General features: G+C 43.7%; 56 protein-coding genes (1 of these 56 running past the window's edge). 47 read left to right on the top strand and 9 right to left on the bottom strand.

All coding sequences use genetic code 11. The features are described from left to right. The 3 genes in view from ACYFDN_RS00280 to ACYFDN_RS00270 are tightly spaced (each overlapping or abutting the next) and all read right to left on the bottom strand, a layout consistent with a single transcriptional unit that may run on beyond the window. On the bottom strand, positions 1 to 431 hold the beginning of the coding sequence (locus ACYFDN_RS00280) for an MlaD family protein (RefSeq protein WP_483509594.1). The gene continues 2,173 nt to the left of window position 1, outside the view; 431 of the gene's 2,604 nt are visible here — the first part of the coding sequence; its start codon is at positions 429 to 431; the stop codon falls past the left edge of the window. Then, the gene (locus ACYFDN_RS00275; RefSeq protein WP_016403330.1) at positions 424 to 1,026 is read right to left on the bottom strand and encodes a paraquat-inducible protein A; all 603 of its coding nucleotides are present in this window, start codon (positions 1,024 to 1,026) and stop codon (positions 424 to 426) included. Before ACYFDN_RS00275 ends, ACYFDN_RS00280 begins: the two co-directional genes overlap by 8 nt. Next, complete coding sequence (locus tag ACYFDN_RS00270; protein WP_040307540.1) at positions 1,010 to 1,450, bottom strand: paraquat-inducible protein A; 441 nt, start codon at positions 1,448 to 1,450, stop codon at positions 1,010 to 1,012. Before ACYFDN_RS00270 ends, ACYFDN_RS00275 begins: the two co-directional genes overlap by 17 nt. A gap of 293 nt (positions 1,451 to 1,743) precedes the next feature. On the opposite strand from ACYFDN_RS00270, the gene ACYFDN_RS00265 reads away from it, so the two are divergent. From ACYFDN_RS00265 to prc, 4 genes are all read left to right on the top strand, one after another. Further along, a complete protein-coding gene (locus ACYFDN_RS00265; protein WP_220721289.1) occupies positions 1,744 to 2,004 on the top strand; it encodes a YebG family protein in 261 nt (86 codons plus the stop codon). 4 nt (positions 2,005 to 2,008) lie between these two features. Beyond that, positions 2,009 to 2,488, top strand: a complete 480-nt coding sequence (locus ACYFDN_RS00260; RefSeq protein WP_483509591.1) for a GAF domain-containing protein — start codon at positions 2,009 to 2,011, stop codon at positions 2,486 to 2,488. An 81-nt stretch (positions 2,489 to 2,569) separates the two neighbouring features. After that, on the top strand, positions 2,570 to 3,199 hold the full coding sequence (proQ, locus tag ACYFDN_RS00255; protein ID WP_016403326.1) for an RNA chaperone ProQ: 630 nt from the start codon (positions 2,570 to 2,572) through the stop codon (positions 3,197 to 3,199). A gap of 26 nt (positions 3,200 to 3,225) precedes the next feature. Next, positions 3,226 to 5,238 carry a carboxy terminal-processing peptidase gene (gene prc / locus ACYFDN_RS00250; RefSeq protein WP_483509589.1) on the top strand — a complete coding sequence of 671 codons (2,013 nt, stop codon included), beginning with the start codon at positions 3,226 to 3,228 and terminating at the stop codon, positions 5,236 to 5,238. 66 nt (positions 5,239 to 5,304) lie between these two features. On the opposite strand, the gene ACYFDN_RS00245 is transcribed toward prc, so the two are convergent. Beyond that, positions 5,305 to 7,230, bottom strand: a complete 1,926-nt coding sequence (locus ACYFDN_RS00245) for an exoribonuclease II (protein ID WP_483509588.1) — start codon at positions 7,228 to 7,230, stop codon at positions 5,305 to 5,307. A 131-nt stretch (positions 7,231 to 7,361) separates the two neighbouring features. Between ACYFDN_RS00245 and cobO the strand changes: the two genes are divergently transcribed. Both cobO and ACYFDN_RS00235 read left to right on the top strand, forming a co-directional pair. After that, positions 7,362 to 7,958 carry a cob(I)yrinic acid a,c-diamide adenosyltransferase gene (gene cobO, locus ACYFDN_RS00240; RefSeq protein WP_016403323.1) on the top strand — a complete coding sequence of 199 codons (597 nt, stop codon included), beginning with the start codon at positions 7,362 to 7,364 and terminating at the stop codon, positions 7,956 to 7,958. A 181-nt stretch (positions 7,959 to 8,139) separates the two neighbouring features. Continuing rightward, the gene (locus ACYFDN_RS00235; RefSeq protein ID WP_483509586.1) at positions 8,140 to 9,423 is read left to right on the top strand and encodes an L-cysteine desulfidase family protein; all 1,284 of its coding nucleotides are present in this window, start codon (positions 8,140 to 8,142) and stop codon (positions 9,421 to 9,423) included. 457 nt (positions 9,424 to 9,880) lie between these two features. Here ACYFDN_RS00235 and ACYFDN_RS00230 read toward each other — a convergent pair whose 3' ends face one another. Then, positions 9,881 to 10,804, bottom strand: coding sequence for a LysR family transcriptional regulator (locus ACYFDN_RS00230; protein ID WP_483509584.1), 924 nt, complete (start codon positions 10,802 to 10,804; stop codon positions 9,881 to 9,883). A gap of 102 nt (positions 10,805 to 10,906) precedes the next feature. Here ACYFDN_RS00230 and ACYFDN_RS00225 point away from each other — a divergent pair, with 102 nt between their 5' ends. The 4 genes from ACYFDN_RS00225 to ACYFDN_RS00210 all read left to right on the top strand — a co-directional run bounded on the left by ACYFDN_RS00225 (position 10,907) and on the right by ACYFDN_RS00210 (position 15,565). Continuing rightward, complete coding sequence (locus ACYFDN_RS00225) at positions 10,907 to 12,364, top strand: NAD-dependent succinate-semialdehyde dehydrogenase (RefSeq protein ID WP_483509583.1); 1,458 nt, start codon at positions 10,907 to 10,909, stop codon at positions 12,362 to 12,364. Between the two features lie 15 nt (positions 12,365 to 12,379). Continuing rightward, positions 12,380 to 13,660: a 4-aminobutyrate--2-oxoglutarate transaminase gene (gabT, locus tag ACYFDN_RS00220; RefSeq protein ID WP_483509581.1), complete on the top strand. Its 1,281-nt coding sequence runs from the start codon at positions 12,380 to 12,382 to the stop codon at positions 13,658 to 13,660. A 189-nt stretch (positions 13,661 to 13,849) separates the two neighbouring features. After that, a complete protein-coding gene (locus ACYFDN_RS00215; RefSeq protein WP_483509580.1) occupies positions 13,850 to 15,208 on the top strand; it encodes a voltage-gated chloride channel family protein in 1,359 nt (452 codons plus the stop codon). Next, positions 15,209 to 15,565, top strand: a complete 357-nt coding sequence (locus tag ACYFDN_RS00210; RefSeq protein WP_016403316.1) for a hypothetical protein — start codon at positions 15,209 to 15,211, stop codon at positions 15,563 to 15,565. Positions 15,566 to 15,576: 11 nt separating this feature from the next. On the opposite strand, the gene ACYFDN_RS00205 is transcribed toward ACYFDN_RS00210, so the two are convergent. After that, positions 15,577 to 16,311 carry a TetR/AcrR family transcriptional regulator gene (locus ACYFDN_RS00205; RefSeq protein ID WP_221073748.1) on the bottom strand — a complete coding sequence of 245 codons (735 nt, stop codon included), beginning with the start codon at positions 16,309 to 16,311 and terminating at the stop codon, positions 15,577 to 15,579. Positions 16,312 to 16,476: 165 nt separating this feature from the next. On the opposite strand from ACYFDN_RS00205, the gene ACYFDN_RS00200 reads away from it, so the two are divergent. The 3 genes from ACYFDN_RS00200 to ACYFDN_RS00190 are packed head-to-tail and all read left to right on the top strand — an operon-like array spanning position 16,477 to position 21,684. Further along, positions 16,477 to 17,556 (top strand): efflux RND transporter periplasmic adaptor subunit, encoded by a 1,080-nt coding sequence (locus ACYFDN_RS00200; RefSeq protein ID WP_016403314.1) that lies wholly within the window; start codon positions 16,477 to 16,479, stop codon positions 17,554 to 17,556. 1 nt (position 17,557) lies between these two features. Further along, complete coding sequence (locus ACYFDN_RS00195; protein ID WP_406611310.1) at positions 17,558 to 18,622, top strand: efflux RND transporter periplasmic adaptor subunit; 1,065 nt, start codon at positions 17,558 to 17,560, stop codon at positions 18,620 to 18,622. A 2-nt stretch (positions 18,623 to 18,624) separates the two neighbouring features. Continuing rightward, positions 18,625 to 21,684, top strand: coding sequence for an efflux RND transporter permease subunit (locus tag ACYFDN_RS00190; RefSeq protein ID WP_483509577.1), 3,060 nt, complete (start codon positions 18,625 to 18,627; stop codon positions 21,682 to 21,684). A 44-nt stretch (positions 21,685 to 21,728) separates the two neighbouring features. Here ACYFDN_RS00190 and ACYFDN_RS00185 read toward each other — a convergent pair whose 3' ends face one another. After that, entirely contained in the window at positions 21,729 to 22,505 is a 777-nt protein-coding gene (locus ACYFDN_RS00185; protein WP_483509575.1) for a DeoR family transcriptional regulator, read from the bottom strand. 241 nt (positions 22,506 to 22,746) lie between these two features. On the opposite strand from ACYFDN_RS00185, the gene ACYFDN_RS00180 reads away from it, so the two are divergent. From ACYFDN_RS00180 to cowN, 12 genes are all read left to right on the top strand, one after another. Beyond that, positions 22,747 to 23,247, top strand: a complete 501-nt coding sequence (locus ACYFDN_RS00180; RefSeq protein WP_016403309.1) for a PTS sugar transporter subunit IIA — start codon at positions 22,747 to 22,749, stop codon at positions 23,245 to 23,247. Positions 23,248 to 23,259: 12 nt separating this feature from the next. Continuing rightward, entirely contained in the window at positions 23,260 to 24,660 is a 1,401-nt protein-coding gene (locus tag ACYFDN_RS00175) for a PTS mannitol transporter subunit IIBC (RefSeq protein WP_483509573.1), read from the top strand. 132 nt (positions 24,661 to 24,792) lie between these two features. After that, a complete protein-coding gene (gene ptsP / locus ACYFDN_RS00170) occupies positions 24,793 to 27,417 on the top strand; it encodes a phosphoenolpyruvate--protein phosphotransferase (RefSeq protein ID WP_483509572.1) in 2,625 nt (874 codons plus the stop codon). Between the two features lie 32 nt (positions 27,418 to 27,449). Beyond that, entirely contained in the window at positions 27,450 to 29,180 is a 1,731-nt protein-coding gene (locus tag ACYFDN_RS00165) for an alcohol dehydrogenase catalytic domain-containing protein (protein ID WP_016403306.1), read from the top strand. A gap of 9 nt (positions 29,181 to 29,189) precedes the next feature. Then, a complete protein-coding gene (gene pfkB / locus ACYFDN_RS00160) occupies positions 29,190 to 30,107 on the top strand; it encodes a 1-phosphofructokinase (protein WP_483509570.1) in 918 nt (305 codons plus the stop codon). Positions 30,108 to 30,501: 394 nt separating this feature from the next. After that, positions 30,502 to 31,380 (top strand): nitrogenase iron protein, encoded by an 879-nt coding sequence (nifH, locus tag ACYFDN_RS00155; protein WP_016403298.1) that lies wholly within the window; start codon positions 30,502 to 30,504, stop codon positions 31,378 to 31,380. A gap of 42 nt (positions 31,381 to 31,422) precedes the next feature. Continuing rightward, a complete protein-coding gene (nifD, locus tag ACYFDN_RS00150; protein WP_483509568.1) occupies positions 31,423 to 32,868 on the top strand; it encodes a nitrogenase molybdenum-iron protein alpha chain in 1,446 nt (481 codons plus the stop codon). Between the two features lie 90 nt (positions 32,869 to 32,958). Continuing rightward, positions 32,959 to 34,530: a nitrogenase molybdenum-iron protein subunit beta gene (gene nifK, locus ACYFDN_RS00145; RefSeq protein ID WP_338626320.1), complete on the top strand. Its 1,572-nt coding sequence runs from the start codon at positions 32,959 to 32,961 to the stop codon at positions 34,528 to 34,530. A gap of 57 nt (positions 34,531 to 34,587) precedes the next feature. Continuing rightward, positions 34,588 to 34,800 (top strand): putative nitrogen fixation protein NifT, encoded by a 213-nt coding sequence (gene nifT, locus ACYFDN_RS00140; protein ID WP_406611321.1) that lies wholly within the window; start codon positions 34,588 to 34,590, stop codon positions 34,798 to 34,800. Positions 34,801 to 34,845: 45 nt separating this feature from the next. Beyond that, positions 34,846 to 35,520: a NifB/NifX family molybdenum-iron cluster-binding protein gene (locus tag ACYFDN_RS00135; RefSeq protein ID WP_483509566.1), complete on the top strand. Its 675-nt coding sequence runs from the start codon at positions 34,846 to 34,848 to the stop codon at positions 35,518 to 35,520. Further along, positions 35,508 to 35,948, top strand: coding sequence for a hypothetical protein (locus ACYFDN_RS00130; RefSeq protein ID WP_483509565.1), 441 nt, complete (start codon positions 35,508 to 35,510; stop codon positions 35,946 to 35,948). Before ACYFDN_RS00135 ends, ACYFDN_RS00130 begins: the two co-directional genes overlap by 13 nt. Positions 35,949 to 36,020: 72 nt before the next feature. Then, positions 36,021 to 36,305, top strand: coding sequence for a N(2)-fixation sustaining protein CowN (gene cowN / locus ACYFDN_RS00125; protein ID WP_483509563.1), 285 nt, complete (start codon positions 36,021 to 36,023; stop codon positions 36,303 to 36,305). A gap of 21 nt (positions 36,306 to 36,326) precedes the next feature. Here the strand turns inward: cowN and ACYFDN_RS00120 are convergent, their stop codons facing one another. Then, a complete protein-coding gene (locus tag ACYFDN_RS00120; RefSeq protein ID WP_483509561.1) occupies positions 36,327 to 37,526 on the bottom strand; it encodes a multidrug effflux MFS transporter in 1,200 nt (399 codons plus the stop codon). Between the two features lie 96 nt (positions 37,527 to 37,622). Here ACYFDN_RS00120 and ACYFDN_RS00115 point away from each other — a divergent pair, with 96 nt between their 5' ends. Beyond that, positions 37,623 to 38,108 carry a MarR family winged helix-turn-helix transcriptional regulator gene (locus ACYFDN_RS00115; protein ID WP_472591026.1) on the top strand — a complete coding sequence of 162 codons (486 nt, stop codon included), beginning with the start codon at positions 37,623 to 37,625 and terminating at the stop codon, positions 38,106 to 38,108. 99 nt (positions 38,109 to 38,207) lie between these two features. Here ACYFDN_RS00115 and ACYFDN_RS00110 read toward each other — a convergent pair whose 3' ends face one another. After that, the gene (locus ACYFDN_RS00110) at positions 38,208 to 38,744 is read right to left on the bottom strand and encodes a GNAT family N-acetyltransferase (RefSeq protein ID WP_483509559.1); all 537 of its coding nucleotides are present in this window, start codon (positions 38,742 to 38,744) and stop codon (positions 38,208 to 38,210) included. A 240-nt stretch (positions 38,745 to 38,984) separates the two neighbouring features. Here ACYFDN_RS00110 and ACYFDN_RS00105 point away from each other — a divergent pair, with 240 nt between their 5' ends. The 21 genes from ACYFDN_RS00105 to ACYFDN_RS00005 all read left to right on the top strand — a co-directional run bounded on the left by ACYFDN_RS00105 (position 38,985) and on the right by ACYFDN_RS00005 (position 57,485). Further along, complete coding sequence (locus tag ACYFDN_RS00105) at positions 38,985 to 40,073, top strand: sensor domain-containing diguanylate cyclase (protein WP_483509557.1); 1,089 nt, start codon at positions 38,985 to 38,987, stop codon at positions 40,071 to 40,073. A gap of 265 nt (positions 40,074 to 40,338) precedes the next feature. Beyond that, entirely contained in the window at positions 40,339 to 41,736 is a 1,398-nt protein-coding gene (gene nifE, locus ACYFDN_RS00100; protein ID WP_483509555.1) for a nitrogenase iron-molybdenum cofactor biosynthesis protein NifE, read from the top strand. A gap of 1 nt (position 41,737) precedes the next feature. Continuing rightward, the gene (gene nifN, locus ACYFDN_RS00095) at positions 41,738 to 43,123 is read left to right on the top strand and encodes a nitrogenase iron-molybdenum cofactor biosynthesis protein NifN (protein ID WP_483509553.1); all 1,386 of its coding nucleotides are present in this window, start codon (positions 41,738 to 41,740) and stop codon (positions 43,121 to 43,123) included. Positions 43,124 to 43,132: 9 nt separating this feature from the next. Beyond that, on the top strand, positions 43,133 to 43,603 hold the full coding sequence (locus ACYFDN_RS00090; protein ID WP_016401558.1) for a NifB/NifX family molybdenum-iron cluster-binding protein: 471 nt from the start codon (positions 43,133 to 43,135) through the stop codon (positions 43,601 to 43,603). A gap of 33 nt (positions 43,604 to 43,636) precedes the next feature. Then, on the top strand, positions 43,637 to 43,942 hold the full coding sequence (fdxB, locus tag ACYFDN_RS00085; protein WP_152784799.1) for a ferredoxin III, nif-specific: 306 nt from the start codon (positions 43,637 to 43,639) through the stop codon (positions 43,940 to 43,942). 13 nt (positions 43,943 to 43,955) lie between these two features. Next, a complete protein-coding gene (locus tag ACYFDN_RS00080; RefSeq protein WP_406611332.1) occupies positions 43,956 to 44,393 on the top strand; it encodes a SoxR reducing system RseC family protein in 438 nt (145 codons plus the stop codon). A gap of 349 nt (positions 44,394 to 44,742) precedes the next feature. Continuing rightward, entirely contained in the window at positions 44,743 to 46,758 is a 2,016-nt protein-coding gene (locus tag ACYFDN_RS00075; RefSeq protein WP_483509551.1) for an RICIN domain-containing protein, read from the top strand. Positions 46,759 to 47,210: 452 nt separating this feature from the next. Beyond that, positions 47,211 to 48,071 carry a Fe-S cluster assembly protein NifU gene (nifU, locus tag ACYFDN_RS00070; protein WP_483509549.1) on the top strand — a complete coding sequence of 287 codons (861 nt, stop codon included), beginning with the start codon at positions 47,211 to 47,213 and terminating at the stop codon, positions 48,069 to 48,071. An 11-nt stretch (positions 48,072 to 48,082) separates the two neighbouring features. Continuing rightward, positions 48,083 to 49,318 carry a cysteine desulfurase NifS gene (gene nifS / locus ACYFDN_RS00065; RefSeq protein WP_483509547.1) on the top strand — a complete coding sequence of 412 codons (1,236 nt, stop codon included), beginning with the start codon at positions 48,083 to 48,085 and terminating at the stop codon, positions 49,316 to 49,318. Positions 49,319 to 49,341: 23 nt separating this feature from the next. Then, complete coding sequence (nifV, locus tag ACYFDN_RS00060; RefSeq protein WP_483509545.1) at positions 49,342 to 50,490, top strand: homocitrate synthase; 1,149 nt, start codon at positions 49,342 to 49,344, stop codon at positions 50,488 to 50,490. A gap of 24 nt (positions 50,491 to 50,514) precedes the next feature. After that, positions 50,515 to 50,799 (top strand): nitrogenase-stabilizing/protective protein NifW, encoded by a 285-nt coding sequence (locus tag ACYFDN_RS00055; protein WP_483509543.1) that lies wholly within the window; start codon positions 50,515 to 50,517, stop codon positions 50,797 to 50,799. A 16-nt stretch (positions 50,800 to 50,815) separates the two neighbouring features. Continuing rightward, positions 50,816 to 51,280, top strand: coding sequence for a nitrogen fixation protein NifZ (locus tag ACYFDN_RS00050; protein WP_152784813.1), 465 nt, complete (start codon positions 50,816 to 50,818; stop codon positions 51,278 to 51,280). Further along, the gene (nifM, locus tag ACYFDN_RS00045) at positions 51,270 to 52,112 is read left to right on the top strand and encodes a nitrogen fixation protein NifM (protein ID WP_483509541.1); all 843 of its coding nucleotides are present in this window, start codon (positions 51,270 to 51,272) and stop codon (positions 52,110 to 52,112) included. The genes ACYFDN_RS00050 and nifM overlap by 11 nt, the downstream gene beginning before the upstream one ends. Before the next feature lie 304 nt (positions 52,113 to 52,416). Then, positions 52,417 to 54,462, top strand: a complete 2,046-nt coding sequence (locus ACYFDN_RS00040; RefSeq protein ID WP_483509539.1) for a PhoX family protein — start codon at positions 52,417 to 52,419, stop codon at positions 54,460 to 54,462. Positions 54,463 to 54,527: 65 nt separating this feature from the next. Then, entirely contained in the window at positions 54,528 to 54,737 is a 210-nt protein-coding gene (tatA, locus tag ACYFDN_RS00035; protein ID WP_483509537.1) for a twin-arginine translocase TatA/TatE family subunit, read from the top strand. 2 nt (positions 54,738 to 54,739) lie between these two features. After that, entirely contained in the window at positions 54,740 to 54,997 is a 258-nt protein-coding gene (gene tatB / locus ACYFDN_RS00030; RefSeq protein WP_220721329.1) for a Sec-independent protein translocase protein TatB, read from the top strand. A 114-nt stretch (positions 54,998 to 55,111) separates the two neighbouring features. Further along, positions 55,112 to 55,327 (top strand): hypothetical protein, encoded by a 216-nt coding sequence (locus tag ACYFDN_RS00025; protein WP_483509535.1) that lies wholly within the window; start codon positions 55,112 to 55,114, stop codon positions 55,325 to 55,327. Between the two features lie 55 nt (positions 55,328 to 55,382). Beyond that, positions 55,383 to 55,778: a GFA family protein gene (locus ACYFDN_RS00020; RefSeq protein WP_338626338.1), complete on the top strand. Its 396-nt coding sequence runs from the start codon at positions 55,383 to 55,385 to the stop codon at positions 55,776 to 55,778. Positions 55,779 to 56,058: 280 nt separating this feature from the next. Continuing rightward, positions 56,059 to 56,523 carry a hypothetical protein gene (locus ACYFDN_RS00015; RefSeq protein ID WP_483509533.1) on the top strand — a complete coding sequence of 155 codons (465 nt, stop codon included), beginning with the start codon at positions 56,059 to 56,061 and terminating at the stop codon, positions 56,521 to 56,523. Between the two features lie 104 nt (positions 56,524 to 56,627). After that, positions 56,628 to 56,963, top strand: a complete 336-nt coding sequence (locus ACYFDN_RS00010; RefSeq protein WP_483509531.1) for a hypothetical protein — start codon at positions 56,628 to 56,630, stop codon at positions 56,961 to 56,963. 84 nt (positions 56,964 to 57,047) lie between these two features. After that, a complete protein-coding gene (locus ACYFDN_RS00005) occupies positions 57,048 to 57,485 on the top strand; it encodes a hypothetical protein (RefSeq protein ID WP_483509529.1) in 438 nt (145 codons plus the stop codon). Positions 57,486 to 57,671 lie beyond the last annotated feature (186 nt).

Below are 57,671 nucleotides of genomic sequence, written 5' to 3'. Positions count from 1 at the left end.
TTGAGTGCAACAAAGTCATCACTAAATTTACCTTTGCCGGGGTTTAGTTCAATGTAGTTACCAGATACTAGCGCGTCTAAACCGCTAATCTCTGTAATCGACGCTTTGGGCGTTACTAACCAGAATTGGCTATCTTCTTTTAGTAACTGCTCTGCTTCTCGTTTAACTTCTGCAACTACAATTACGCCTTCTAAATTAGGTGCAAGTTCTACCGTTTTCACTACGCCAATATCTAGACCTTGGTAAAACAACTGAGTTTGCCCAGCGGTAATACCTTTTGCGCTATCAAACACAATGTTGATTTTCACACCTGCTTCAGACCAAGCTTTGAATAGTAGCCAAGCGCCTAACAGCACAGCCAAAATGGGCAACAGCCAAATAGGGGAGATTACCTTCTCTTTTTTAAGTTCCGGTTTACTAGCGTTATTCAAGTTGTTTATCCCAAATTAGTCTTGTATCAAAAGATTTTGCTGCGAACAGTGTTAACAATACTACTGCGCCAAATGCAGTGGCGCCGGGTCCTGCTTCCACGCCTACTAAATTATTTCGTTCAAATACTGCAATCATGATAGACAGAACAAAAAGGTCGAGCATTGACCACTTACCAATAATGTCAATTATTCTATAGATAACAATCCGCTGTCGATTGTTCAGATTCAAATTAAATTGCAGGCTCAATAAGATAACAACCAAGCCGACAAGTTTCATTACAGGCACCACAATGCTGGCGACAAATACCACAATGGCAATCCCTACCATATCGTCCTTAATTAAGCTGATCACGCCAGACATAATGGTTTCGTATTGGGGGGCACCGCGAGTACTTAAAACGGTTATTGGCATTAAGTTCGCAGGGAACAGTCCAACAGTAGCGGCAATGATAAAAGCCCAACACTTTTGCATGCTTTGAGGGGTTCGTGAATGAACTCGCATATGGCAGCGCTGACAGTGGCTTTGTTCCTCGGGCATTGACAGTTTGCAGTGCCTGCATTGTTTTAAGCCTAGCTGTTTAGCGGATGTGTACATAACGCTCCCAGTATTCCGCTGGCTCTATACGTTGAATTAGGCGGGTAGAAAGTAGCAAGGTTATGCAGATACACCAAAGCCCATAGCCTAAATCGATATCGGCGTATTCTACTAGTTTAACCAAGGCGACCAAAAAACTAACGATGTAGACTTCAATCATACTCCAGTGGATAAGATCGTCTTGAAAATGCAACGCTGTTGCCAAAAAAGGAGCTTTCCAGCCTTTGCTTAAAGACAAAGAGGTATAACAGATTAAGCTGAATAGCAGAATTGGCGCGATGAAACTAGCTAGCACCACGCTGAACCCCACCAAATAATAGCCATTTTCAAGTAACAACACGGTGCCGCGCAGAATATTGGCTGAACTGGGGATCCCAAGGAATGTAAAGCTCAACAGCGGATAAGTGTTAGCAAGCGTAACCATAATCAAGCACGTTAACGCTAAGGCAAATTGGCTAGAGAAACGGGCTCTACGCCCCCGCGCAAGTGTGTGTTTGCAACGTGGACATATTAATACGTTTCCAGCCCTACAATGTGCTTGGGTGTCGACCAACAAATCGCAACTCGGGCAGATGGATAGCTTTGATAACTCAGAAGATTTCATACAGTACATATTAGCTAAGTCAGGCTAACTATGCTGTAAAAATTTGTCACTAGTAGTTTAAAAGTGAATGGTGCATACTACCCTGTATATAAAAACAGTAAATGGAGGCAGCGGTGGCTGTAATTATTAAATATGTCGTCGAACGTAACGGTGTAGAGAAAATGACTTTTAGTTCAAAAAAAGAAGCCGACAATTACGACAAAATGTTAGACGTAGCTGATCAGCTTACATTAATGATAAAGCATGCAGAACCTAAGATGAACGAGCAACAAGCCGAGAATCTAGGCTTTTACCTTTCTTCCCAGCGAAATGCACTGCAGCAAGTGCTCAAAGGCCAGGAGTTTGATGCATCGATGATAGAAGAAGAGGAGTAATGCAGTGACAGATGTATCTTCTCGTTATTTGACACTAAGTAAGCAATTAGACGCTTTGTTAGATAAAGACTTACCTTATATTTCTAATCTGGCTAACTTTTCTGCCTTATTATGGCTCGAGTTAGAAGAGATTAACTGGGTAGGGTGTTATTTGGCCGATAAAGCTAAAAAACAGCTGTTCTTAGGGCCGTTTCAAGGTAAACCTGCCTGTACTTCAATACAAGTTGGTCAAGGCGTATGTGGCTCGGCTTTTGCGCAGCAGCAAACCTTCCGTGTTGAAAATGTGCATGAGTTTCCAGGGCATATCGCTTGTGATAGTGCTAGCGAATCAGAAATCGTAGTGCCTTTATATCTTAATGGTGAACTGTTTGGCGTAGTAGATATTGATAGCCCACGTCTTAATCGATTCGAGCTAAGTGACCAAATTGGCATCGAGTATTTAGTTAAGGTGTTGGAAAATAAACTAAGTGATGTGCATTTTTAATGGCTTTTCAATATACGCTCACTATAATAGCCGAAATCAGCCCTGTCGCTGTACCAGTAAAGATGTATAAGAAAGGTCATCATGGAACAAACTAACAAACTGAAAAATAGCAAAGAAGTCATTCAATATTTGGCGACACAATTCCCAAACTGTTTTTCTACAGAAGGTGAAGCCAAGCCGCTTAAAATTGGTATTTTTCAGGACTTAGCTGAACGTCTTAAAGAAGACGAGAAAGTAAGTAATACCGTACTACGTTCTGCTCTGCGTCAATATACGTCTAGCTGGCGTTACCTACATGGCGTAAAAGTCGGCTCAAAACGCGTTGATTTAGACGGTGTAGAGGGCGCAGAAATTGAACAAGAGCATGTAGAACATGCACAAAAGACCTTAAAAGAAAGCAAAGATAAAGCCTTTGCTAACAAAAAGGCTCAAGCTGAAAAAGCTGACAAAAACAAAGCTGCTGCACGTAAACCAAAAGCTGATTTCAAGCGTACTAGTAAACCTAAAACTAGCGACAGCAAACCAGCAGCAGAGAAGAAGCCGATTGAAAAAATCGACAGTAAAGATTTAGTTGCAGGGAAGGAAGTTCGTGTATTGGTTGGAAAAACGCCAATGCCGGGTCAGATCTCAGAAGTAACAAAAGATGGCATTGCTGTTACACTTAAAAGCGGTATGTTAGTTAAAGTTAAAGCAGAACATATCGTTGCATAATTGATTTAGTAGTGAGATAGGTGCCTATGAAATATTTGAGCCGTCTGTGGCTATTTTTTTTAACGCTTAGTTACTCAACTCTGTTGTTGGCTCAAACGCCTACATTAGGACAAGATGCGCTACCCACTTTAAGCCAGCAAAGCCAACATGCTACAGCGGCAAAAAGAATTAGCGCTTTATATACCCGCTCTCACTACCGCAGTGTTCCTTTCGACGATGAATTATCTAGCGAAATCTTCGATAAGTTTATTCAGCAACTTGACTACAATCGTAGCTTGTTTTTGGAAGAAGATTTCTTACGCTTTGAACGTTATCGCTACAGCCTAGATCAAGACATACCAGCTGGTAGATTGGAACCGCTTTATTCCATTTTCGACCTGTCGCTTAAGCGTCGCTACCAACAATTAGTTTACTCTTTACAAGTGCTCGACGAGCCAATGGATTTTACTAAAGACGAACAGTTTCAATTTAATCGCAGCGAAGCTGATTGGCCTAGAACCCAAGCTGAGATTAAAGAACTGTGGCGCTTAAAGGTAAAATACGATGCGCTAAACTTAAAGTTAGCAGGCCGCGAACACGACAAGATCGTAGAAGTATTAGCCAAGCGCTATAACAGTGCGATTAAGCGTTTAGTGCAAACCGGCAGTGAAGATGTGTTCCAAACTGCAATGAACGCTTATTCTCGCGCCATCGAACCACATACTAGTTACTTATCTCCACGTACTGCAGAACGCTTCAAAATGGAAATGAATCTTTCATTAGAAGGCATTGGTGCAGTGCTGCAAGGTGAAGATGAGTACACGGTGATTCGAAGTTTGGTTCCTGGTGGACCTGCAGCGCTGAGCAACCAATTAGGTCCAGAAGACAAAATTGTTGGTGTTGCTCAAGGTGAAGATGAAATCGTTGATATTATTGGATGGCGATTAGATGACGTAGTTGATCTGATTAAAGGTCCAAAAGGCACTACTGTTCGTCTTGAGATACTTGCATCTGGTGGCAAAGTAGATGGTAAAACCAAAATCGTAGATATCGTTCGCGACAAGGTTCGCCTAGAAGACCGCGCTGCTAAAAGCGAGGTAATTGAAATTGAAGGCAAGAAAGTAGGGGTGCTTAATGTTCCTAGTTTCTATGTGAATTTGAGTGAAGATGCCAGCAAAGAGTTACGTAAATTAGATGAAGAGAATATCAGTTCTTTGATTGTTGATTTACGTGGCAACGGCGGTGGAGCATTAACTGAGGCAACCGCATTAACCGGTTTATTCATTCCACAAGGTCCGGTTGTGCAAGTACGCGATCAGCTTGGTCGAATTACGGTAAACAACGATACCAGTAATTCAGTCACTTACAGTGGCCCAATGGTTATTTTAATTGACCGTTACAGCGCTTCAGCGTCCGAAATTTTTGCCGCTGCCTTGCAAGATTATGGCAGAGCCATTGTTATTGGTGAGCAAAGTTACGGCAAAGGCACTGTGCAGCAGCACCGCGGTTTAGGTCGAATTTACGACTTGTACGAAAATGAACTTGGCCATGTGCAGTACACCATTGCTAAGTTTTACCGTATAAACGGTGGCAGTACTCAACATCGCGGCGTAATTCCTGATATCTCTTATCCTTCTGCCTTGTTGCCGGAAGAAACGGGAGAGAGCGTTGAAGATAATGCTTTGCCTTGGGATAAAATTAAAGCGGCTAACTATAAGTTGCTTGGCGATGTTAGCCCTTATATTGAAGCTTTAGATAAAAAGCATCAGGCTCGCATTGCAAAAGATCCAGAGTTTCAATACATCATTAGTGATATAGCTGATTATCGTAAAGACAAAGATATGAAGTCGGTAAGTCTTAATGAAAAAGCGAGGATCTCTCAGCGCGATGAAAAAGAGCAGAAACAACTTGCTCGCTTAAATGAGCGTTTAGTTCGCCTTGAACTGGAACCTGTTAAAGACTTAGAAGACGCGCCAAAAGATATTGATTTGGATGATGCTTTTTTAACTGAAGCTGCAGAGATTGCGGTTGATTACTTAGAACTTCGTAATCCAAGCTAAACAGATTTAGTTATCGATAAAAAAGCCAGCTAATCGCTGGCTTTTTTGTATTGGTTTAAAGCTTAACTAACAGGGGGCTGCAACGATTGATTGTTGTAGCTTTTTCACTTCTACAATCTTTACAGAGATGGTATCACCCACGCAATACTGTTTGTCTTTAGTGGCTAAACGGCCCAACTCACTTTCGATGGTGAGTTCTTCATCTTTACCCGCAAGCTTGGTTTTTGGAACAAAAGCAGAGGCACCACTGTCAACTAGACGAATATTAAGGCCACCACGGTTTATATTGCTAATTTCTGCCAACAAACATGTATTTGGATCTTGTTCTGCAAAATACTCGCAATACAGGTAGTTGGCCATTTCTCGTTCAGCAAACTTTTGCTTCTTGCGATTATCACTTAGATGTTCGGATAGCTCTTCAGATAATGGTGAAGTAGGTGTTTCGCCATTAATCACTGATTTAATAAGGCGATGATTTAACAGGTCGCTGTATTTTCGTATTGGAGAGGTCCAAGTTGCATACTTAGCTTCACCTAAACCAAAGTGAGGCAAACACTTTTCATTATAAACACCAAAATTAAAGTGGCGTTTTACCAACTGATCTAAACATTTATCGCCAGTCGCTGCGATGGTTCTTCTTAGTTGGCAGAAGTAATCGAGATCATTGAGCTTTTCTCGCTCAACCGGTAACTCAAACTTGGCCAGTAGCTCTACTAGTCCGTCTAGCTTCTCTTCTTTAAAACCAGAATGACATGCAAACACCCCAAAACCGAGTTTTTCATCTAGGAAGCGTCCGCCACAAATGTTGGCTGCCACCATTGCTTCTTCAATCATACGGTTTGCACTACGACGAGATTGGCGAAGAATATCAATAACCTGGCCTTTATTATCTAAGACAAACTCGTAGTCTGCTTGATCGCCAAACACCGAGGTGTTCTCTGCGCGCCATTGATTACGTTGCTCACTAAACAAGTTAAGTTGTTGTAAAGCTTCAGCTAGCTCAGCGTTTGATTCGAGTTCAGTGGCTTTTTGCTCTATAAAGTCCGATACCTGATTGTAGTTTAGGCGATGTTTGGACTGAACAGTAGCTAAGTAAAACTCAGCATTTTCTTGTAACTCACCATCAAGTCCAATCAGCATTTCACATACCAAGGCTGGACGAACTTGGTCAGCGACTAGCGAACAATGTTCGTTAGCCAACTTACTTGGCATCATCGGAACAGTGCGTGCTGGTAAGTACAAAGTGAATGCTCGTTGTTTGGCTGCTTTTTCAAGTTCGCTTTCACTGTTAATGTAAGCACTCGGATCCGCTATAGCGACCTTTAGCTTCCAATGTTCTGCTTCGCGCGTGATTGAGACTGCATCATCCATATCTTTGGTATTTTCACCGTCGATAGTGAAAAACAACTCGTTGGTTAGATCACGACGCTCAACTTCTTGGTCAATAATCACCAGGTCTTCAGCGAGTTCAGGCTGGTCCCAAGCTAATTGGTGCTTTTTGGTAGTAGCTTTCCATCGGGCAAAATTATCGTCACTTTCGGCGATAAACTCGAAGATCTCAGCTTGGAAGTGTTGTTCTTTAAGTGCGTGTTTAACCAGTCTAGCCAACACCCAATCACCTTGTTTAATTGAGAATCCACTATCTTTTATCACTTTTGCACTTAATAACTGGTTGATCAATGGATGGTCAACCTGCAGCTTAGTGCGTTTATCAACAAACTTTATACGGGCCACAAAGATATCTAATGCGGCTTCTACTAGTGTTTCCGGTTCTGCTGCTTCTTTACCGTTATTTTCGCGAATAGCTGCGCTAATTCGGTCGCCGTGAATTAGCTTTTTCATCATTGGAGGAGAGATGAAATAGCTTTTTTTGTTGTCTGTTTGAAGGAAACCGAAGTTCTTCTCAGTAGCTTTTACTACACCTTCAACAGTGGGAATGGTCTCTCTAATTTGCTGCTTTAGTTGAGCCAATAGAGGGTTATCTTTAAGCATAAAGGCTTCCATTTTTTATCGTGAAAGCACTATACCCAAAGGTTTATCGCTATTCTAGCGAAACAGTACTGGTTTATTGGGTTTGGCTCGAGCTAAACTAAAAACAAATCAGTAACGACTAAAGAGCAGGGATGAGTAAAGATCAAGAAAAGCATCAGCAACGACAGGAAAAGTTGAAAGCAAGTGTGGATGCTAAAGTTGAAGATGCACAAATTGAAAAGGGTTTAGTGCTGGTTATTACCGGTAACGGTAAGGGTAAATCGACAGCTGGTTTTGGTAATGTTGCGCGTGCTACTGGGCATGGTTACAAAGCAACGGTGGCGCAATTTATTAAAGGCGGCTGGGAATGCGGAGAACGCAATCTTCTGCAAAATAACGGGGTAGAGTTTGCCACTATGGCAACAGGGTTTACTTGGGAGACTCAAAACCGAGAACTTGATACCCAAGCTGCGCAAGAAGTATGGCAACGCTGTAAGCAGTGGCTAGCTGATCCATCAATCTACTTGGTATTGTTGGACGAAATTACTTACATGTTAAGTTATGACTACCTAGATGTTGAAGAGGTTGTCGAAGCAATTAAGCAGCGACCTGCAGAGCAATCGGTAGTGGTAACTGGCCGTGCATGTCATCGCAAAGTGCTTGATATTGCAGACACCATTTCTGAAGTAAAAAATGTTAAGCATGCTTTTGAATCAGGAATCAAAGCTCGCCAGGGCATTGATTGGTAAATTTCTAAAGTGGCTTTAGGGCCACTCTCTCACCTGTATTTAAACATACGAAAATATTTTCTGATATTTTTCTTTTTCTTGGAAAATTAATTCAATTTTCGTGTTGTTTATTAAAACCGCGCCAACTTTTTCTACAAACAAATTTGTACACTGTATCAAACGCAATTAGCCGAGATAATCCATGAAACAGTGGCAACAATACATAGACTTAGTTCAATCTGAAGTGGTACCTGCATTAGGTTGCACCGAACCCGTTACTGTTGCGCTTGCTAGCGCTAAAGCTGCGGAATTACTTGGCGGTTTACCAGACTCTATTCAAGTTAAGGTAACTCCAAATCTTTACAAGAATGGCATGGGAGTATTTGTACCAGGCACTGGTAAGGCTGGTTTACCTATAGCTGCTGCTGTAGGTGCGACAGCTGGAGATGCGAGTAAAGGTTTAGAAGTACTGGCGACAATCTCGAAAGAAACGCTTTGCAAGGCAAATCAAATGCTGAGTAAACGCCAAGTTAGTGTATCAATGGTAAGCAATGATGACGTGTTGTATACGGTGGTAAATGCCAGCCGCAATCAAGATAAGGTTGAGGTTTGCATTGCAAAGTCACATACCCGCTTTGAATACATCGTAAAGAATGGAGCAGTAGTGCAGCAAGCCAAAGCTGTGCAATGTGTTCAAAGCACTGAAACGAATCACCTTAAACTTTCAATAGAGCAAATCGTAGACTTTGTTGAAAACGTGCCACTTACACAGATTGCTTTTATTAAACGTGCGGCTAGCTTAAACCGAGCGTTAGCTGAGACTGGGTTATCGGGGAATTACGGCTTAGCGCTAGGCGCCAGTTTACAAGCGCAAGTAGAGCAGGGGCTACTTGCCGATGATTTGATAAATCGTGCAATGCGTTTGGGCGCGGCAGCATCGGATGCTCGAATGGGCGGAGCTCAACAAGCGGCAATGAGTAACTCGGGTAGCGGGAATCAAGGCATAGCTGCCACCATGCCGGTTGTGGCTTATGCAGAAATAAAGCAGCTAGATGATGATGCTTTTGTTCGCGCTTTAATGCTAAGCCATTTGGTTGCTATTTACGTTAAGTCGAAGCAAAACAAATTGTCAGCCTTATGTGCTGCCACTACCGCTGCTATGGGCGCTAGTGCAGCACTCACTTGGTTGATGGGAGGTAGGTTGGCTGCAATTCATCGTGCAATTAACTCCATGGTTGGAGATGTTTCCGGGGTGTTTTGCGATGGCGCCAAAGCTGGTTGTGCAATGAAGGTATCAACTGGAGCCAGTAGTGCAGTTAAGTCTGCCATTCTTGCTGTTGCGGGTAGTAGCGTATCGGCTCAGCAAGGAATTGTGTTTGAGTCAGCCGATGATAGTATCGCTCAGCTCGGAATTATGTCTAAAACTGCCATGCTTTCTACAGACGAAGCCATTATCGCCACCATGCAGAACAAGCAGGCTAGTTAAGCTATAAGTTAAAGGCAATTGGAAACCAAGCTTTGCGTTGAGATGGCGCTTTTGCTAATAAGATTTGCTAGTCTTAAACAATGAATTTATGGCACTTATTCCCAAAACAATTATTAGAAATTGAGCAAATACTGCTAATGCCGTATTTGCTTATTCCTTCCTATGGTTATTTAGTTTTCGTGGCAGTTTCTAAGGCAAACCTTCGTAGGCCTTTAATCGTTTTTCTGTTGCTCTCCGGATTGACTAGTGCCTTGATGGTCTCCAGCTTTGGTCCGAATATGGGTAAAATTCTACCGCCTTTAATGCTAATAGTGGTGGTATTGTTTCCTGTTTATCAGCTCATTCGGTCATTTCGACAGCCAGAGGTTAGCGCCAAATGGCTTTGGTTTATCGCTATTATAGCCGGGCTGGTGCATAGCCTTAGTTGGGCACTTTGGTTTGTCGCTATGGCTAACGCTTAATGAGTGACAAATTGGGCTTGTAAGGCATCCATGGCTAGTTGAACTTTCTGCTTTTCGTTGGGGTTAACTTTATGTACCAAACTAAGCTCAAAGGGATAACTGTATTCATTGGGTTTTATTAAGCGAATGATTTGTCGGTCTATATAAGGCTGCGCTTCACTTAAGGGTAAATAGCCAATGTAAGCACCAGATAGTATTAGGGCTAACCGGCTGTCGAATTGGTATCCCTTGGCGCCAAAGTTAAGTTGCTGAAGTTGAGCTCGTCCTTTAGGGTTTAGCTCAATACTAGGGTGAATCGCGGCATGTTTAGCTAACAGCTCGCGATCGATATCAGCATCGAGAGTGCCGAATAACGGAGATTGCTTGCTGGCACACAAATATATAGATTCACTAAACACTACTTCACTCAAAAGCCCGTCAATGCTTCGGTAAGCGGGGTAAAACCCAACATGAGCTTGGTTGTTGATCAAGGCAGACTCAATGTTTGCTACCGATTCCATGTTAAGTGATATACAAAGTCTTGGTGCTTGCTGCTTAATTGCAGTCACTGCCTTGGCTATGTTTTCAATACTCCTGTGATCAAGCAGATCGGAATAAAGGATAACAAGCTCGCCAGTAAGAGGTTTACCCAAGTTATCTACCAGCGATGCAAACTCTTGAATAGATGAAAACAGCTGCAGGCATGCCTGATAAACAGTTTGGCCTCGCTCGGTAAGGGCAAAACCGGCCCTGCCTCTCACGCATAACTTAATGTTCATTCTACTTTCAAGGCTAGACATATGAACACTAATGGTTGAACGAGTGATCCCCAAACTATGTTCAGCAGCTGCGAAGCCGCCATGTTCAACTACTGCCTTAAATACTCTTAACAAGCGCAAATCATATTCACTAAGCTGTTTGCCGGATAACGGATCTAACATAGTTTTATAAATACCAAACTAAAGTTTTATTGTTTGATATTTAACATCGTTTTAGATTGGTATTCAATGGACTAAAACAAGTTACAAGGGAAGTGAGCACAAATGGAAGCGATTCAATACTCAAGTTTGATAAAAACACAGTCTTACATCAATGGCTGTTGGCATGCTTCTCAGCAACGTTTTTCAGTACACAATCCGGCTAATCAGCAATGCTTGCTTGAGGTAGACGACTGCGGCTTGCAAGGTGTTGAATTGGCAATTCAAGCCGCTAAGGCAGCTCAAAAGGCGTGGGCTACTAAATCAGCCAATGAGCGGGGCAATTTGCTGAGAAAATGGTATCAACTGATTATGCAGCATCAAGACGATTTAGCGAGCATCCTCACCCAAGAGCAAGGTAAGCCCTTAGCCGAAGCAAAGGGAGAAATAGCTTATGGTGCCGCTTTTTTAGACTGGTTTGCTGAAGAAGGTAAGCGCTGTTACGGCGATGTAATACCAGCGCCAGCTGGTGACAAACGTATTGTTGTGCTTAAGCAAGCTGTGGGTGTGGTGGCTGCAGTAACGCCTTGGAATTTTCCTAACGCCATGATTGCACGAAAAGCTGCAGCAGCCTTAGCGGCAGGGTGTACTTTTGTGGTTCGCCCAGCTCAGCTTACCCCGATCTCAGCGCTCGCGTTGGCGCAATTGGCCGAAGAAGCCGGCATTCCACCAGGTGTGTTTAATGTAGTTGTAGGTGAAGATGCCAGGGGCATGGGCAAGTTACTAACCGAAAGCCCAGATGTGGCCAAATTTACCTTTACTGGCTCCACGGCGGTGGGCAAACAGTTGATAGCTCAGTGTGCGAGTACGGTTAAAAAAGTATCTATGGAGTTAGGAGGAAACGCGCCATTTATTGTATTTGATGACGCTGATATCGATGCAGCGGTGCAAGGAGCAATAGCTTCTAAATACCGAAATGCTGGGCAAACTTGTGTGTGTGCTAACCGCTTTCTGGTTCAAAAGAGTGTTTATCGGCAATTTAGTGAAAAGCTTGTAGAGGCACTAGCAAAACTCAAAGTAGGTGACGGGATGCAAACAGATGTCGATATAGGCCCAATGATAAGCGAGCAAGCGAAAGAAGCCGTGCATGAATTGGTGGTTGATTCGCAGAAAGCTGGCGCAAAGGTCATTTATGGCGGGCAAGCTCATCAAGCGGGTAAACAGTTTTATCAACCCACCATTATGACTCAGGTAAGCAACGATATGCCGATTGCTAAAAATGAAATATTTGGCCCTGTAGCACCACTAATTATGTTTGATACAGAAGAGCAAGCCATAGCCTTGGCCAATGATACTGAATATGGCTTAGCAGCTTATTTTTACACTCGCGATATTGGTCGAGTATGGCGTGTTGGTGAAGCGTTGGAATATGGCATGGTTGGCATAAACGAAGGGATTATCTCAAACGCGGCTGCACCCTTTGGCGGCGTTAAACAATCGGGTAACGGGCGAGAAGGCTCGCACTATGGTTTAGATGACTACACAGAGATTAAGTATTTGTGTATGGGCGGCGTAAACAGCTAACAATAGGAGACAGGGATGAATAACCAACAACTACAAGAAAGAAAACAAAGCGTTATTGCACGCGGCCAAGGCAATGTTTATCCAGTTTATGCTGAGCGAGCATTAAATGCAGAGCTGTGGGACGTAGAAGGTAAGCGTTATATCGATTTTGCCACTGGTATTGCTGTATGTAATACCGGCCATAGCCACCCAAAAGTTGTGGCTGCAGTAAAACAGCAACTGGATAAGTTTAGCCATACTTGTGTAATGATTAATCCCTACGAGAGCGCAGTAGAGTTAGCAGAAAAGCTTGTAGCTATTGCGCCAGGTGATAGCGATAAAAAGGCCATGTTTGTAACCACCGGGGCAGAAGCGGTCGAAAATGCGGTTAAAATCGCACGGGCTGCTACTGGGCGTCGCGGGGTTATTGCGTTTAATGGTGGTTTTCATGGTAGAACAAATCTTACTATGGCGTTAACCGGAAAAATTACGCCTTACAAACATCAATTTGGCCCCTTTGCCGGAGACATTTATCACGCCCCTTACCCTATGCAAATGCACGGTATAAGCAGTGAGCAAAGCCTGCAAGCACTCAGCAACATCTTTAAGGTCGATATCGCTGCAGAAGATGTAGCGGCATTAATCGTTGAGCCTATCCAAGGTGAGGGTGGTTTTTATCCTGCTCCTAAAGAATTCTTACAGGCACTTAGAGTGCTTTGTGACCAACACGGTATCGTTTTAATCATGGATGAAATTCAAACTGGCTTTGGAAGAACCGGCAAAATGTTTAATTGCGAGTATGCCGAAGTTGAGCCTGATTTGATTACCATGGCAAAAGGCATTGCTGGCGGCTTTCCGTTGTCGGCGGTGGTTGGGAAATCATCAATCATGGATGCTCCTTTACCTGGTGGATTAGGCGGTACCTACGGTGGTTCGCCGGTAGCGTGCAGCGCGGCTTTGGCGGTTCTTGATGTGATTGAAGAGCAAGATTTGGTGGCGCGTGCTAATCGAATTGGCCAACAGTTTGGTGAATACTTGCATTCCTTGCAGCAGCAATTTCCCGACCTGATTGGCGACATTCGGATCTCAGGGGCGATGATTGCCATGGAGCTCATCGAAGATGGCGATGTAACCCGCGCCAATACGGCATTAACTCAAGCGCTCATTGCCAATGCCGCAAATTATGGCCTTGTACTATTAGCCTGTGGTTTTTATGGGAATGTGATTCGCTTTCTACCAGCACTAACTATTGAGGATGAGATAGTTGATGAAGGTATGCAGCAGTTTTGTCGCTTATTTAAATCTTTAGCCGGTTAATTCAAAGCAAATTCAAACAAGTTAACTTAAAGCAGTGCTCACTAAGCGCTGCTTTTTTTGTTGTTTTAAAGCTATACAAGCGCTTGCTGCTTAGCTATGTTGTTATCTAAGGTCATGATTAAAAGCAATGTTTTGTGATAGCCTCGCTTTCCAAATTGCTTAAGTAATTAACGTTTTATAGGAAATAAAATGCCGCACCCGTTGCCCAATAGCCCGAGCACTTTACTTGTTTTACTAAGGTGGCTGTTATTGCTAATCCCCTTGGCCTTTGTGGTAGGTTCGTTAAACGCCTTGTTTTTGTATTTGCTCGATTATGCTAGCCATACACGAGCCGATAACCCTCACTTGTTGTACTTCTTGCCTTTGGCTGGCGTAGTGGTGGTTTTTATCTATCGCCGCTTTGGAAAAAACTCCGAATCAGGCAACAATCTCATCATTGATGAGATCCATCAACCTGGTGCAGGTATTCCTGCTCGTATGGCGCCTTTGGTACTTATATCCACAGTAGTTACTCATTTGTTTGGTGGCTCTGCCGGTCGCGAAGGAACCGCCGTTCAAATCGGAGGAGCATGCAGTGCCGCATACGGAAAGCTATTCAAACTTAGTGGTCGAGACTATCAGATTTTGCTTAGCGCTGGGGTAGCAGCTGGATTCTCCGCCTTATTTAGCACGCCTCTTGCTGCCACTATTTTCGCGATTGAAGTCTTGGCGGTAGGTAGGATCCGCTTCGATTCAGTTATCCCTGCTTTATTTGCAGCGATATTAGCTGACTTAGTGTGTTCCGCTTGGGGCACGCCTCATACCCAATACAAAATCGATTTTCTGGAACACGTGATGCTGTTTGAGCATGTGGTTCATGTAGATTTGATCATGTTAGGTAAGGTGCTTATCGCCGCTGTAGCGTTCGGTATAACTGGTTACCTGTTTGGCGAAACGGTGTTTGTACTTAAAGATATCTTTAAACACGTATTTAAGAACCCTTATTTGATAGCAGTAATTGGTGGGCTGATAGTCATTGGCATTGTGAGCCTAATTGGTAATCAAGACTACATAGGTCTGGGAGTTAACAGTTATCGTGAAGGCGGGGTAAGTATAATAAGTGCCTTTAACGAAGGAGGAGCTGAATGGTACAGCTGGATGCTTAAGTTGTTGCTAACGGCAATCACTCTTGCTGCTGGGTTTAAAGGCGGTGAAGTAACACCATTGTTTTTCATCGGGGCTACCTTAGGTAACACCTTGGCGTGGATAATGGGCGCACCAGTAGATTTGTTTGCAGCAATTGGTTTTATTGCAGTGTTTGCCGCAGCTACCAACACGCCTTTAGCCTGTACCATTATGGGTGTTGAGTTGTTTGGCTCCGATCATTTACTGTATTTTGCTGTAGCTTGTTTTGTTGCCTATTACTTTAGTGGTCACACTGGTATTTATTCGGCGCAACGGGTGGCAGTACCAAAGTCTACAAACTTTGCGGCGCACGAAAAAACCTTGGGTGAAATTAGGGCGGCCAATAACCGTTTGGTGTCTTGGTTAAAAAAACGAAGCAAATAAATGCAAGCTAAAACGCGTCACTCATCTTTATTAGTATTGGCCATATTGTTATGGCCAAGTATAGCGTTTGCTTACCCTGGCAACTTGACCACCCATTTTGAAGGTGAAGAGTTAAAAGCAACCGTCACCTCAAACACTGATCGGCCAATCCGTTGTCAGCTTTCTGCAGGCCCAGATATTGTGTGGATGGAGATTCAAGACAAACAAGAGAATTTTAAATTTGCCAAAGGCTATAAAACTCATCACCTTAGCTTGTATTGCAAGATTATCGAGCAGAAAACCAAAGCCAGGCCTTGGCGTTTAAACCCTTATAACACACCCATTCCTGAGTGGAATAAGGTCATCTTTCCAGATTAGCCTTGGCAATCTTAAGCCATTTCCATGGCTTGTCGCTGAGCTTTAAATGGGCAGGGTGAACCATCAATGACTAAATCACTTAGTCTCTCCGGTTTTGGTATATCTTTTTCATCAATATCGAGTTGGCTAGCCAGTAAGCGGCTAAACATTTGCCAGCTTTTTAATTGGCAAAACTCTTCGGTTTCGCCAGGATAGGGCTTAGCTAGTAATGGCGCTAAGGTTGAAGAAGAGGTGGCAAAAATGGTTAGTAACCATTTTAGTTCGCCAATGTTGAAGTGTTTTACATATCCTTGCTTGTGGCATTCAATCACAAGGTCTTCAAGAATCTTTCGTACTTGATCATCTTCTTCTAAGAAATACTCAAACAATTCTTGTTCGTTATTTACTGCATCATTAAGCAGCCTAACCGGCTGAGGGTCGACCTGCAGTGCAGCTAAGATCTTAATTAGCAAATCAAACAACTGATGACGACAAGACAAGCCATGTTCTTGCTCAGCAACCAATAAGTTTACGTAGGCTAAAAATTGCTGGTGCATGCAGTCACATATATGCTGCCAAATCTGTAGCTTAGAGCCGAAATGATGGCGGATGAGGGTATGAGACACACCAGCTTGTTCACTAATCGCGCGCAGTGATACAACGGCATAGCCTTTACTGGCAAAAAGATCTGCGGCTGCGATTAAAATCTTAGTGCGGGTTTCTTCTGCTACTTTGGCGCTTTGTCGTCCGGTGCGTTTTTCAGTCATCTTCTATAATTACTTAACTTGAATTCACAGTGCTTTTTAAACTAAGCGTAGTCTATCACAAATTTTACTTTCCATGTGGAAAGTAAAGCTTGATCGGCAAGCAAGTGATCAATATACTTTCCGCCTGGAAAGTATATATGACTGTTTGTTCAACTGGAGCAACTAATGAGAACAAATTTAACAAACAAAGCCGTTTGGCAGCGGCTTAGTTTTGTGGGCCTGATGATGCTGGTATTGCAAGCTTGCGAACCCGCTCACTCAGAGCCAGTTACTGAAATTGTAAAACCCGTGAAGTTATTGGAAGTGCCAGAAACGTTCAACGCTGTTGACTACAACTTCGTAGCGCAGGTTCAAGCGACAAGCCGAGCTCAGTTGGCTTTTCAAGTATCAGGTGAAATACAGCAATTGAACGTGAGAATGGGGCAGTTTGTAAATAAAGGGGATTTACTTGCCGCTCTTGACCCTCATGATTTTCAATTGGCTGTTGATGCGCGTAAAGCTCAATTTGATTTAGAGAAAGCTCGTCGTACAAGATCAGAGCAGTTATTTGCTAAGAAGTTGATTTCCGAGGATAACTACGATCAAGTTCTTACTGCCTACACAGAAGCACAAGCTAATTTGGACCAAGCGGCCACTGATTTAGCCTACACCAAACTTCATGCGCCGTTCTCCGGGGTTGTATCACTAACTTACGCAAAGCAATTCCAGTTTGCCGGTGCAAAACAGCCAGTGTTGAGTTTGTTGGGCGATGAGCAATTAGACTTAGTCTTTAACTTACCTGTAACTATTACCGAACGCCTGAATTTAGCCGAACTACGTGAAGCAAAACTATGGGTGACCTTAGGAAACTTTAAAGGTGTCGAGTTACCCGCTCGTTTTAAAGAGATCTCTACCCAACCTGATCCCGATACCAATAGTTATACGGTGACCTTAACCATCATAAGGCCAGAGCACTTAAACATCTTACCTGGCATGTCTGGTGCGGTTTATGTGCGTAATGAGTCTGAAACCGATAACGGCTTAGCCTTACCTAAAGGTGCTTTCATCCAAATTGATGAGCAGCAAGCGCAAGTGTGGCGAGTGGTGCCTGAAACAATGCGAATAGAAGCAGTGGACGTACAACTAAATCAACAAGGTTTGGTTATTAAAGGTTTAGATGCCGGAGATAGCATTGTAGTTGCAGGCGCTAAGTCGTTAAATGCTGGCCAAATAATACGGCCTTGGCAACGTGAAGGAGGTATTTAGAATGTTGTTAAGAATCCATACATTGGCTGCGCTAACCGTTACCACCTTGCTTTCAGCATGTAGTGAGCCAGTAGAAACTGTCACCGATAATGCCTTATCAGTATTAACTATTAGTATTAATGAGTCAGCAGCTCAGCCGGAACGAGAGTTTAATGCCCGCGTTGAGCCAGCAGAATTGACGCCTTTATCATTTCGTATTGCCGGCGAATTGACACAAATGTCGATCAAGCCTGGTCAACACGTTAAAAAGGGTCAACTATTAGCTCAGCTTGATGATAGAAAGCTAAAACAACAAGTAGACGATGCCCAAGCTACGTTTAGTCTAGCCGAGCGCCAGTTAAACCGAGCCCAAGGCTTGGTAGGTAAAAGCTTATTGTCTCAAGAAGAATACGATGTACTTAAAGCTAACTATGAGTTGGCAGGTGTAGATTACCAGTTGGCTAAAGCGCAGCTTAAATACAGCCAGTTGCGCGCACCATTTGAAGGCCTAGTTGCAGAAGTGCCAAAGCAGTCTTTTGAGACAGTAACGCCTGGCGAGACCGCAGTATCTATTTACCAAGATGATTTAGTTTATGTTCGCCTGCAGTTGCCCGATAACTTGCTTGCTCAAATAGACCCAACGGAACGTAACTATAATTACCAACCTAAAGCAAAATACGCAGGTAACGATACACTTTACCCAATTACCTTTTTAGAACATACCTCCGAGCCTAATCCCGAAACCCAAGCGTTTGAGGTATGGATGAGTATGCCGCAAGTCGAGCCAGCTATTTTGCCGGGAACCTCTGTCACTATGTATGTTGATTTAGATGCGGCTGGACTGGTCGGGCGCAGTGGATACTTGTTACCTATGACAGCATTAGATCCTGGCAATAACGATCAACAATTTTATGTATGGAAAGTGACCGAAGGGCGTGCCCAAAAGGTTGAAGTTCAAGTAGCACAAATACATACCAAAGGCGTGTTAGTAAGTGAAGGCTTAAGCCAAGGCGACCAAATCATTGTTTCAAGCTTAGCCAAGCTTAGAAATGGACTTTCTGTAACCACTAAATCTCAGGAGCAATAAGCGTGACTATTGCTGAATATTCGATAAAAAATAAAGTTATAAGCTGGATGTTTTTGGTTATTCTGGCGGTTGGTGGCGTAGTGTCTTTTGCTGACCTTGGGCGATTGGAAGATCCTGCCTTTACGGTTAAAGATGCCATGGTTATTACCTCTTACCCTGGCGCTACATCCACAGAAGTAGAAGAAGAGCTGACCTATCCTCTAGAAAAGGCGATTCGCCAGTTGCCTTATTTAGACAAGGTAACCTCCACCTCATCAGCTGGTTTGTCGCAAATTATGGTGAGCATGAAGATGGACTATGGTCCTGATGAACTGCCGCAAATATGGGACGAGTTAAGACGTAAAGTAAATGATCTGGAGCCCTCGTTACCGCCAGGTGTAAACCCTGTTCAGGTTATGGACGACTTTGGTGATGTTTATGGCGTAATGTTAATGGTTACCGGCGAGAACTATTCTTACGTAGAGTTAAAGCGCTATGTTGATTATTTAACACGTGAGCTAGAAGTCGTTGATGGCGTTGGGAAAATTAGCTTAGCGGGTGACCAACAAGAGCAATTGTTTGTAGAAATGTCGCTTAAACGAGTGGCTGCGCTAAACCTAGATATGAACACTGTAGCTGGATTATTAGCCCAGCAAAATGCTGTGATTAGTGCAGGTGAGGTTACTGTTAACTCCCAAACGCTTACATTACGCCCAACCGGTGAACTAAATTCTATCGAAACCTTTGAAAACCTAATTATTCATGGTCGCGATACCGGTAATCTTATTCGCTTAAAAGACGTAGCTACCGTTACCCGTGATGTGCAGGAAGTACCCAGTAACTTGCTTAATTACAATGGCGAACCTGCACTAAACCTAGGTATTTCGTTTTCCTCTGGGGTTAACGTGGTTAAGGTGGGAGAGGCTGTTGACGCGCGTTTAGCCGAGCTTGAAAACATTAAACCTGCCGGGATTAAGATTCACACGCTTTACAATCAAGCCAAAGAAGTTGAGCAGTCGGTTAACGGTTTTGTGCTTAGTTTGGCCGAAGCGGTGGGTATCGTTATTGTGGTGCTGTTGTTTACCATGGGTCTGCGCAGCGGAGTGATTATTGGCGCGGTGTTGCTATTAACGGTGATGGGTACTTTCATATTGATGAGTATCTACGACATTGAATTGCAGCGGATCTCGCTTGGCGCATTAATTATTGCGCTAGGGATGTTGGTCGACAATGCCATTGTAGTTGTTGAAGGTATTTTGGTTGGCATGCAACGAGGCAGAACGAAAGTCCAAGCCGCTAAAGACATCGTAGAACAAACTAAGTGGCCGCTATTAGGCGCAACGGTGATTGCCATTGTAGCCTTTGCACCAATTGGCTTATCGCCTGATGCTACGGGTGAGTTTATGGGCTCACTGTTTTGGGTACTTTGTTTTTCACTCTTTTTGAGTTGGATTACTGCCATTACCTTAACGCCTTTTCTTGCTGACTTATTGTTGTCGTCTAAAACCAGCGAAAAACAACAAAACGATGATGACCCCTACAAAGGTGTTTTATTTGTTGTGTTTGGCCGTTTATTGAAGTTCTGTTTGCGCTTTAGAATGCTAACAGTAGCAGTGATGATAATGATGTTAGCTGGAGCGTTTTACGGCTTTAGCCTAGTAAAGAACTCTTTCTTTCCGCCTTCAAATACGCCAATGTTTTACGTTGATATGTGGATGCCAGAAGGCACCAATATTCGTGACACCTATAAGCAAGTTCAAAAAGTAGAAGACTTTTTGTTAGACAAAGAGCAAGTAGAGTTTGTTACTTCTACTACAGGTCAAGGCTTGCAACGTTTTAGCCTTACTTACAGCCCAGAGAAAAGCTACGAAGCGTTTGCCCAGCTGCAAGTTCGAGTGGTTGACCGTGAACAAATGTTAGATCTGATGCGCGAGCTTGATACCAGCTTGCGTGATTCTTTTAGGCAAGTGAGCTTTCAGTTCCGATTAATGGAAATTGGTCCATCACCTGCCTCTAAGATTGAAGCGAGAATTATTGGTTCTGATCCGCAAGTACTTAGAGATATAGCCACTCAAGTTGAGGACATTTTTAATGCTGACGCTGGAGCGCGAAACATTCGTCATGATTGGCGCGAACGGACTAAAGACTTGCTGCCTCAGTTTAATGAGTCTCAAGCTCGCCGCTTAGGTATTTCCAAGCAAGATTTGGCTGACACCTTGCAAATGGCCTTTGGTGGAAGCGCCATCGGCTTGTTTAGAGACGGTACCGAGATGTTGCCAATTGTTGTTCGTTTACCAGAAGAAGAGCGGGTTGATTTTTCAACGGTGCAAAACCTAAAGCTTTGGAGCCCGGCGCTGCAAACTTATGTGCCTATTCAACAAGTAGTGGATGACATTAGCTTAGATTGGGTTGAACCGCTTATTCAACGCCAGGACCGCAAGCGCACGCTAACGGTATTAGCAGACCATGACATCCTTGGCGATGAAACTGCGGCTAGTTTGTTTGGTCGTTTACGTCCTCAAGTTGAAGCTATCGCTTTACCTGTTGGTTATTCGATAGAGTGGGGTGGTGAGTACGAGTCATCAAACGATGCACAGGAAGCACTATTTAGCTCATTGCCAATGGGTTATCTGTTTATGTTCATCATTACGGTGTTTTTGTTTAACTCTATTCGCCAGCCTATTGTTATTTGGCTCACGGTGCCGTTAGCGGTGATTGGCGTGGCGATTGGCCTACTTGCAACCAACTCGGCATTTAGCTTTACCGCTTTATTAGGCGTGTTGAGTTTAAGTGGTATGGTGTTGAAAAACGGCATTGTACTGATGGATCAAATTAACATTGAGACTCACTCAGGCAAAGACCCTTACCAAGCGGTAGTTGATAGCGCAATTAGCCGGGTAAGGCCGGTGAGTATGGCAGCATTAACCACTATCTTGGGTATGATGCCTTTAGTATTTGATGCGTTCTTTGGCTCGATGGCGGTAACCATTATGTTCGGTCTTGGTTTTGCTACCGTGCTAACTCTAGTGATTGTTCCGGTATTGTATGCCTTGTTTTATCGAATAAAACCTAGCGAAGCATAAATGAAAAAGGGCGCAATTAGCGCCCTTTTTACTATCAGTAATATTTAGACCAAATACACCTGAATGTTATTTTCTTGAAGCAGTTCAATCATCGCCTTATCGGCGTTTTCTCCGGTAATCACAATATCTATCTCATCTAAACTAAACAGCGATAACCCTCCAAATACGCCCACTTTATCTGCCGATACCATCGCGACAACTTTGTCGGCGTATTGCAGCATCTTTTTTTCTTCCATAAAGGTAAGTAAGGCAGACTTAGTTAAACCGGCTTCGGTAAGGCCGTCGCCGCTTACTATTAAATAGCGCCCCTGATACGAAGTATGGTTATCTGGAGACACTAATAAGCTTTGGCTTTTAATGTACTGTCCACCCAAAACAACTAGGTGAGGGTAGCTCTGAGAAATCAAATAAGTAAGCAAAGGCAGGTAGTTAGAGTAAACATGCACATGGGTATCAGTTAAATATTTCCCCAATAAGAATGGGATCTGCCCTTCACCAACAAAAATGTTGTCTCTTACTTCACACAAGTCTACTGCTTTACGCGCTATGCGGTCTGACTCTTCATAGTTTTCATAGTTTTCATAGTCAGATATGTTTGGATAAAACCCCACCATACCGGGTGAACTAACAACATTGGGCGAGAGTATCTTCTCGGCGCCGTTACGTATCTTTTTTAATTTTCCTTGAGTATCTAGGTCGATAATGTCGCGGCGAACTGTCGCAGGAGAGCAATCTAGAAGCTCTACTAATTGTTGAACACTGGCCACAGTATTCTCTTGGAGGTGGTCTAAAATTTTATTATGACGAAGCTTGGCTGGCATTTGAAAACTCTTGAAATCTTCTTGATTAAAAAAGATTGTAGTTGATTACGATTTGAAAACTTTTACCCCGATCACAGAGTTTTTGATTGAAAATGATTGCCTATGATTAGTTCTGACTATAAAAATGCGAGTGTTGCTGTTTTGTTAAAGCCAATCGTTATATGACGTCAAATCTAATCACCTTCTTTGACACATAAATTTCACTTTCTATACTCGGTTTAACGTGATGCGAGGGATAACAATGAATCAGGATCTGATAACAAAACAAAGCATTTTGCTCGACTTTGAAGCTGAGTCTAAAGATGAAGCTTTATACAGCATATGTGCTCAATTGTTTTTGTTACGTAAAACCACAGACCCAACCGGCTTATATAACGACATTATTAAACGCGAGAACATTGTTAGTACATTTGCCGGGCAACATACTGCTATTCCCCACGTAATTACTCAACACATCAATGAACCGGTGTTGTGTTTCGTTCGAGTAAAGAGTGATGAGTTTTACTGGAATGAAGAGGATGAGGATGTTCGCATCATCTTCTTGCTTGCTGTACCTCTAAAAGAAAATTTAAAAAAGCTTAGAGAGTCTCAGTCATATGTATTTTCGTCGATTGCTCAATTAATGACAGATCCTTCGATGATAGAACTATGGCTAACAACAAATGAAGAGCGAGTGATACTCGACAGCTTGAACTTGGCGTTTGAGTCAAATTTCAAAGCAACTACGAGCATAAAGGAATAAGGAGTTAGACTAATGTCTGCTAACAATTTAAAGGTTGGCGTTCAGTCAATCGGACGTTTTTTGAGTGCGATGGTTATGCCAAATATCGGGGCATTTATCGCGTGGGGTTTAATTACAGCTTTATTCATCCCAACAGGATGGTTACCTAACGAGAGTTTGGCCGCCTTAGTTGGACCAATGATCTTGTATTTACTACCTCTACTGATTGGTTACACCGGCGGTAAAATTGTCGGCGGAGATCGCGGAGCTGTTGCTGGTGCCGTGACCACCATGGGTGTTATTGTGGGAACCGACATCCCCATGTTTATGGGCGCGATGATAGTAGGTCCGCTGGGTGGTCTTGCAATCTCTAAGTTTGATACTTGGGTGCATGGTAAAATTAAACCGGGTTTTGAGATGTTGGTAAACAACTTTTCGCTTGGGATCATCGGCATGATCATGGCAATGGTTGCTTATGTGATTATTGGCCCTGTGGTTTCGGTGCTAACTACCGCGTTAGGCGATGGTGTGGGCTGGATTGTAGACCGTTCTTTATTGCCGCTAGTATCGATTATTGTTGAGCCAGCTAAGATCTTGTTCTTGAATAATGCAATTAACCACGGCGTATTTACTCCACTTGGTGCTGAGCAATCTGCTGAAGTTGGCGCTTCTATTTTCTATCTTATCGAGACTAACCCTGGTCCTGGTTTAGGCATTTTGCTTGCCTATATGGTTGTAGGTAAAGGTACTGCTCAAAAATCAGCGTATGGCGCATCTATTATCCACTTCTTTGGTGGTATCCACGAAATTTACTTCCCATACATCTTAATGAAACCACGCTTAATCATCGCGGTAATTGCTGGTGGTATGGCAGGTGTTGCTTTCAATATGATTACTGGTAATGCCTTGGTAGGTCCACCATCTCCAGGTTCGGTATTTGCCTTAGTGCTTATGTCTACTGGTGGTATGGGTATCTTGCTAACCCTAGGTTCTATTGCTGTTGCAGCAACAACTTCATTCCTAGTTGCATCGGTGATTATTCGTCGAGACGCATCAGAGACTGATGACTTAGAAGCAGCGCAAGCAGCGGTTGATGCCAACAAAGCAGAATCAAAAGGTCAAATCCCTGCAGGTGCTAGCGCTTCAATCGCTGCTAGCGGTGAAGTGAAATCTATTGTTGTTGCTTGTGATGCAGGTATGGGCTCATCAGCTATGGGCGCCACAGTGCTAAGAGGCAAGATTAAAGATGCAGGCTTAGATATCAATGTCACCAATTCAGCCATCAACGATTTGCATGATGCCGACATTGTAATTACTCAACAAGAGTTGTCTGCCAGAGCCAAAGAGAAGTTACCTAGTGCTCGTCACGTGAGTATCGGAAACTTCATGGATGCTAGCTTCTACGACAAATTAGTCGCAAGCCTTAAAGCCTGAGCTTAGTCATTCATTAGGTAGCGCCTACAGCACAGCAGTACCGCTGTAGGCCGCATCTTTATTAACCATTTACGTCAAATTGCCCAGCCTACGCGGCAAGGTGTTTTGCTAAATCAACAAAACGAGATAAGCATGTCCTTTTTTAAAAGTTTATTCGCTTCCAGTGAGAAAGAGACAGAGGTTGCCTCTCAACCAGAATTGGTGCAGTCAGCCACTATTGAGCAGCCAGTTGCTGCTAAAAAAGAGCCGGATTCGCTACAGGTGGAAACTAAGCAGATCTTTCTAAATCAAAATTTTAATAGCAAAGAACAAGTATTGCGTTTTGTGTCTGAACAAATGTTGGCACTAGGTTTAGTAAACGCCGATTACTTTGACGCTTTGCAAGCAAGAGAAAACAAAGTAAGTACCTATTTAATTAACGGCGTGGCTATTCCCCATGGCGTTAACGAAGCAAAACCCCTAGTTGCGCAAAGTGGTGTGGTGATTGTGCAAATTCCCCAGGGGATCAGTTGGAATGACAACGGCGATAGCGTGAAGCTGGTTGTCGGCATTGCAGCTAAGGGCGAAGACCATCTTAGTCTTTTACAAACCCTAACTACGGTTGTAATGGATGAGACTTTGTCAGCTCAACTAGCATCTACAGAAGATAAGTTCGACATTATTAACGCATTAGGAGCTGGTGCTTCGGCAGAGGCTGTGGTTGAAGATGATTTTGCTATTAGCCAAAGTGCTCTCATTGTGGATGAAGCGGGTATGCATGCTCGCCCAGCAAGTTTGCTTAGTGAACAAGCGGCTAGTTTTGCTAATACTCAAATTCGCATTCGAAACGGTGAGCAATCTGCCAATGCAAAATCTATGGCTGCATTATTGGCCATGGGCGCAAAATTGGGAGATTCAGTCGTTGTTTCTGCCGAAGGTGAGCAAGCCGAACAAGCGGTTCAGTTATTGGCAGACATGATCAAAGCGGGCCTAGACAGTGAAGAAGATAACGCTAATGCGGAGTTTAATCCTTTAGCGGGCTTGCCGGCTTTAGCTAATGCCACTGGTGATGCGGTGTTGCAGGGCATGGCAGCCTCACCAGGCATTGCTGCTGCGCCTATATTTGTATTGCGTGCTTCAAACATTAATGTCGAGCAGCAAGGCAGTGGCGAAAGTAATGAAAAGCAAGCACTACAAGAAGCGCTAAGTAAAGCCGCTGAACAAAGCGACGAGTTACATAACAAGCTGTTAGAAAAAGCGCCACAAGAAGCCGCTATTCTAAAAGCGCAAAAACAGCTACTAAGCGACGAAGCGATAAATCAAGAATGCATGCAATATATAGAGCAAGGCAACAGCGCTGCTTGGTCTTGGCAACAAGCCTTAACGTCACAAATTGATGCTTTATCTAAAGTTGAAGACGAGCGACTAAAGGCACGTATAGCCGATCTAAATGACGTAAGCCAGCGTGTTATCGCCATTCTTACCTCAGCTGAAACACTAAGTTTCCCTGATGAAGAATTCATTTTGTTGGCAAAAGATCTTTCTCCTTCGCAAACTGCTGGCTTAGAAGGCAAAGCGGTTAAAGCTATTGCTACCGAGTTAGGTGGACCTAACAGTCATATGGCGATTTTAGCGCGAGGCTTGGGTATTCCTGCAGTGGTTGGCGTTGGCGCTGGCAAGTTGTGCGAAGTGGCAGACCAAAAAATGGCAGTGGTCGACCCACAAAGTGCTAGCGTAGTGATTAACCCTAGTAGTGAAACACTAGAGCAAGCAAGCCGAAACATCGACACTTGGTTACAAATGCGTTTAGCCGAAGCAGAGCATCAACATGAACCAGCTGTAACTAAAGATGGTCGCCATATTGAAGTAGTTTGTAACATCGCTAAACCTAAAGATGCACCAAGTATCTTGGAAAATGGCGGAGAAGGCGCAGGCTTACTTAGAACCGAGTTTTTGTTCGAAGCTTCAAGCGAAGAACCTTCCATCGAGCAACAGATAGATGCACTTAAAAGCATCGCAAAAGAGCTTGGCGATCGCCAACTTGTTGTAAGAACGGCGGATATTGGTGGTGACAAACCGGTGTCGTGGATGGATATGCCGCACGAAGATAACCCGTTTTTAGGGGTTCGTGGCGTACGTTTATCGTTCAAACACCAAGACATGTTTGAACGTCAACTAGAAGCCATCTATCGCACAGCAATTTGGCAAGTAGAGCAATTTGGTAAATCAGGGATCCACATTATGTTCCCAATGATCGCCAAAATGTCTGAATGGACCAAAGCCAAAGAAATGGCCGATAAAATTCGTGTGTCACTTAATGCACCTGAACTGCCCTTAGGCATTATGGTTGAAGTGCCATCTGCCGCTTTAGTGGCCGACACCTTAGCTAAACATGTCGATTTCTTCTCTATCGGTTCTAACGATTTAACCCAATACACCTTAGCGATGGACAGACTAAACCCGGAGTTGTGCTGTGAAGCTGACAGCTACCATCCAGGTTTGTTGAGGTTAATTTCTATGACCGTTAAAGCAGCCACTGCCAACGGTAAGTGGGTAGGGGTGTGCGGCAACATGGCTGCCGACCCTAACATTGCTTGTTTATTAGTGGGTATGGGGGTTCAAGAGCTGTCGGTAAGTCCAGCTAATGTTCCAGCAGTAAAAAACATCATTCGTTCGGTGTCTTACAGCAAGTTGCAGGCTAAAGCAGAAAAAGCCCTGCAAATGTGTAGCTCCGAAGCTGTCATGGCGATGTACAAAAACCATGATGATCTTATTTAGTAGAAAACAGAATATAAAGAGTAGGTATCAAGATGACTAGTCAATACGAAAAATATCAACAACTAGACCAAGCAACACCAAATACCACCAGCACTTGGAACATGTACGGCGCCGGTGTGGAAAACATTGGTAAAGATAATCAGCCAGAACTATTCAATGTACCTGAACCAGCAGATAACCAACTGCTAGTGCGAGTTGACGCAGTAGGCCTGTGCTTTTCTGATGTTAAGTTAATTAACCAAGGTAGCTCGCACCCTAAACTGTACAACCGAGATTTACGCAAAGAACCAACGCGTTTGGGCCATGAAGCCACTCTCACGGTAGTTAAAGTGGGCGAAGGCCTTAGTGGTGAATACAAAGTGGGTGAGCGTTATGCGATGCAGCCAGATATTTACCAAAATGGTAAGAGTACCGCCTACGGTTACACGGTTCCTGGCGGATTAACTCAGTATCACTTAATTGGGCCAGAAGTATTAGAAACTGATACAGGTTCATGTTTGCTTAAAGTGTCTGACGAATTAGGTTTTGCTGAAGCAGCCTTACTTGAGCCTTGGGGATGTGTTTGGGCGTCTTATACCCAGCGTCGTCGCTTAGAGCCAAAACAAGGCGGTGTAATGTGGATTACTGGCCAAGCTGATGACCAAATAGCTTATGGCTTTTCTAAAGGCCTAGAAGCACCTGCCACTGTAATTCTTAGCAACGTACCGGAAGCTTTTCGTCTTTTGGTAGAAAGCAAAGCTAAAAATGTGTTGATTCGCAACGACATTAACGCTGGCAACTTAGAGCAAGCAGTTGCTGAGTTTACCGATGGCGTAGGCTTTGATGACATTGTGGTACTAGCACCACAATCAGCCGACGAACTAACGAGTATTGCTAAACATGTTGCCCGTCGCGGCACCATGAATATGGTCGGTAAGAAACCAGTAGATGGTTTAGTAAATGCCGATGTTGGCCGTTTACATTACGACTACGTAGCCTTTATTGGTAATAGTGGTGTAGATGTTGCCGACTCCTACGGTGAGCAGCGCAACCGCTGTGATTTAAGAAAAGATGGCTTTGCTGTTTTTGTTGGTGCCGGTGGCCCAATGGGTCAAATGCATGTTCAGCGCGCAATTGAGCTTAAAGACGGTCCACGTCAAGTGATTGTGACCGACATTAACGACCAGCGTTTAGCTGAAATTGAAGCGCGTTTTGCTAGCTTAACCGAAAGCAACAACTGTGAATTGGTGACTTACAACCCAATTAACAACCCAGTGAGCCTGCCAGAATTTGTAGAGTCTCATAGTAAAGGCAAGTTAGCCGACGACGTAGTGGTGTGTGTACCAAATGCCGATATCATGGCCGAGTCAGCTACCTTTATGAAAGATGACGGCATGTTGGTATTGTTTGCTGGTGTTCCTAATGGCACCTTGGCACCGGTAGACTTTAGTTCTGTTTACCTTAGTAATGCCCAATACACAGGTACTTCAGGCTTAACAATTGAAGACCAAACTGTAGTGATGGATAACACTGTAGCGGGTAACATTGCTCCTGCCATTTGTGTAGCAGCTATTGGCGGTATGAATGTGGCTAAAGATGGTATTGAAGCGATGATTGATGCTAAGTACCCAGGCAAGATCCTGATCTTCCCACAACTAGAAGATTTACCGCTATTAGGTTTAGATGAACTAGCTGAACAGTTACCTACTGTGGCAAACGCCTTAGGTAAAGGTAACACCTGGAACATTGCAGCAGAAAAAGCCTTGTTTGAAGCTTACTTATAAGGAATGACAATGATTTACACATTAACACTAAATCCAGCTGCTGATTTAGAGCTGCAAATAGATGAGTTTGCTTTTGATAGTGTAAGTCGTGCCAATCACTCACGCCTAGATTGCGGTGGAAAGGGTTTTAATGTATCTCGGATGCTTAAAAACCTTGGTGTAACAAGCACCGCAATGGGTTTTATTGGTGGCTTTACTGGTCAACGCCTAGCAAGCGAATTGAGTAAAATGGACATTAAAAGCCAATTTACTCAAATAGCAGGCGAAACCCGCACCAACGTTACTGTTGTGGAAGCGGGGAATAAGCGACATATTAAGGTGAATGAAGCAGGCCCAGAAGTTAGCCCTGAAGAGCTAAAAAGCTTAGTCGACCAAGTTAAACAAAACCTCCACGCAGGTGACTGGTGGGTATTGGGTGGCAGTTTACCTAAGGGCGTAAGAGCAAACTTTTATGCAGAGCTTATTACACTGATTGAAAGTGCTGGCGCACATGCGGTATTAGATACCAGTGGAGAGGCTCTGAGAGAAGGGATATTGGCTCAGCCAAGCTTAGTTAAACCTAACCTTGACGAAGCTCAAGAGCTATTGGGTTTAAGTAGCGAGGAGTTAAAACAAACTCAAGGCTGGACCCAAGCTTTACTCGCCATGGGACCTAAGAACTTAGTAGTGTCTCTGGGTAAAAAAGGTGCGTTAATGGCAAATGAACAGCAATGCGCCGAGTTTACCAGCCCGAGCATTGTTGAAGCTAACCCTATTGGGGCCGGAGATTCTATGGTGGCCGGGTTGGTTTGGCGCCTAAGTTTAGGCGAATCATTAGCTCAGGCTTTACCTTATGGCTTGGCTTGTGGCGCTGCATCCGCTAGTCGACAGGGCACTGATTTAGGTTCACTTGATCAAGTAGAGAAACTTAGAAAAGAAATAAACTAAGTTTTAGAAGCTACAGCAAAAAGGCTTATCGAAAGATAAGCCTTTTTTATTGGGCCTAGTTAAATTAATAAAAGGCAATCGTCTGATCTATTGTTAGCAGCAACAATGCCATTACTGTTGCTTAGGCTTACCTATCGAACCCGACTTCTTTCCTATTTTAGATTTTCTGAACAGATTAGCAGAAATCTCTCTAGCTCCCCTAAAGCGTCTAGTTGTATTTACGACAAAGCCTACATTTGCAGCCTAAATTGTTTGTCTTGTGTACTCAATAATTTGCCGTCAAATAGTAATAAATATTGTAAATACAATGGCTTATCTTGTTTTTAGGAGTTTGGAACGGTTCTGGCAATAGCTACAGTGGGAACCATTTATCAAGCTAATAGGAAGAAATGTTATGGCTATTCGTCAATGTGCAATTTACGGAAAAGGCGGTATTGGTAAATCTACCACTACTCAAAACTTAGTTGGTGCTTTAGCGGAAGCGGGCAAAAAAGTGATGATTATTGGTTGTGACCCAAAAGCCGATTCAACACGTCTAATTTTACATGCAAAAGCGCAAAACACCATTATGGAAATGGCAGCGGAAGCTGGTTCGGTTGAAGACATCGAACTAGAAGATGTACTTAAAGTGGGCTACGGCGGTGTACGTTGTGTTGAGTCTGGTGGTCCAGAGCCAGGTGTTGGTTGTGCTGGTCGTGGTGTAATCACAGCGATTAACTTCTTAGAAGAAGAAGGCGCTTATGAAGAAGAACTAGATTTTGTATTTTACGACGTACTAGGTGACGTGGTGTGTGGTGGTTTCGCCATGCCTATTCGTGAAAACAAAGCTCAGGAAATCTACATCGTTGTATCTGGTGAAATGATGGCGATGTACGCAGCAAATAACATTTCTAAAGGTATCTGTAAGTATGCTGCTACTGGTGGTGTTCGATTAGCGGGTCTTATTTGTAACTCACGTAAATGTGACCGTGAAGATGAATTAATTGAAGCGCTAGCAGCCAAAATTGGCACTCAAATGATTCACTTTGTACCGCGTGACAACGTTGTACAGCAAGCTGAAATTCGTCGTATGACAGTAATTGAATACAACCCTAAATGTAATCAAGCAGACGAATACCGCACCCTAGCCAAGAAAATCATCGACAACAAAATGTTTGTAGTGCCTACACCGGTAACTATGGATGAGCTCGAAGAGTTGTTGATGGAATTCGGCATCATGGATGAAGAAGACGAATCAATCATTGGTCAAGTAGCTGAAGAAGCAACAGCTTAATCACTCATTTCAGTGAGTAAATTGATGCTATAGGAGGCAGCAATGTCAGATAAAAAAGCAGAGACTCAAGCACTGATTGATGAAGTGTTGGAAGTCTATCCAGAAAAAGCCAAAAAAGATCGCCAAAAACACCTAGGTGCAAACGACAGCGAAGGTGGTAGTTGTATTACTGCTAACCGTAAGTCACTTCCTGGTGTTATGACTGCCCGCGGTTGTGCCTATGCAGGTTCAAAAGGGGTAGTGTGGGGGCCAATTAAAGATATGGTGCATATCTCTCATGGTCCAGTGGGTTGTGGTCAATACTCGCGCGCTGGTCGTCGTAACTATTACACCGGTTATACCGGAGTAAATAGCTTTGGCACCATGAACTTCACCTCTGATTTCCAAGAGCGTGACATTGTGTTTGGTGGCGATAAAAAGCTAGCAACCATGGTAGACGAAATTGAGATGTTATTCCCCTTAGCTAAAGGGATCTCGATTCAATCTGAATGTCCGGTTGGCCTAATTGGTGATGACATCGAAGCCGTGGCTAAAACCAAAGGCGCCGAGATTGGCAAAACCATTGTTCCAGTTCGTTGTGAAGGTTTCCGCGGCGTGAGTCAATCGCTTGGTCACCACATTGCTAACGATACTCTACGTGATTACGTATTGGATAAATCGGAAGACAAAGAAGTCGCTACTAGCGATTACGATGTAGCCATTATTGGTGATTACAACATCGGTGGTGACGCTTGGTCTTCGCGTATTTTGTTAGAAGAAATTGGTCTTCGAGTAGTTGCACAGTGGTCTGGTGACGGTACTTTACCGGAGCTAGAGAACACGCCAAAAGTGAAAATGAACCTAGTTCACTGTTACCGTTCAATGAACTACATATGTCGTCATATGGAAGAGAAATATGGCATCCCTTGGATGGAGTACAACTTGTTTGGTCCTACCAAGTGTGAAGAGTCATTGCGCGCTATCGCCGCTAAATTTGACGAGAAAATTCAAGCTAAGGCTGAAGAAGTTATCGCTAAATATAAAGAGCAGTGGCAGGCAGTGGTGGATAAGTATCGCCCTCGTTTAGAAGGCAAGAAAGTGATGCTTTATGTTGGTGGTTTACGTCCTCGCCATGTAATTGGTGCCTATGAAGACTTAGGTATGGAAATTGTTGGTGCTGGTTATGAGTTTGGTCATAACGATGACTACAGCAAAACTGTACCAGAAGTGAAAGACGCCACGCTAATTTACGATGACGTAACGGGTTACGAGCTAGAAGCTTTTGCCGACAAACTCAAGCCTGATTTGATAGGTGCGGGTGTTAAAGAGAAATACATATTCCAAAAAATGGGTATTCCTTTCCGTCAAATGCACAGCTGGGATTACTCAGGTCCGTACCACGGTTTTGATGGCTTCGCTATTTTTGCCCGCGACATGGACATGACCTTAAACAACCCTTGTTGGGACAAGTTAACGCCACCATGGAAGAGTGCCATAGCAGCCGCTTAAGTACTAGCAAGATCAGGAAGAGTGCAATAGCGCTTAAAAAATTAACTCAATTCGTAGTTCACAGATGAGTGGCGCGAAAGGAGAGATACAATGAGTCAACAAGTAGATGATATAAAACCTGGCTACCCCTTGTTTGAACAGCCAGAGTATAAAGACATGATGGCGCGGAAGCGTAGCGATCATGAAGAAGGTGTCAGCGACGAGAAGATCAAAGAAGTATTTGAGTGGACCACCACTCAAGAATACCAAGATCTTAACTTTTCTCGTAAAACCCTAACCGTAGACCCAGCCAAAGCTTGCCAACCATTAGGTTCGGTATTGTGTGCGCTAGGTTTCGAGAAAACTCTGCCATATGTGCATGGTTCTCAGGGTTGTGTAGCCTATTTCCGTACCTATTTTAACCGCCACTTCAAAGAGCCTGTTGCCTGTGTATCAGACTCAATGACTGAAGACGCAGCGGTATTTGGCGGCCAGAAAAACATGTTTGATGGTCTGCAAAACTCTTTAGCATTGTATAAGCCTGAAGTTATTGCCGTGTCTACAACCTGTATGGCAGAAGTAATTGGTGATGACTTAAACGCCTTTATCGGTAATGCCAAAGAAGAAGGTTACATTCCTAAAGAACTACCTACACCTTTTGCTCATACACCGAGCTTTGTAGGCAGCCATGTAACTGGTTGGGACGGGATGTTTGAGGGCTTTGCTCGCTATTTCACCCTAAACAAAATGGACGATAAAACGGTAGGCAGTAACGGCAAAATTAACCTAATACCAGGTTTTGAAACCTACTTAGGTAACTACCGTGTTATTCACAAAATGATGCAACAAATGGGTGTGGATTACAGCCTACTTAGTGACCCATCAGAAGTGTTGGATACACCTGCTGACGGTGAGTATCGCATGTATGCTGGTGGTACGCCGCTAAGTGAGCTTGAAGACGCACCTAACGCAATTACAACAGTGTTATTGCAGCCTGATCAGCTAACTAAAACCAAAAAATTTGTGGAAGGTACTTGGAAACATGAGGTTCCTGCATTGCAAATTCCAATGGGCTTAGATTGGACCGACGAATTTCTTATTAAGATTGCCGAGTTAACTGGCAAAGAAATTCCAGAAAGCTTAGCCACGGAGCGTGGTCGCTTAGTCGACATGATGACCGATTCACACACTTGGTTACACGGCGTGAGTTTCTCTATCTATGGTGATCCAGATTACCTAATGGGTTTAACTAAATTCTTACAAGAATTAGGTTGTGAAGTTAAACACATCTTATGTAACAACGGTGCTAAACGTTGGCGTAAGAAAATGGAAGCGCTTATTGCTGAGTCACCAAGCACTGCAAATGCCGAGATCCATGTAGGTAAAGACTTGTGGCACTTCCGCTCGTTGGTGTTTACCAATAAACCTGACTTTATGATTGGTAACTCTTACGCCAAGTTTATTCAGCGTGATACCAAAGCAAAAGGTGAAGAGTTTGAAGTACCACTAATTCGCTTAGGCTTCCCGATCTTTGATCGCCACCATTTACACCGCAACACCACACTAGGCTACGAAGGCAGCATGTACATGCTTACCACCTTAGTGAATGAAGTGCTGGCAAAACTTGATCAAGATACCAGTGAAATGGGTAAAACAGACTACGGCTTCGACCTAGTACGTTAATCACTGCCCACCACAAGACCGGCCGGGGCTGTAGCCCCGGCCACTTAAGGAAGATATATGCCAAACCTAATTATTAGCCGAGAAAGTTCTGGCGCGCTTCAAGCCTATATTGCAAAAAAAGATTTGGAGTTGCCAATTTACTCATTGCAGTTTGATCAACAAGATCAATGGGGTGGGGAAATAGAGCTTAGTGACGGCAGCAAATTTTATATTGAGCCAGTAAACCCGGCGCCAAGTTTACCTAAAACCTTTCGTGCAAGACGCGCTTAGTATGCGTTAGTCCTGGTGATGAGATTGATACGCTAAGGAGTACCGATGAAATCAAACATTAACGATAACTTAGCGCTGCGATTGGCTGTGGCGTCTAAAGCGATTCCAGATATTGAACTAAAGCAGTTTGTATCATTGCTGGTGGGTCACTGCGGCGAACCATTAACCGAGAAAAAGTTAAGAGCCTTAAGCCCTAAAGTATTACGCGAAGTATTTCAAAGCTCTCGCTACAGTGTAGAGCGCAGCCAAGTAAATCAACTACACGCAATATTAAGCTCAGAGCAAATCAGTCCTATGGAAGCGCCGGTAGTACCGGAGCAAACCTTGCTCAAAGGACCGATTGTGCAACTTGCGGTAAGTTCTAATAATTTAGAGCGCATCGACGGACACTTTGGCTCTTGTTTGCGTTTTCTTATTTATCAAGTGAGTGCTCAAGGTTTTCAGTTAGTAGATGTTAGGCCGGTCATTGAAAACTTAAGTGGCGATGCGCGTACTAGCTACTTAATTGACTTAATCGGTGACTGCCAATTACTCGCCACCTTGTCGATAGGCGGGCCTGCTGCCGCTCGGGTGAGCCGCGCTGATATTTTGCCTTTGAAACAGCTTACGCCTCAGGCCGCAAGATCTATTTTAGAACGCTTGCAAACAGTGATGGATTGTCCGCCACGTTGGTTAGCTAAATTGCTAGAAAAACAGGAGGCAGAAGCATGTCTACTATAGAGCCGGGCGTTACAGCAGAGCCGAAGCAATGTTCTTGCAAATGTGAAGAGCAGCTACATAGCCCAAAACACTCATCTAATTGTCAGTGTAAGAGCCACCAGTCAGAAGACTCAAAACCTAAGCATAGCTGCGGGTGTAAGCATGAAGATCACGCTGCTACCGAAGAGCTAAGCCAAAGCCTTATTGATAAGTTAGTGGCAAGTTTGGCCGATAAAAACGATTACCAAGCAAAGCTTAGCTGTTTTAAAAAACATCATCCAAGCATCCGAATTGTCGAGTGCAGTGAAGATGATATGGCTGAACGTGAAGCGTTTATGAGTGCCAGTTATTTTGATTTATTCCTAATGGCTAAAGGTACTAGCTGTGCCAGATTAACCAATAGCGTAGATCTAGCTATTGGTGTCGTAATTGCTTTGCACGAAGAGTGAGTTATTAAAATAGATTCTTATGTACTGCCTAGTGCCAGCATTAGGCAGTTTCTTTAAACAGGTTAGTTAATCATGAGCAGTAATATTACCGATCGCTATGTCTCTTTTTGCAACATCAATTGTGATGAAAATGCAGACCGCCTAATCAGCATGCTTGAACAGCATCTAAACGCAAAAAGGGGAGGCGAACTATGGCTGAATTACTTTCATGATAAACGCGCAGAACAAGCAAAAATGCAGCGAGATAACCTTAATTTTATCGGTAATCAAACTAATCCTTTGTATGAGTACTTCGAAGTTTGTGAAGACACTCAGGCTTTAGAGTTACTTTATAAAATTGAACAAGAGTGCTGTTAAGCAAAATCGCTGCAGGCTCACCTATTTAGCACAACAAAGCTCAGCTTTCTCTTTTTGATTCAGGATGTTAGCTTTATGGGCGCTAAGCAAGGCTATGGTAGTTGATGCAAGCATAGTAAGCACCATTGGCCACAGACTAGTGTGCGAAAGCATCGCGGCTACAGCGCTAATCGCTGCGCCAGCAAAGAACTGAATAGCGCCTAATACTGCCTGGGCGGTGCCAGCGCCTTTACCAAAGTGTTTTAAAAAACATACGTTAGCATTAGACATCGTGCCACCAGTTGCAGCCATGCAGATAATAAAACCACTTGCCGCAAACCAGAGGTTGTTGGGCGCGAACACGATTGAGGCAACCAACACTGTTGCTCCGACAAATTGCATTGCCAAAAAGCTCACTAACATGTGTTCGGGCGCAGAGTGATTTAAACGATAAGAGTTATAACGGTTAACAATTACAACGCCCACCACGTTTGCAATAAACAACATTGAAAACAGCTCTTCTGAGATCCCAAACTTTACGATATAAGCAAACGGAGCATTTGTAATAAAGGTCATTAAGACACCGTAGGCAAAAGCTTGGGAAATCAAATATCCAAGAGCATGTTTGTGCTTCAATACATCAATAAAACTTACCTTATTGCTTGGGCCATGTTGTGTGTTGGCTTGTTTAGGCATAACAGCAATTGCCCATATGGCAACCACACAAGCAAATATCCCCGAACTAATAAATATCCAATGCCAATTAGAGACTTGCAGAATAAAAGTTCCAACAGACGGGGCGATAGATGGGGCTATCATCATAATTAGCATAACTAACGAAAACAGTTTGGCAGCCTCTTTGCCCTCGGCATTGTCTCTAATTACTGCTGGTACTCCTACAACAGCAATACCACCGCCTATTGATTGCAATATTCGCCATAACCAAAACAACGCTAAATTGTTTGCTAAGGCCAGAAACACACTGCACACAGCAAAGATAAGTAGACCGATCACCATTATTGGTTTGCGACCATATTTATCAGATAAAGGGCCGCCGATAAGTTGCCCTAAAGCCATTCCAAATACGTAAATGCTTACGGTTATCGCCACTAATGAGGTACTAACCCCAAAGTCTGTAGCAATAATCGGGATAGCTGGTAGATAACTATCAATGGCGTACGGCGTCATAGCAAACACTGATGCCAATAAAATAATGAGCTTCTTGGATATTCTTTGTTGCATAAGCTTACCTATTTATCTTTCTGGAAAGATATTATCTGGAGTTTATCTTTCTGGCAAGATATATTGAAAGTTTAGCTTACTAACCGAGAACCGATATTGAAGCATCAAGAAAGCATCGCTAGCATTTTAAGCTCCACTCAAAAAAACTGGCCAGAAGCCTACAGCACTATCACTCCTGCGATACTACGAATGGTTCGCACCCAGCATGCGCTAAGCCAAGCAATGGAGCAGCTGATAGGTCAATATCAGCTACAAGCTGCTGATTTTGGTATTTTGGTCACTTTAAGGCGACATCCAGCACCTTACTGTTTAACACCTACCGAGTTATACAGTGCAATGTTGTTTAGCTCTGGCGGGCTTACTAAAGTATTGAATCGAGTTACCAAGGCAGGTTTGGTTGAAAGGGTGGATAATCCTGAAGACAAACGCAGTAAGCTGGTTGAGTTGAGCAACAAAGGTAAGCAGCTTATTGAGCAAGTAACACTTGAGCTACATGATCAAGAACAACAGTTTATGTCGGTATTAAGTAGCGATGAGCAAAAACAGCTAAACCATTTACTGGCAAAGCTTGCCGGTAGTTAGTTGAGCTAAATAGCTAAAGTAAGCACTTTAAGGGCTTACTATTTGTTGTCAATTGGCTAAGTAGCAATGCAACCCCAAGTTGGCAACTTGGGTTTTGGCTTACCAGTACTTTTGTTTATTAAGTGCGGCAACACATTGGCTTGCCCCTTTAATATTGGGGATTTCTTGATTGGACAGGCTTTGCGCTAACCATCCTTCTGGGTGGCTTAACTTACATGGTGCTTTGATTTGTTTCTCAGTAATTTGCTTAAAGCCAACTTTGCCATAAAAGTTTGGGTCGCCATAAGTGATTAACAAATCTACATCTAGCTTGCGTAATTGCTCCATACCGTAATTTATCAGCTTTTGGCCCACACCTTGGCCTTGCTGCTTGGTAGCTATAGCCACTGGAGACAATATAAACGCCACGTCGTCAGATGCGAGCAACATACGGCTAAAAAAGATACAACCCGCCAGTTCTTCGTTTGTGCTTGCTACAAAGCCGATTAAATCTTGCTCTGGCGTAGTCTCTATCATTTCAGCGACTAAAGCTTTTATTAACTGGCCTTCTTCTGCGCCTTCAGAGTCAGCAAATACTTGTTCAAATAACTGTGTTACGTGGCTCGCTAAACTAACGTTAAAAAGCGATAGTTTCATCACCGGATCCTTTCTAAAGTTTGCAGTAGTTTATAACAAGCAAAATAGTAAAAGTTTGCTCTAAACCAAATTAAGCCTCATTGGTTAAGTGGCCATATAGAGTGAGGTAGGTCTAACATTAATTGAGAACTGTTAGTGGGTTAATTTTTAACGAGTTTTAACGCTATTCATGTGAAAATAAGCTAGTTATACTATTGTTAGTAAATACTGTTTTAATCCAATGTTTAAAGGACTTAATGCATGTCAACAACCTGTCTTAATCAGGCTAACACTAGCAGCGAACAAGTTATTCGTCGTTTGTATCAAGTGACAAATGCACATAACGAAGGCTTCGAAGCGCAGATCCTGGCGCTGCTTCAAATGGGCTTAGAGCGTTTTAACTTGGATATCGCAATTTTGTCCAAGATTCAGGGAAACGACTATGTTGTTCAATATTGCGTCACTCCAGAGGCTGTTGAGCTCAAAGCTGGCGATCGTTTTACCTTGGATACCACATACTGTGGAATTACCTGTGAAGCCCAAGCACCAGTAGCTTTAGAATACATTGGTGAACATGATATGTACGCCAGGCATCCTGCCTATAAAGCATTTGGTTTAGAGTCTTACATTGGTATGCCTATTCGATTAAATGGTGAGCTCTACGGAACCTTAAACTTTTCTAGTCCTGCTCCTTACCCTCGTCATTTCCAAGAAATTGATATTGATGCGGTGCAATTAATGGCTTCATGGATAGAAGTAGAGCTAATTCGCAGGCAACAAGAAGAACAGCTAAACAAACTTAATCAAAAGCTAAAACGATTAGCGAACTACGACAGTTTAACCGAGATACCAAATCGCCGTGGGATGTACAAAAAGCTAAAGAAAAGTATGAACTTGTTAAGCCGAACTGGCGGTGAGGGCACTTTAGCGATTGTGGATATTGATCACTTTAAAAAACTCAATGATACCTACGGTCATCAGCTTGGTGACAAAGCATTAGTCGAAACCGCGAAGCAAATTAGCAATTCCTTAAGAGACTATGACTTTGTTGCTCGTTTGGGTGGAGAAGAATTCCTAATTTGGTTGCCCAATAGTAATTTAAACGGTTGTGCAAAGGTATTTAGTCGGGTGATGAAGGCGATCGGTAGTATTGAGCTAACAGAAGATCCAATTACCGTATCTATTGGTGCTTATTATCTCGGCTTTAACGAGAGCAGTTTACCCAGTGATTTTGAAATGTTAGCGGACAAAATGATTGCGATTGCTGATCAAGCCCTATATGAAGCCAAAGAAACCGGACGCAATAAAGTAATAACACGCAGCGGTTCTATTGAAGACTTTTCTGTTTAACAGATTTTTTGAGTACTACAAACTAGCTGGTTGCCACATCTTCTTACAATAGTCGCCCAATATTACGGGCGACTCACTCATTCAATTTTACTCAGTTCGACAAAGTCGCACTATTTCCCACATATTGTTCTAGTCGTTATGGTTTGTAGCAATTACGACAAATAGTCTGCCGTTCAAAGCCCCAAATACCGCTATTCTCCTATGGAATACGCTTTGCAATACAACAATTAATCATTGATTCAAATAGTTGTTGTGAGGTGTAAGCATGAAGCGAAGCGACATTGCCGAGTTATTAGATGAACCCGCTTGCGAGCATAACACTGGAGAAAAATCTGGCTGTGCTAGACCAGTACCTGGGGCAACGGCAGGCGGTTGTAGTTTTGATGGCGCGCAGATTACCTTGTTACCAATTGCCGATGTTGCCCATATTGTTCATGGGCCTATAGCTTGTGCGGGCAATAGCTGGAACAACCGAGGCACTCGCGCATCGGGCCGCAATTTATTTCGCCTGGGTTTTACTACCGACTTAAATGAGCAAGACGTGATTATGGGACGGGCCGAAAAGCGTTTGTTACACGCGATAAAAACGGTCATTGAAAAACACTCCCCTCCAGCGGTTTTTGTATATGTCACTTGTGTACCCGCTCTTGAAGGAAACGATGTAGAGGCTATTTGTAAATTGGCTCAAAGCCGATGGAATATACCAGTTGTGGCGGTAGATGCTGCAGGCTTTTATGGCAGTAAAAACCTAGGTAACCGGATAGCTGGTGAAGTGATGGTTAAGCAGGTGGTGGGGACCATAGACCCGCCAGAGAAACCTTTCATGCGTCACGACCCAACAAGACGAGTGAACGATATTGTGTTGATTGGTGAATACAATATTGCAGGTGAATTTTGGCATGTATCTCCGTTATTGGAACGTTTGGGTTACCGGGTATTAAGTTGCATGTCGGGGGATACTCGCTTTCACGAGATACAAACCATGCACCAAGCCGATGTTGCCATGGTGGTGTGCTCCAGAGCGCAAATTAATGTCGCGCGCATGTTGCAAGAACGCTGGAACATTCCGTGGTTTGAAGGCAGTTTTTATGGCATTGAGGATACCTCTGCTTCGTTGCGTAGTTTTGCCAAGTTGTTGGATGACCCTCAAGTTAGTCGAGAAACCGAAGTGCTTATTGCTCAACAAGAAGCGTTGATCCGGCTACAACTACAACCTTACATAAAACGTCTAAAAGGCAAGAAGGCTTTGCTGTATACCGGTGGAGTCAAATCTTGGTCTATCGTTTCGGCCTTACAAGAGCTAGGAATTAGCGTTGTAGCTACCGGAACCAAGAAATCGACAGCAGAAGACAAAGCAAGAATTAAGCAAATCATGGGTGAAGATGCGCTGATGCTAGATGAAGGCGGCGCCCGAAATCTGCTCAATGTAGCTCAACAACATAACGCCGATTTAATGATTGCCGGCGGGCGTAACATGTATACCGCCTTAAAAGCGCGTCTGCCGTTTCTAGATATTAATCAAGAACGTGAACATGCTTACGCGGGTTATCAAGGCATGCTTACTTTTGCTAAAGAGCTTTGTCGTACCTTAGACAGTGCCATTTGGCCTTTAGTGACCAGTAATCCGCCGTGGACCAGCAGTGCGCCAGTAGGGGAGAAGTAACATGACAAATAAGGTATCAGTTAAACGCAGCGCATTGGTTGAGCAACCTTTAAAAACCAGTGCCGCCACTGGCGCTACATTGGCATGTATGGGTTTAGATAACTCAATTCCTTTAATGCACGGCTCGCAGGGCTGCGGGGCGTTCGCTAAAGTGTATTTGATTCAACATTACCGAGAACCCATTCCGCTACAAAACACCGCCATTGATCATATCGCTGCTGTTATGGGCGGTGACGACAACTTATCAAGTGCACTTAAATTACTGTGCGAAAAGCACCAAGCTGCGCTTATTGTAGTGATGACAACGGGTTTAACCGAGATGCAGGGCTGCGATGTAACTAGGGTTGTGCGAGAGTTTAAAACGCAACATCCTCAATTTTCTAACAAGCGGATTGTAAGCGTAAATACTCCAGATTTTGCCGGTTCTATGCAAAGTGGGTTTGCCAGTACCATCGAAGCCTGCATGCAGCAGCTATTAGTTGAAAAGCAACTAAGTGTGCCAAAGCTCGATTCAAACATTCAGCAACTAAATGTTTTTGTATCCTGTGCCTTAACCAGTGCCGATTTGGAGTTAATAGCCCGCTATTGTGAAGCTTTCGGTTTTAATCCGGTGTTAGTACCCAATCTTAGCGATTCTTTGGACGGGCACTTAGCCGATGATGACTTTTCGGTGACTTCCACAGGTGGTACTGGTTTAAGTCAGCTTGCGAGTTGTATTCACAGCAAAGCAAGTTTGGTGTTTGGTGAGTCGATGCTGCCAGCTGCAAGGGTGCTAGAAAAGCATTACCAGGTACCAACTTTATTCATGGGAACAGGGATGGGCATGCAGCAAACCGACCAATTGGTAATGAAACTTACCGAGCTGTCTAACAAGCCCGTTCCTCAATGGATTACTCGGCAGCGTAAACGGCTACAAGATGCCTTGCTTGATAGTCACTTTTTGTTAAGTGACGCCAAAGTGGCCATTGCTCTAGAGCCAGACCTTGCTGCGGGTTATTGCGAGGTTTTTTCTGAGGTAGGAGCAAGTGTTGAGCGAGTGGTTACCACGCTTAATGTGACAAGTTTACCGCAGCTAAAAACGAACAATGTGGTGGTAGGGGATTTGTCCGATCTAGAACCGTGCGTTGATGAATGTGAGCTGATCGTCGGTAATACCCACTGCGCCAACATGTGCGAACCGCTTACGCCTGTTTTACGAGCGGGATTTCCTTGTCACGACCGGTTTGGTAACAGTGATATTTTGCAAGTGGGCTATGAAGGTGCCCGGCAACGCTTGTTTGCAATGGCTAATTTACTTAAAGCAAGCCATCAAGATGAAGTACCAGCCCATAAAAGTAGCTATCGCTTTGAACCATCTAGCTGCGTTCAGCCAGCCTTAAGCAGCTAGGGGTTAACTATGAATGCGATGCAAAGACAGCTAAGAGTGATTGAAGATGGCCAGCAGCGTGAACATGTTTTTAAAGTAGCGTTTGCCAGCGAAAGTAAACATTGTGTCGATCAGCATTTTGGCAGTGCCCATACCTTTTTGGTGTATGGCTTTGGTGAACACCACATTCAACTGTTAGAGGCTCTACAGTTTGACCAAGCAAAACCAGGTCACGACAAAGGCCGTTTAAAACAACGAATTGATGCCTTAGCTGGCTGCGCCGCAGTTTTTAGCAATGCTTGTGGTCATAGCGCAAACGAGTTGCTTAAACAGCAGGGGATTTGCAGTTTAATGGTTGATAGCGACACCGAGCTAAGTGTGTTGTTAGGCGACATTCACTTGCAGTTTGTACATCAACCCCTCCCTTGGATGTACTCCCAAAACCTCGACCCGCAGCAACAAGAGCAACGTCTCAATGAATTATTAGACGAGCCCTGGTAGGGCAAGATTAACTTTCAAAATAAGGAAAAAATAATGAGTGATAAAACATACATGGGCTTAACTCGCGATGGAACGCCCTGGGAGCCACAATTTGTAACAGCGCTAGATCAAGATGCTTGTATAGGCTGTGGGCGTTGCTACAAAGTATGTCCTCGCGACGTATTTGATCTGGTTGAGCGTGAAATTGACGAAGACGATGAAGCGTTTGACGATTATGAAGACGACGTAGTAATGGTGATGGAATTAGCCAACGCTGGCGATTGTATCGGTTGCGCAGCTTGCTCTACCGTTTGCGCCAAAAATTGTCATACCCATACGCCTGCTAGTGCGTTGGTGTAAAGAGGTAGTAGCTATGGCGCAGATAAGCATGCAGGTAATTAGTGTCGACAAAGGCAAGGTTGTGTTGCAAGGGCAGCGCGCCAGTGCTTGTACTTCGTGCGCCAGTAAGAGTAGTTGCTTAACCGTTAATCCAGAGTCACCAAACCTACTTAATGCGGAGTTCTCTGCTACTCAAGGTTTAGAACTTGGTCAAAACATTACCCTTAATTGCCAAGATAGCTTTCTACTCAAAGCTATCTTGGCAGCTTTAATGCCTGCATTGCTTGGCTTAATTAGCTTTGCACTGCTAGCCAATCAGCTACTGTTTTTTCTTACACCATCTGTACTTGATATTGCCTGTGCCGGTTTTGCTTGTTTGGGTTTTGTATTGGGCTTGCTAGTAAGTCGACGCTTATCGCGTGGTTTAGCCTCTGAGCTACGCAACAAACTATCGCTTAAACCCACACCGTAATACTGCCAGTCCGTTTACTGTTTGCGCATGCTTGTCGCTGCTAGGTCTTTGCTGTTAATCAGCAACTATGAAAACTATTTTTTAGATAATTACTAATATAATACTTAATAACTTCCTCTTTATTCACGCTAAATTGGGTCTAAATATTTTTGAAAATGTTTACTTAAATGATCTACTCCTCACTATATAAATGGCTTTATTAAGTACTATTTATGGCTTACCGATTATTGTGATTTTGTAATTTAATTGATTGTTTTTATTGGCTAATTTTTTATTTTTATTTGTTTTATTTCTAGGCTACTGTTCGGTTTTTGAACTAAATGTGATTAGCCAAAACATAATGGAATATATGATGATTCGTAAAAATAATCTTTCGCTAGGCATTGCCTTGGCGTTTGCTTTTTCGGCGAGCAATGCTGTGCATGCCGTCACAGTAAGTAATGCAGATTTTCGCAATGTTGAGATTCGACATAGCGGAATGTGTATTGATTTGACCGGGGGAAACACTGCTAATTTATCTGGTTTTAGCCAATGGACTTGCGGAGAAAGCAACAACAACCAACGGCTTGAGTTTGTTGAGCAAGGCGAGGGTTTTTACAGTATTAAAACCAAAACAAGCCAAAAGTGTTTAGAGGTTGCGAATAGTGACTCAGCAAACGGCGCGCGTATTCAGCAACTAACGTGTGCAGATGCTAGTGTTAATCAGCAATGGTCACTGCAAGATATGAATAATGGTTGGTTTAAACTTAAAAACCGTGCCACCGGAAAATGCCTAGACGTAGCAGGTGCATATACTGAAAAAGGCTCAGAGTTCCACCAATGGGCCTGTTTAGCCGACCATCCTAACCAAGAGTTTCGTTTTATCTTTGATGAAAATGTTGCTAGCGAACCTAGTGGCACCATTACAGTTCAAGCCGCAGACTTTGTAAGTCAAGGTGGCAGTTTTGATGATAATCAGCAAAGCCCAGTAAGCATCTACAGCGTAGCTGGGCAGTCAGCGATTAATTATATTAATAGCGGCGACTTTGTAGACTACAACGTAGATATTGACCGTGCAGGAAAGTACCAGGTTACTTTTAATGTGGGAACAGCGATTACGTCAAACGTAAAGATTGAGCTTTTAGTATTAGAAAATGGCAGTTGGGTGTCTTACGCTCAAGCGTCGGTTCCTGCTTATGGCTGGGACAATTTTACTGAACTTAGCGCAGCTAACGAAGTGTCTTTAGCGGCCGGCACGCAAAAGTTACGCATTCACGCGCTGGGTAGCAATGACTGGCAGTGGAACTTAGCGTCGTTTAAATTGGAATGGCAAGGCGAGCCTACAGACCCGGTTGATCCACCTTTGCTAGATAGCGATGGTGATGGGGTACTCGACGTAAATGACTTATGCCCTAACACTCCAGCCAACCAGCCTGTAAATCAAGATGGCTGTGCGCAATCGCAACTTGATGATGACAATGACGGTGTCAGCAATGATGTTGATCAATGTCCTAACACACCTCCTGGCGTTACCGTTGATAACACCGGATGTGAGCCAAACTCTCCTGGAGTAATAGATGTAAATACCGCTGATGCTAACTTGCCAAGCTTTGTATCGTTTAACAATACAACGCCTTTAGGTAAACGCTGGGAAAAAGTAGAAAGTTTGTCTGATGAGTTCGAGTTTTGGAATGGCGCCAAATGGATAAAAACCAACTGGAACTATGGCAATACCCCGGTAAACATGTTGAACAAAAACTCAGGTGTGTCGGATGGTAATCTGTGGATACAAGCAACCTTAAATGCTGATAGCCCTAATCAGTGGTTCGAAACTTCACGGGTACGTTCAGTTGCCAAAATTAAGTTTCCTATGTACACAGAGAGCCGCATTAAGGTGGCCAATATCTCCGCCTACAGTACTTTTTGGTTAAACAATGGCGATATAAATAATCGAGACGAAATCGATATTATCGAAATTAACCCGGTTCCTACCTGTAATTGTCAGCCAGATTTCCCGTGGAAGATGAACTCTCAGTACTTTATTGCTAAGAATGGTTCAACCGAAAGAAATCATGGCAACTCAGACAACCGTACCGATTTGTCAGATGAAAACACCTTGCAAGGTGTGTTGTGGACAGATGATTACCATGTATTTGGTGCATGGTGGAAAGATGAACACACTGTACAGTTTTATCTAAACGGTGAACCGGTTAATAAAGTCACTACACAACAGCCGTTTACACTAGAGCAGTTTGTTATTTGGGACTTATGGAGCCAAGACTCAAGTTGGGTAGGTGGTTTGCCGCAAAAAACAGACTTGCTTAACGATAACAACAACACCATGAAGGTTGATTGGATCCGTACTTGGAAGCTCGTTGACGAATAAACTATAGGCGTACTTATTACGCGTTAACAAAAAGAGCTTATCGGCAACGGTAAGCTCTTTTTGTTTCTAATTAGCATTAAGCAAAGCGAATCCAGAGTTGTTTGTATCCTGAAACCGGATCGCTAGTTTACAAATTGTCGTTTAAACCAACAATGTGATGTCGCAAATCTTACAAGGCTACCTAAATGTGATGTAACTCACAGTGATTTTGGGGTGGTGATAAAGTAAATAAGCTAATAAATACAGTGTGTTATATTACTTTTCTTATCCGGTACTTCACTTGCAATAGTTTAGTTGGGAGATAACCCGTTGTTGATGAGTTTGCTGCCAATGAGCAAGAAACGCTGTGTTCTAGGTTCCCAATGGCTTATCAACACTCAGTTTTAGGCAGCATGTGTCTTTAGCAACGGGTTATCGCCACTACCAATTTATATAACATTGTGGGGTAGCGTATGTGGAATTATTCAGAAAAAGTTAAACAGCATTTCTTCACACCTAAAAATGCTAAAGCTGTCGACCATGCAAACGCTATTGGCGATGTGGGTTCAATCTCCTGCGGTGACGCTTTACGCTTAAGCCTTAAAGTGAATCCTGATAGTGACGTGATAGAAGACGCTGGGTTTCAAACCTTTGGTTGTGGTAGCGCTATTGCTTCTTCGTCTGCTTTAACCGAAATGATCATTGGCCGAACCATCGACCAAGCAATGAGCATTTCTAATCAAGACATTGCCGATTACTTAGATGGTTTGCCGCCAGAAAAAATGCATTGTTCAGTAATGGGAATGGAAGCCTTGCATGCTGCAGTTGCTCAATATCGCGGCGAAGAAGTAGCGGAAGAACACGAAGAAGGTGAATTGATTTGTAAGTGTTTTGCCATCGACGATGCGCTTATCAAGCGGGTGGTTGCGCAAAACAAACTAGAGACCTTAGACGAGGTTATCAATTACACCAAAGCAGGCGGGGCCTGTGCTGCTTGCCATGAAAAAATTGAGTGGGTATTAGAAGAGTGCCTAGGAGCGCCGCTGGCGGAGCCTGAAATAGCAAAAGCAAGCCCAGTGGCTGCCACTAGCATTGTGGCGCGGATAAGAATTATTGAACAAGCACTGGAACAAGTTCGCCCGCAGTTACAAGCCGATGGTGGTGATGTACAGCTATCTGATGTAGATGATGACATGGTGTTTGTATCGTTAACTGGTGCCTGTTCCGGCTGCGGTTTGTCTGCAGGAACACTTGCGATGATCGAGCAAAAGATCAGCCAAGCCCTTGGCGAAACCATCACCGTTTATCCCGTTGGCGCAGCTAGCTTAGCGTAAGGAGCACTAGTATGAGTAACTTAACCACTTTAACCACCGAAACCGAACTAGCGTATTTAGATAACAACGCCACCACGCAAGTGGACCAAGCAGTGTTACAAGAAATGCTACCTTTTCTTAGCGAGTTTTATGGCAATCCTTCTTCTATACATCGCTTTGGCAGCCAAGTTGGTCAGGCGATTGAACAGGCTAGGGAGCAGGTTCAAAAGCTTATTGGCGCAAGCCATGCTAGTGAAGTGATCTTTACATCTTGTGCAACAGAGGCCAGTGCAACCGCCATCCTTTCAGCGGTTGAGGCTTACCCTAAGCGAAAAGAAATTGTTACGTCAGTTATCGAGCATCCCGCTACCTTACAGTTGTGTCAAATGCTTGAGCGCAAAGGCTACACCATTCATTGGATTGGTGTGGATCAACGTGGCCGTTTAGATATGGAAGCCTACAAAGCCGCACTAAGTGAAAACGTAGCCGTTGTAAGCTTTATGTGGGCAAACAATGAAACCGGCAGTTTGTTTCCTATTCGCGGTATGGCCGAGTTAGCTAAGCAGCACGGTATCGTTTTTCATACCGATGCAGTACAAGTGGCTGGCAAGCTGCCAATTCAAGTTGCTGATAGTGGAATAGATTTATTGTCTATTTCTGGTCACAAGTTTCATGCGCCTAAGGGCATTGGTGCTTTGTATTTACGCCGCGGCGCCAAGTTTAGACCGCTATTGCGTGGTGGCCACCAAGAACGAGGGCGTCGAGCGGGTACCGAAAACAGCAGCGGAATAGTAGGTTTAGGAAAAGCTGCCGAACTAGCAATGCAATCTATCGAGCAAGACTCCGCACGCATAAAGCTGATGCGTGATCGCTTAGAAATGGGCTTGTTAGCGCGAGTTCCTAATTGCTTTGTTACCGGCGATCCAAAACATCGCGTACCCAATACCAGCAATATTGCTTTTGAATTTGTCGAGGGCGAGTCGATATTGTTGATGTTAGATCAACACGGTATTGCCGCATCCTCCGGTTCAGCGTGTACTTCAGGTTCGTTAGAGCCATCCCACGTAATGCGGGCAATGGACATTCCTTATACCGCGGCGCATGGCGCGATTCGTTTCTCGCTTTCTCGCTTTACTACCGAGGCCATGGTTGACCAAGTGCTAGCAGTACTGCCCGGAATTGTTGAAAAGCTTCGCATGTTATCGCCGTATTGGGATGTGACTAGCAATCAGCCAGCGAGCGAAAGCTTTAGTCCGGTTTATGCCTAGTTGTTACCACAGAAGGACTCATTATGTTGATCATCAATGACACCACCTTACGTGATGGCGAGCAAACCGCTGGGGTGGCTTTTAATGGCGAAGAGAAACTCGCCATTGCCACCAGTTTGGAGCAAGCAGGGATAACTGAGCTCGAAGTTGGCGTGCCAGCAATGGGCGACTCTGAACGGGAAGTGATTAAAGCCCTTTGCGATGAACTAACGCATGCAAAAACCATGGGTTGGAGCCGTTTACACCAGCATGATATTTCGCTGGCAAGTGGCCTAGGTTTAGATTTGATCGACATATCTATTCCAGCGTCTAAGCAGCAACGCGAATCTAAGCTGCAGCTTTCTACTGCTCAGCTTTATGTCCAATTGGAGCGGGGCATTAAACAGGCTTTAGCGCTTGGCTTGCAAGTTTGTGTTGGCATGGAAGACGCGTCACGCGCCAGTTTAGATGAGCTATATCTTATTGCCGAGAAAGCTCAAAGTTTTGGTGCTAAGCGGCTACGTTTTGCCGACACTCTGGGTTTGTTGGACCCTTTTGCTACAGAAGTGTTTATTAGCAGCCTTAAGCAGCGTAGTGACCTACAAATTGAAATGCATGCGCATAACGATTTAGGCATGGCAACAGCGAATACCTTAGCTGCTGTTAAAGCCGGCGCCGATTCGGTGAATACCACGGTAATTGGTTTAGGAGAAAGGGCCGGTAATGCCGCGTTAGAAGAAGTGCTTATGGCGCTAAATGTTACCCAATTAGCCGGTAATAAGGCGATACCTGCAGTAGATCTAAAATCGCTAAACCCTATTTGTGAGTTAGTTGCCAAGGCTTCTGGCCGTAAGCTTGGGCTTAGTAAGAGCATAGTAGGCAAACAGGTATTTACTCATGAGTCTGGCATCCATGTAGATGGCTTGCTCAAAGATCCCAATAACTACCAAGCTTTCGCGCCAGAGATTATTGGCCGTAAACACAGCGTTGTATTAGGTAAACACTCTGGTGTGGCTGCCATTAAATCGGTTTATCAAGATTTAGGCATTGCCCTCAATTTTGCTCAATGTCAGGCATTACGTTCGGTTTTAAGTGCATGGGCAGAAGTTAACAAACGTAGCCCTAATGCCAAAGAGCTATTGAGCTTTTATCGGCAGAGCATTAATCAGCACTTAGACGCCGTGTGTATTTAAGCGTTAAGGCTAAGGAGAGCGTAGATGCTAGAGAATCCAGCCCAGAGTCAAGTTACAGATCTTGCGGGCATTAACGAGCTTGCCAGTGCCGAAGACTTTCTCAATTACTTTGGCGTTAACTATCAAGCAGGATTAGTTCGGGTAAAACGGGTTTTGTTTATGCGCCTACTCGGGCAAGTATTGGCGAAACAGGCTTCAAGCAGTTATAGCGAATACCAAGCTGCAGTGAGCAAAGCCTATTGTTTATTGGAAAAGGGCGTTGTGTTGGCACATCAAGTGCCTAGTTGCGACGCTTGTGAAGGCTGTTAATAAAGAGGTATAGCAGATGAATTCAGCAAAATTTGGATATGGCTGCAAAGTAAGAGTGGTTGAAAATATTCGTAACGACGGTAGTTTCCCAGGCTGTAAAAAAGGCGCTTTGCTAGTGCGCCGTGGCGCTACTGGCTATGTACGCCAATCGGGATATTACTTACAAGACCAAATTGTTTATCAAGTGCAGTTTATTAATCGAGGCTTAACCATTGGTTGTAAAGAACATGAGCTAATAGATGCCGAGTTAGTTTGGCAACCTAATCAGTTTGAGTATGGCGACAAAGCAGCGTTAACACTTAGTTTGTCTCAACAGGGCGAAGTTGTTGCCAAAAAAGGCAGCGTGGTAGATGTGTTAGCAGTACGCCGTAAACCAAAAACTGACCCTTGTTACCGGATTCAATACGGTGAGCTAGATGTAGAAGTACCCGAGCGAGCACTTGCAGCTTTAAAAGAAGAGGAGCCTGCCTATGTTGGATAGCAGCCACGCTTATATAACAATGAAAACCAGCATCGCGTTGTTTGATCTAAATACTGATCAACTTAGTGAAGAGCAGCAAGTAGAGTTAAACCGGGTAGTGAGCAAAACCATTGGCATTCAACAAAAGGTGCTAGCGGCAAAAGAGGCAGAAAAGGTGTATGTTGATGAACCTCAACTAGATAAAGCCATTGCCTTAATTAAGCAAAATTTTGAATCTGAGGCAGCTTTTGAACAAGCGCTGTTAGCCAATCAGCTTTCTGAACCAGGCTTGCGCGAGGCGCTACGTAGCGAGCTTAGCAGTGAAGCGGTGCTTGCCTATATAAGCAAAGATATTCCCGAGGTTACAGAGCAGCAGGCCTTAGCTTTTTATCAGCGCCATCCCGACAAGTTTTTACAAGTAGAGCGCCGGGCAGCTCACCACATTTTGCTTACCATTAATGAACAGTTTGAAGAGAATAAGCCAAAGCAGGCTAGAGCTCGTATTGAAAGCTTGGCCAATAAAGTTACTAGCGACAACTTTGAGAAACTGGCAGAGCGCCACTCCGAATGCCCAACTGCAGTGAACGGCGGTTACTTAGGGCTAGTATCTAGGCAGCAATTGTTACCCGAGCTAGATGAGGTGTTGTTTAACATGGCAAGCGAGAGCTTTAGTCAACCAATCTACACTGGCATGGGCTACCACTTATTATGGTGTAAACAGCATTACCCAGAGCATCGGGTGAGTTTTGATGATGCAAAAGCCAAAATTAAGCAATCCCTTTATGAACATGCTCAAAAACAGCAGCAGAGAGTTTGGCTAAGCCGTGCTTGTAAAGGTGAAAATTTAAACTAATCCTGTGTAGACAACATGCTCACGTAGTTATTAATCAAAGTAATATTAAAATTTAGGCATTTGCTCAGCAATAGTTAATCATGCTAATTGTGCAGTCGCGTAATTGGCTATTGTGTTGTTTAACTTGGTCTACTCGTTAAGAGGTAGTATAAGTCTCCCGTTCACACATTTTTTGTCTACTTATTGGTCACCTAATGCTTACATAATTCACTAAAACTGAAATCTAAACTTAACTCAAATGTAACAATTGCCATTTAGCTTAATCCGCACAACAAAAGAGAGTACTCAACTAGGATATAAGAAAATGAGCAAGGAAATATTTAACCCAACTCGCTTCAATAAAAGTAACAACCCTACCTTTGATGAAGTATTAGATGTTCGCATGTCTCGTCGTAAAATTCTTAAAGGAGGTCTTGGCCTAAGCGCTATGGCTACCTTTGGCGCTTTTGGTTTAGCTGGCTGCAATTCTTCTAGCTCTACTAATGGCGGTGGTGCAGCCGCTCCAAGTGCTAGCTTAAACTTCAACTCTATTGCTGGTTCTAAAATTGACGCAGTAAGTGTTCCAGAAGGTTACACCGCTCAAGTACTTGCGCCATGGGGCCAGCCAATCAATGCTATGGCAGAAGCCTGGAAAGATGACGGCACTAACGATGCAGTCGATCAAAACAACGCTATGGGAATGCATCACGATGGCTTACATTTCTTCCCATTAAATGACGCTGGTACAGATGGCTTACTAGCGGTAAACCATGAGTACATCGACCAAAATGCTTTGCATCAAAATGGCAGCGACAGAGATGACGCGGGTATTCGCAGCAGCGTTGACCAAGTACGTAAAGAAATTGCCGCTCACGGTGTAAGTGTTATTCGTATTCAGTTGCAGGAAGACGGTCAATGGATGATGGTAGAAAGCGATCCATTAAACCGCCGTTACACTGGTGCTACGGTTATGGATATTTCAGGTCCATTAGCTAACTCAAGCTTGTTAGTTACACCGTTCTCGCCAGATGGCAGCCAAGCACGCGGTACTTTAAACAACTGTGGTAATGGTTACACGCCTTGGGGCACTTACTTAACTTGTGAAGAAAACTGGCCTGGTTACTTCATCAACTTAGGTACCACCACTGCAGAGCAAGACCGAATTGGTTTAGATACCTCTGGCACAGCGCGTTATGGTTGGGAAACCCTAGCCGGTCACGCTGATGAGCGTGTCGACGAGTTCTCTCGTTTTAACGTAACACCAAGTGGTGCAAGCGCCATGGACGACTACCGTAACGAAGCTAACGGCCACGGTTACATTGTAGAAATAGACCCTTACACAGCTAACTCGCGCGCGGTTAAACGTACCGCTTTAGGTCGATTCCGCCACGAAGGTTGTACCTTTGGTACCCTTGAAGTTGGCAAGCCGATTGTGTTTTATTCTGGTCACGATTCGCGTTTTGAATACATGTACAAGTTTGTATCTACTGCAGTTTGGGATGCAGCAGACGCAGAAGCTAGCGACCGTTTAGCCATGGGCGATAAGTACATGGACGAAGGCACCTTATACGTGGCTAAATTTGATGCCGACGGTGTGGGTCATTGGTTGCCGTTAACCTTAGATGGCGCTACCACAGATGGTGGCACGCTGGGTGATCACTTTGATTCTTTAGCCGCTATTATTTTAAACACTGCCGGTGCAGCAGACTTGGTTGGTGCCACTCAAATGGACCGCCCAGAATGGTGTGCGGTAGACCCAATTACTGGTTCTGTTTACTTAACCTTAACCAACAATACGCGCCGTGATGAAACCACAGGTACTAACCCAGCTAACCCACGCTTAAACAACAAGTTTGGTCATGTTATTCGTTGGGACGAAGGCGAGGCCGCTACCGACTTTACTTGGGACATCTTTGTATTTGGCTCTCCAGCCGACGGTGACGAAGCCACAAACTTATCTGGCCTAAGCGAGTTTAACCAGTTTGCTAGCCCAGATGGTTTAGCCTTTGATAATCGCGGTATTTTGTGGATTCAAACCGATAACGGCGCCGATGAAGTAACTAGCTATACTAACGACCAAATGCTAGCGGTTGTACCTTCAGCGATTAAGGACGCAGACGGTAACGCAGACACCATTAACAGCGAGAACCAAGGCGAATTACGTCGTTTCTTTGTTGGCCCTAATGGCTGTGAAGTTACCGGTTTTACCATTAGCCCAGATTACACCACCATGTTTGTGTCTATCCAGCATCCTGGTAACTGGCCTTACAGTAACAATGCAGCAGAAGAAACGCCAGTAGGCATGGATCTTCGTCCTCGCGCATCGGTTGTGGCTATTCGTAAAGCCGACGGTGGCGAGCTAGGTGTGTAATTAACTCTAGAAACATATAACAGGCCCAAACGGGCCTGTTTTATTAATAGTTTAAGGAACAAAAAATGGCTGGAATTAGTGTGTGGCAACTGGCAATTATTGCTGTAATCGTTGCCTTGTTGTTTGGAACCAAACGCTTAAGAGGCTTGGGTGGAGATTTAGGCTCTACCATTAAAGGTTTTAAACAAGCGATGAGCGAAGATAATGCTCAACAAAATGCAGGTGGCCCAATAAGCGCAGAGCAGGGCAACAATAATAAGCAACTTGGTAGCTAAACATGTTTGATGTTGGCTCCTTAGAGATTTTGCTTATTGCTGTTTTGGGCCTCGTTATATTGGGCCCTCAACGCCTACCTAATGCCTTGCGCACTGGATTTGCATGGTACAACAAAGCTAAAACTACCATGGCAGAGGTATCCACCAAAATTGAGAAAGAACTAGAGTTAGGCGAGGTAAAAGACACGCTTAACCAACAAGTTAAAGTACCTACCAAAATATCCTCTGCGCCTTTGGTCAACAAAGACACGAGCAAGTAAGTCCAGCTAAGCTTTTACTATATCCCACTAAGGCATTAAGCTAAGGCGCTGCCGTTTTCATCAAAGCAAAGCGGCTTCAAATTTTTAGCCAATAACTGCTGTTAAGGATACCGAGTGGAAACTGAGGTTTTGTCTAGCTTTGCCATACATCTTACTATTATCTTGTGTGCTGTTGCCTTAGTCGTGTGGGGCAAGGTATTAAGAGATCGCAAAAGTTCTGCGGGTAATTCAGCATCTAGTAACGACACGTCTACCGGCACTACACTTATAGTGTGTGGTGGTTTGTTGGCAATAACGCAAGTCGCTAAACTAATTGAGCTGTTTGCTTAAACGCACAGTAAGCACATGCCAAAAACCATGACTTTACGATAATCTAGGAGCGCCCATGGCCATTACCGGAGAATGCTTTTGTGGTGCAATTAAATACCAAATAGAGGGCGAGTTACACGATGCTCGCTCCTGCCATTGTTCCCGATGCCGCAAAGCATTTAGTGCCCAAGCCTCAGCTTATGCATTAGTTAAACCTGGCGAGTTTTCTTGGCTAAGAGGCGAAAACTTGCTTACTTCATACATTGGAGAACAGGGTTTTGGTTTACAGTTTTGCAGCAAATGTGGTTCTACCTTAGTAGGTGTATATCAAGAAGAAGTACATGGTGTAACCTTAGGCTGCATAAACGGAGACCCCAATATAAAACTAAGCCGCCATATTTACGTAGATTCAAAAGCCAGCTGGGAACTGATACCCGACGGTGTTCCACAGTTCAAGAAACAAGTTCCTTAGTCTTAATCCCCAGTAGTTTTAGCTTTTTAACTGTCTGGTGCGTAAACCCCAAAAACTCACTACAACTGTATTTATATACAGTTCTGTTGCGATTCCTACTTTCTACAAGTGATTGCATACTTTCATGCTGATGTTTTTGTTATTTTTCGAGCTAGGTGGCTGATGTAGCTTAGGAAAGGTGATAATCTTAATTTTATAAAATGTATGATAAGAGGAAAATTTCCTAGTTTAAACAAGGAATTTTTCATATTAATAAGTTGTTATACGTAAGGAAGCATCAGTGTCATTTTTCAGCAATCTATTCGGTAAGAAAAAATCAAAAAACATGTATTTTGATGGTTTGGGTGATTTTTCCTATTCTAATGATGGTACAGACGAATACTGGAGTATCGAACAACCTGTAGGAAAACTACCATCTAAGTTTGATTTTGGTGCTATTAGCGGAAATCTAGAAGGTCCAAATTCAGAAGCGCTGGAAGCTTTTAATTTTTATGCTGAAAAACCGGAAAGCTTATACGCCTATTTAAATGAACTCTTTTATTCCAAGCTCAAAGAAAGATGTGGAAATCTCACTATAAAAGACATCGAAACAGATTTTTACCTTAAATCCCTCACATGTACATCCAAAGAAGAATTTGAATTTGGCTTTCACTCGAACAAAAAAGATATATTTGTAGAACTATTTTTCAGAGATGGTGTTGTAACTGAAGTACACCTTGATGAAGGCTGCTGTGAATACGTATAACAAACGCCTCAACAAAGGACGTAAAATGCTTGGCTTACGCTCCTTCGTCGCTAATGATAGCCAAGCATTTTACGCCAGTTAGGCGGGCGTTACATGTCACCAGTATGAGAAAGATCGCAAAAGTATCAGGCAGCGAAGAAGTGAAACGCATCATGCTCTACGAGTGTGAAGATGGCGTTTATCTCTTCGAGTACAACAAGGAAATTGATTCATCAGCTACAGCTGACTATCTGCAAGACTCAGTTAAAATTGTCTATGAAATAGCAGAAGAAGATTACGGAGTTAAAGCTAGTGATTGGGAAGAAATTTCTGACCCAATGGAGTGCTGCCAACACGATAGAATAGAACCTGTAAGAGTGGTTGGTAGAAACACTGGTAATCCACAATGGGGTAACCTAGAAAAGCTTGTTTCCGGTAGCTGGGTGCCATTAATTGAGTAAAAGATGTAACAAGTCAAGGCAGCAACGCCACTTCGTGGCTGGACGCGCTAATGCGCGCCGCTGCTTGAGGCGTTATATTTCACGATGAATATCACCAGTCAGTTCGATACAGCGCTCTACCGGAGGCGAAAAAAGCAGGCTCTCTTGTTAGCCTTTGCTCTTATAGGTTTGGGCATATCTTACTATCTGATTAGTGGTGATTTTTCCATAGCTGTGGTGCCTATTATTGGCGGGATCGTTCTGGTGGAGTTGTTTCGTATATTCGAGCGTTCAGAGCTCGCGGAGCATCAGGGCTTCACATTGTCGGTTAGTTCTGATGGGTTGAAGTACAGCAACAGTAAAACGGGTTACAACGTAACGCGGCCCCTTTCTGCAGTTAAACACGTCAGGACGTCAATCGTCTTGGCTGTTCCAATCGTAACCGTCGATTTCATCAATAACGAACGATTGCGATTTATCTGTTACACAAACAGCGAGCAAGTGGTAACTCGTTTAAGTCCACCAGATGCAAGCGAAATATAACAAGCCGCACAACAAAAAACGCCCACAATAAGCGTGGGCTAGGACTCGCTGCCGCTCGCCTGTTTGCGGAGCGTTATAAGAAATAGAGGTATCGGTTGAATCAGATTATTAAGTTAGTTCCAGCTCTATTTGTTTTGACTATTCCTGCATTATGCTTTGGAAAGGAGCTATGTTTCGATAATAGCT

The organism is Agarivorans sp. D1326, from assembly GCF_056958115.1.
Note: the sequence above shows the minus strand (reverse complement) of the source record. Positions and strands in the feature narration are given on the sequence as shown.

Coding starts and splice junctions, on each gene's coding strand:
- nifH (WP_016403298.1), top strand. CDS start 30,502: ATGGCTATTCGTCAATGTGCAATTTACGGAAAAGGCGGTATTGGTAAA.
- ACYFDN_RS00090 (WP_016401558.1), top strand. CDS start 43,133: ATGAATGCGATGCAAAGACAGCTAAGAGTGATTGAAGATGGCCAGCAG.
- tatB (WP_220721329.1), top strand. CDS start 54,740: ATGTTTGATGTTGGCTCCTTAGAGATTTTGCTTATTGCTGTTTTGGGC.
- ACYFDN_RS00075 (WP_483509551.1), top strand. CDS start 44,743: ATGATGATTCGTAAAAATAATCTTTCGCTAGGCATTGCCTTGGCGTTT.
- prc (WP_483509589.1), top strand. CDS start 3,226: ATGAAATATTTGAGCCGTCTGTGGCTATTTTTTTTAACGCTTAGTTAC.
- ACYFDN_RS00245 (WP_483509588.1), bottom strand. CDS start 7,230: ATGCTTAAAGATAACCCTCTATTGGCTCAACTAAAGCAGCAAATTAGA.
- ACYFDN_RS00080 (WP_406611332.1), top strand. CDS start 43,956: ATGGCGCAGATAAGCATGCAGGTAATTAGTGTCGACAAAGGCAAGGTT.
- cowN (WP_483509563.1), top strand. CDS start 36,021: ATGAGCAGTAATATTACCGATCGCTATGTCTCTTTTTGCAACATCAAT.
- ptsP (WP_483509572.1), top strand. CDS start 24,793: ATGTCCTTTTTTAAAAGTTTATTCGCTTCCAGTGAGAAAGAGACAGAG.
- fdxB (WP_152784799.1), top strand. CDS start 43,637: ATGAGTGATAAAACATACATGGGCTTAACTCGCGATGGAACGCCCTGG.
- ACYFDN_RS00175 (WP_483509573.1), top strand. CDS start 23,260: ATGTCTGCTAACAATTTAAAGGTTGGCGTTCAGTCAATCGGACGTTTT.
- ACYFDN_RS00165 (WP_016403306.1), top strand. CDS start 27,450: ATGACTAGTCAATACGAAAAATATCAACAACTAGACCAAGCAACACCA.
- ACYFDN_RS00230 (WP_483509584.1), bottom strand. CDS start 10,804: ATGTTAGATCCGTTATCCGGCAAACAGCTTAGTGAATATGATTTGCGC.
- nifE (WP_483509555.1), top strand. CDS start 40,339: ATGAAGCGAAGCGACATTGCCGAGTTATTAGATGAACCCGCTTGCGAG.
- ACYFDN_RS00050 (WP_152784813.1), top strand. CDS start 50,816: ATGAATTCAGCAAAATTTGGATATGGCTGCAAAGTAAGAGTGGTTGAA.
- nifU (WP_483509549.1), top strand. CDS start 47,211: ATGTGGAATTATTCAGAAAAAGTTAAACAGCATTTCTTCACACCTAAA.
- ACYFDN_RS00130 (WP_483509565.1), top strand. CDS start 35,508: ATGTCTACTATAGAGCCGGGCGTTACAGCAGAGCCGAAGCAATGTTCT.
- nifK (WP_338626320.1), top strand. CDS start 32,959: ATGAGTCAACAAGTAGATGATATAAAACCTGGCTACCCCTTGTTTGAA.
- pfkB (WP_483509570.1), top strand. CDS start 29,190: ATGATTTACACATTAACACTAAATCCAGCTGCTGATTTAGAGCTGCAA.
- ACYFDN_RS00270 (WP_040307540.1), bottom strand. CDS start 1,450: ATGGTTACGCTTGCTAACACTTATCCGCTGTTGAGCTTTACATTCCTT.
- ACYFDN_RS00135 (WP_483509566.1), top strand. CDS start 34,846: ATGAAATCAAACATTAACGATAACTTAGCGCTGCGATTGGCTGTGGCG.
- nifV (WP_483509545.1), top strand. CDS start 49,342: ATGTTGATCATCAATGACACCACCTTACGTGATGGCGAGCAAACCGCT.
- nifD (WP_483509568.1), top strand. CDS start 31,423: ATGTCAGATAAAAAAGCAGAGACTCAAGCACTGATTGATGAAGTGTTG.
- tatA (WP_483509537.1), top strand. CDS start 54,528: ATGGCTGGAATTAGTGTGTGGCAACTGGCAATTATTGCTGTAATCGTT.
- ACYFDN_RS00235 (WP_483509586.1), top strand. CDS start 8,140: ATGAAACAGTGGCAACAATACATAGACTTAGTTCAATCTGAAGTGGTA.
- ACYFDN_RS00275 (WP_016403330.1), bottom strand. CDS start 1,026: ATGTACACATCCGCTAAACAGCTAGGCTTAAAACAATGCAGGCACTGC.
- ACYFDN_RS00215 (WP_483509580.1), top strand. CDS start 13,850: ATGCCGCACCCGTTGCCCAATAGCCCGAGCACTTTACTTGTTTTACTA.
- cobO (WP_016403323.1), top strand. CDS start 7,362: ATGAGTAAAGATCAAGAAAAGCATCAGCAACGACAGGAAAAGTTGAAA.
- ACYFDN_RS00120 (WP_483509561.1), bottom strand. CDS start 37,526: ATGCAACAAAGAATATCCAAGAAGCTCATTATTTTATTGGCATCAGTG.
- nifS (WP_483509547.1), top strand. CDS start 48,083: ATGAGTAACTTAACCACTTTAACCACCGAAACCGAACTAGCGTATTTA.
- ACYFDN_RS00110 (WP_483509559.1), bottom strand. CDS start 38,744: ATGAAACTATCGCTTTTTAACGTTAGTTTAGCGAGCCACGTAACACAG.
- ACYFDN_RS00205 (WP_221073748.1), bottom strand. CDS start 16,311: ATGACTGAAAAACGCACCGGACGACAAAGCGCCAAAGTAGCAGAAGAA.
- ACYFDN_RS00200 (WP_016403314.1), top strand. CDS start 16,477: ATGAGAACAAATTTAACAAACAAAGCCGTTTGGCAGCGGCTTAGTTTT.
- ACYFDN_RS00040 (WP_483509539.1), top strand. CDS start 52,417: ATGAGCAAGGAAATATTTAACCCAACTCGCTTCAATAAAAGTAACAAC.
- proQ (WP_016403326.1), top strand. CDS start 2,570: ATGGAACAAACTAACAAACTGAAAAATAGCAAAGAAGTCATTCAATAT.
- nifT (WP_406611321.1), top strand. CDS start 34,588: ATGCCAAACCTAATTATTAGCCGAGAAAGTTCTGGCGCGCTTCAAGCC.
- ACYFDN_RS00010 (WP_483509531.1), top strand. CDS start 56,628: ATGAGAAAGATCGCAAAAGTATCAGGCAGCGAAGAAGTGAAACGCATC.
- nifM (WP_483509541.1), top strand. CDS start 51,270: ATGTTGGATAGCAGCCACGCTTATATAACAATGAAAACCAGCATCGCG.
- gabT (WP_483509581.1), top strand. CDS start 12,380: ATGAATAACCAACAACTACAAGAAAGAAAACAAAGCGTTATTGCACGC.
- ACYFDN_RS00105 (WP_483509557.1), top strand. CDS start 38,985: ATGTCAACAACCTGTCTTAATCAGGCTAACACTAGCAGCGAACAAGTT.
- ACYFDN_RS00020 (WP_338626338.1), top strand. CDS start 55,383: ATGGCCATTACCGGAGAATGCTTTTGTGGTGCAATTAAATACCAAATA.
- ACYFDN_RS00055 (WP_483509543.1), top strand. CDS start 50,515: ATGCTAGAGAATCCAGCCCAGAGTCAAGTTACAGATCTTGCGGGCATT.
- nifN (WP_483509553.1), top strand. CDS start 41,738: ATGACAAATAAGGTATCAGTTAAACGCAGCGCATTGGTTGAGCAACCT.
- ACYFDN_RS00195 (WP_406611310.1), top strand. CDS start 17,558: ATGTTGTTAAGAATCCATACATTGGCTGCGCTAACCGTTACCACCTTG.
- ACYFDN_RS00005 (WP_483509529.1), top strand. CDS start 57,048: ATGAATATCACCAGTCAGTTCGATACAGCGCTCTACCGGAGGCGAAAA.
- ACYFDN_RS00210 (WP_016403316.1), top strand. CDS start 15,209: ATGCAAGCTAAAACGCGTCACTCATCTTTATTAGTATTGGCCATATTG.
- ACYFDN_RS00185 (WP_483509575.1), bottom strand. CDS start 22,505: ATGCCAGCCAAGCTTCGTCATAATAAAATTTTAGACCACCTCCAAGAG.
- ACYFDN_RS00225 (WP_483509583.1), top strand. CDS start 10,907: ATGGAAGCGATTCAATACTCAAGTTTGATAAAAACACAGTCTTACATC.
- ACYFDN_RS00180 (WP_016403309.1), top strand. CDS start 22,747: ATGAATCAGGATCTGATAACAAAACAAAGCATTTTGCTCGACTTTGAA.